Below are 56,157 nucleotides of genomic sequence, written 5' to 3' on the forward strand. Positions count from 1 at the left end.
GCAGGGCTTCATCATGCGCAAGAAGCTGCAGGATAACGCCATCGGCCTGGACCGCAGCCAGGTCAACCCCATGACGGTCGCGTTCAGTGGCGTGCTCGGCCAGGCCGTCGCGTGGATCGGCGCGATCTTTGCCGGAGCCTACGGCGGGATGGTCCTCTTCCTGGTCTTCAACGCCGGACACCTCGTCGTCGCGCAGGAGGACACCCCGGGCGCGATTGTCGGGATGCTCGGCGGGGCGCTGGCCGCGGTGGCGGGCAAATGGCTGGAACAGAACTGCCTCACACCACCGGAAGATGGCGGGGTGCCCGGTGAATAACAGCGTCAACAGGTAAGGTGACCAGCATGAGCAATCGGGAGAACTGGAGCCAGAACGCCGCTGCGGGCGGCGCCGAGCAGACGGACGGGCAGAACAGCGGGCCGCGCGTACTGATGGTGCTGCTCGTGGTGCTGGCGCTGATCGCCAGCATCCTGATGCTGTTCCTGGATTCCGACCTGTGGCTGAAGATCGCGGTCATCGCCGCGCTGTGGGCCGCGTTCCTGGGCATCGTGCTGGTCTCCAAGTACTCCAGCGCGCTGCGCGCCGAGCAGAAGCGCGTGAACACCCTGGAGCGTGCTCACCGTGCGGAGATGGAGCGCGAGGTCGCGGGCCACCAGCAGCGCGAGGCGGCGCTGAAGGAGAACTACACTCGCCAGCTGCGCAACCAGCGCGATGAGCACCTGGAGCAGCTACGTCACGAGCTGATCTCCCTGCGGGCGCAGCTCGCGGAGATGTCCGGCGAGGAGCTGGACGACGAGCAGACCGCCGTGCACGCCCGCGCCGAACGCATCATCGAGCTGAACCGGGGCGGAGCGCAGCCGACCGACCGCCGCTACCAGACCGGCACGTCCGGGCAAGCTGGGCAGAAGCAGCCGCAGGCTGAGCAGGCCAAGAAGAGCGCGGCGCGCAGCAGCCAGCCGGGTGCGTCCGCCCGCGCCGCCTCCTCCGCGGGTTCCCCGACGCTCGGCCACCACAGCGAGCCGAGCTCCGACCGCCGCGCCTCTGCCTTCTCCACCGGCAGCTTCGCCGCCGTGAAGTGGACCGGGGACAACACCGAGGAGACCACGCAGATCCCGATCGTCGTGGACTCCAGCTCCTCCAGCAGCGCGCAGTCCAGCACCCAGTCGGGTGCCTCCGGCGCGCAGGCTGCAGCCAACCGCGGATCCGAGGCCGCAGAGCCGAAGGCAGCGGGCCGTGGCCAGCACGAGCAGCGCGAGGCCGCGCAGGCTCCCCAGCAGGAGCGCGCAGCCCAGCCCGCCCCGCGCACCGAGCCGGCGTTCCGCGCCTACGAGCCGAGCCAGGCCGCTGCCGAGCAGGCCAGCGAATCGGCACAGAAGCAGGCTGCGCCGCAGGCTGAGCAGCAGCGCGAGCAGGCCGCCAAGCCAGCTGCCGATGAGAAGCGTGGCGCCCACGAGTACCGCGCCGGCCGTCGCCGCGCGGATGAGAACTCCGAGGGCCTGACGGTCGCAGAGCTCATGAAGCGCTTCCAGCAGAACGACAAGAAGTAGCTCGAACCGCGACCTAAAGATCTCGCACCGCGACCCAAAGATTCAGCATGATTGATCGCCAACCCCCACGCCTGAGCGTGGGGATTATTTCTGCCGGCGCCGTCGGGCTCGCCCTCGCCGAGGCTTTCACCCGGGCCGGGCACCACGTCCACGGCATCCACGCCCACTCCGAGCGCTCCCGGGCACGGGCAGCCCAGCGCGTCCCGGGCATCCCCATCGTTTCGCTGGCCGAGGCCGCGATGGCCCAGCTGGTGGTGCTCGCCGTTCCAGACCCGGTGTTGCCGGAGGTGGCCGCCGAGGTGGCCCACACCGTCCGCGACGGCCAGATGGTCATGCACACCTCCGGGCGTAACGGCTGCCAGGTGCTCCAGCCCATCACCGACGAGGGCGCGCTCCCGCTGGCCCTGCACCCCGCGATGGGCTTCGTCGGCACCCCGCAGGACACCGACAACCTGCTGGGCTGCGGCTGGGGTGTCACCACCGACTCCGAGGTCGGTCAGGCAGTCGGCGAACTGCTCGTCCAGTCCCTCGGCGGCGTGGCCGTCCACATCGCGGAGGACCGCCGCCCGGCTTATCACGCGGCCATGGCCCACGCCGCGAATCACCTGGTCACCCTCATCTCGGATGCCCACTCCATGCTCAACGCGGTGCTCGATAAGCCGAACGACCCGGCCGCCATCGAGGGGGAGGGGGAGTCGAGCGAGGCCCGGCTGCTGCTCAACTCCATCGTCCGAGCCGGAGCGGATGCCACCCTGCGCGAGCACCTGGGCGCCCTGACTGGCCCTGCCTCCCGCGACGACGCCCCCGCCGTCCTCGCGCACCTCGAGGCACTGCGCCAGCTCTCCGAGGAGTCCGCCGACCCGCACTCCCACAACCTCCACCTGCGCTACTTGCCGATGGCCGAGCGCACCGCCCAGGCAGCAGGCTCCCCGGAAGTCGAGCGGGTGCTCATGGCCTACCGCAGCGAACACGGTCTGCCGGGTGGACTAACCTAAGGCGCATGACCAAGAATCAGCCCAGCCCCCAGGCCGACCCGCAGGCAAGCCCCCAGCCCTTCCGCCGCGGCGAGGCCACTCTGATGACCACCATCGACGAGTTCAGCCAGGTCACCCGCGCCATGCGCAAGGCCGGCAAGCCGGTGTGCCTCGTGCCCACGATGGGCGCGCTCCACGAAGGCCACCTTTCCCTGGTCAAGGCAGCAAAGGCAATGCCGGGCGCCTTCGTCGCGGTCAGCATCTTCGTCAACCCGCTGCAGTTCGCGGAGGGCGAGGACCTGGACGCCTACCCCCGCACTCTCGACTCCGACGTCGAAAAGCTCAAGGCCGCGGGCGTGGACGCCGTCTTCGCACCCTCTGCCCGGGAGATGTACCCCAACGGCCCCCGCACCACGATCCACCCCGGCCCGGCCGGCGCGATCCTGGAGGGCGAGCACCGCCCGACCCACTTCGCGGGCATGCTCACGGTGGTCAACAAGCTCTTCCAGATCTCCCACTGCGACCACGCCTTCTTCGGTGAGAAGGACTACCAGCAGCTCGTCCTGGTCCAGCAGATGGTCAACGACCTCAACATGGAGCTGCGCGTCCACGGCGTTCCGATCGTCCGCGAGGGCGGCGGACTGGCGCTGTCCAGCCGCAACGTCTACCTCTCCGACGAGGAGCGCGAGCTCGCCCTCACCCTCTCCGCGGCACTGACGGCCGGTTCCTTCGTCGCCGAGGACGGCGCGGAAGCGGTGCTGTCCACCGCCCGTGCCATTCTCGACGACGCCGAGGGCGTCGAGGTGGACTATCTTGCTCTTCGTGGCACCGATCTCGGCGAGGCCCCGGAAACCGGGGACGCCCGGCTGCTGGTCGCCGCGCGCGTGGGCAGCACCCGGCTGATCGATAATGTTGGCGTGCCGATTGGTGTAGGGTTCAAGAACTTGGACCCCGAGCAGGGCGCAGGAGGCCCCGACGCTGCCGCCCCTGCCGCTCCCGATGCCGCACCCCAGAGCTAGAAAAGTTAGGTTCATCTCTTGTTCCGCACCATGCTGAAGTCAAAGATCCACCGCGCGACGGTCACCCAGGCCGACCTGCACTACGTGGGTTCCTGCACCATCGACGCAGACCTGATGGACGCCGCCGACATCCTCGAGGGCGAGCAGATCGACATCGTCGATATCGATAATGGCAACCGGCTGACCACGTATGCCATCACCGGCGAGCGGGGCAGCGGGGTCATCGGTATCAACGGCGCGGCCGCCCGCCTGATCAGCCCCGGCGACCTGGTGATCATCATCGGCTACGGCATCTTCGACAATGCCGAGCTGGCGGATTACCACCCGCGGGTGATCTTCGTCGATGAGAGCAATAAGCAGGTTGAGCTGGGAGAGGACCCAGCTCACGCCCCGGCCGGCAGCGGCCTGAAGGACCCGCGCCACCCGGAGGCTTAAGAACCCCGGACGCGCTCTCGGTGGCGTCCGGGCGATGCAGTAGTCTGGTGGGGTGACTACAAAGAATCCATCCACCAGCAATGATGAAATTCCCGAGCAGATGCGCGTGCGCCGCGAGAAGCGCGAGCGCATCCTTGACGAAGGCCGTCAGGCTTATCCAGTAGAAGTTCCCAGGACTCACACGCTGGCGGAGGTTCGTCAGCAGTGGGCGGTCAAGCCCAAGGAGGATGACCCGGAGGCAGCGGAGAAGCTCGCCGCCCTTCCGGAGGGGGCGACCCTCCTGGGCGTCGGTGAGGAAACGGACAGCGTCGTCGGCGTGGCTGGCCGCGTGATGTTCGTCCGCAACACCGGCAAGCTGGCCTTCGCCACCCTGCAGGACGGCGACGGCACCCAGCTACAGGTCATGCTCTCCCAGGCAGAGATCGGCGCGGAGTCGCTGGACCGCTGGAAGGCGGAGGTCGACCTGGGCGATATCGTCTTCGCCAAGGGGCGCGTGATCTCCTCCCGCCGCGGCGAGCTCTCCGTCATGGCCCAGGAGTGGATCATGGCTGCCAAGGCGCTGCGCCCGCTGCCGGTCGCGCACAAGGAGATGAGCGAGGACGCCCGAGTGCGTCACCGCTACACTGACCTGATCATGCGTGAGGAAGCCCGCAAGAACGCCATGACCCGCATCAAGGTGATGCGCGCCCTGCGTCACGCCCTGGAGCGCCGCGGGTTCAACGAGCTCGAGACCCCGATGCTGCAGACCCTGCACGGCGGTGCCGCGGCTCGCCCGTTCGTGACCCACTCGAATGCGCTTGATATCGACCTCTACCTGCGCATCGCGCCGGAGCTGTACCTCAAGCGCGCCGTCGTCGGCGGTCTGGACCGCGTCTTCGAGATCAACCGCAACTTCCGCAACGAGGGCATCGACCGCTCCCACAGCCCGGAGTTCGCGATGCTGGAGACCTACCAGGCATACGGGGACTACAACACCGCGGCGACGATGACCCGCGAGGTCATCCAGGAGGTCGCCGAGGAGGTCTTCGGCACCACCAAGCTGACCATGCACGACGGCACCGAGTACGACCTCGGCGGCGAGTGGCCGGTCATCGAGGTCTACCCGTCCCTGAATAAGGCGCTGGCCGAGAAGTTCCCGGACCAGCCGGAGGTTACCGTCGACTCCACCGTCGAGGAGCTCAAGGCGCTGGCGAAGGTCATCGGCCTCGAGGTCCCCAAGGACGGCGGCTGGGGCCACGGCAAGCTCGTCGAGGAGATCTGGGAGTTCCTGTGCGAGGACCAGCTGTGGGGCCCGGTCTTCGTCTACAACTACCCGGTCGAGACCTCCCCGCTGGTCCGCCAGCACCGCACCGAGCGCGGCGTGACCGAGAAGTGGGACCTCTACCTGCGCGGCTTCGAGCTGGCCACCGGCTACTCCGAGCTCGTTGACCCGGTCATTCAGCGCGAGCGCTTCGAGGACCAGGCTCGCCTAGCCGCAGGCGGTGACGAGGAGGCCATGGTTCTCGATGAGGACTTCCTGCAGGCAATGGAGCAGGGCATGCCGCCAACCGCTGGTACCGGCATGGGTCTGGACCGCCTGCTGATGGCCTTCACGGGCCTCGGCATCCGCGAGACCGTGCTCTTCCCGTTGGTGAAGCCAGAGAAGTAATCTTCCTCTCGGTTGCATAAAGCCACACACCGCCCATGGTGTGTGGCTTTCTTTATGGCATTCCGCGGAAATTGTGATCTGCGCCATGTTGCCAAGTTATGATTAATAAGATCATTATCCGCACATGGTGATGCTCGGCGGATCGCAACGAGCGATGCGTAGGGCACCTCTACTGAAAGGTGGCTACCAGACAATGAGCGACTCCAAGAAGCTCAACGACTCCACCCCGGGGCTGAACAACGTCAAGCGTGACGCCATTGGTGTCGTTATGCGGGCGCTGTCTCGTTTCACTGGTTCCGACTTCGCAGAAAAGTACAACCTCAACAAGGCCGTCGACCGCGCTGCCTACGAGACCGCCAAGGGCGGCATCCGTACCGCCGGCGCGATGAACCGCCAGTTCAAGCGCATCAAGGGCTCCGGCGACCCGGTCCGCCTCCCGAAGCAGAACGAGGGCGACGTCCAGCAGTTCGAGCCGGGCAAGGCGCCGTTCGACCTGAACCCGACCGAGGATCAGCAGATGATCCTCGACGCGGTGCGCGAGTTCGCCATCGAGCGCCTGCGTCCGGCTGCTGCGGAGGCCAACGACGAGTCCAAGCCGACCGAGGGGCTGCTCGACACCGCCGCTGAGCTCGGCATCGCTCTCGTGAACCTCCCGGAGGAGTTTGAGGGCATCGCCAGCGCATCCGGCGCCAGCACCAACGCCCTCATCGCCGAGGCTCTCGGCTTCGGCGACATGGGCCTGGCCGTCTCCATCCTCGCCCCGGCAGGCGTGGCCAACACCATCACCAACTACGGCGACGACGCCCAGCAGAAGACTTACCTGCCGTCCTTCTCCGGCGAGTCCGTCCCACCGGCAGCCGTCGTGGTCTCCGAGGCCCGCCCGATGTTCGACGCCTTCGAGCTGCAGACCACCGCGAAGCTGGAGGGCGACGAGGTCGTCCTCAACGGTGTGAAGACCATGGTCCCGAACGCCGCAGAGTGCGAGCTCTTCGTCATCGCTGTCGAGCTGGACGGTGTGAACACCTTCGTCATCGTCGAGTCCGGCGCCGAGGGCCTCGAGGTCGAGTCCGACCCGTCCATGGGCCTGCGCGCCGCAGCCCTGGGCCGCGTGATCCTCAAGGACGTCCGCGTCCCGGCCGCCAACCTCCTGGGTGGCGCGAACCTCTCCGACACCGACCGCACCGAGCAGTACGCGGAGATTATCCGCCGCTCCCGCCTGGGTTGGGCCGCACTGGCCTCCGGTACCGGCGAGGCCATCCTCGAGTACACCAAGAAGTACGTCAACGAGCGTGAGGCCTTCGGCGAGCCGATCTCCCACCGCCAGGCAGTGGCCTTCATGGTCGCCAACCTCCGCATCGAGCTCGACGGCCTGCGCCTGATCATGCTGCGCGGCGCATCCCGCCTCGACCAGGGCCTGTCCTACCACCGCGAAGCCGGCCTTGCCCGCCGCTACGCCTCCGACAAGGGCATGGTCATGGGCCTGGACGGCGTCCAGCTGCTGGGTGGCCACGGCTACACCAAGGAGCACCCGGTTGAGCGCTGGTACCGCGACATGCGCGCAATCGGCGTTGCCGAGGGCGTCGTCGTCATCTAACCCGCCATAACAACGACATTGGCATCTACGCACAACACAGTCCCGAGAGCAGAGGAAAAAGATCATGCTTAATCTGGAACTTCCCAAGCGTCTGAAGGCGGGCGCCAACCAGGCACACCAGGCGGCCGCACAGATTTTCCGCCCCATCTCCCGCAAGTACGACCTCAAGGAGCACGGGCGCCCGGTCGAGCTCGACACCATGGCAGCCCTCGTCGAGGGCGCCGCTGACGGCGGCGTGGCCATGGCCGGCGCCACCAGCAGCCGCGGCGACAAGAAGCAAGACACCGGCGTGAAGAACGGTGGCAACATGGCCGCCGCCCTGAACGTCATGGAGACCTGCTGGGGCGACGTCGGCCTGACCCTGTCCATCCCGTACCAGGGCCTGGGCAACGCTGCCGTCGCCGCCGTCGCTACCGACGAGCAGCTCGAGCGTTTCGGCAAGATCTGGGCCGCCATGGCCATCACCGAGCCGCAGTTCGGCTCCGACTCCGCGGCCGTCGCCGCGACCGCGAAGCTGGACGGCGACGAGTACGTCCTGAACGGCGAGAAGATCTTCGTCACCGCCGGTGAGCGTTGCACCCACGTGGTCGTCTGGGCCTCCGTGGACAAGTCCGCAGGCCGCGCAGCCATCAAGTCCTTCGTCGTTCCGCGCGACACCCCGGGCTTCGAGCTGGTCCGCCTCGAGCACAAGCTGGGCATCCGCTCCTCCGATACCGCGCACTTCATCCTCGACAACGTGCGCATCCCGAAGGACAACCTCCTTGGCTCCCCCGAGGTGGATACCAAGAAGGGCTTCGGTGGCGTGATGGCCACCTTCGACAACACCCGCCCGCTGGTCGCAGCGATGGCCGTCGGTGTTGCACGCGCCTCCCTGGAGCGCCTGCGCGAGGTCCTCACCGACGCTGGCGTGAAGATCGACTACGACGCACCGGCCTGGAACCAGTCCGCCGCCGCGTCCGAGTACATCCGCCTCGAGTCCGACTGGGAGGCTGCCTACCTGCTGACCATGCGCGCAGCATGGATGGCAGATAACAAGAACCCGAACTCCAAGGAGGCCTCCATCTGTAAGGCGAAGGCCGGCCGCATGGCGACCGACCTGACCCTGCGCGCCGTGGAGCTCGCCGGTGCCTACGGCTACTCCGAGCGCGACCTGCTGGAGAAGTGGTCCCGCGACTCCAAGATCCTCGACATCTTCGAGGGCACCCAGCAGATTCAGCAGCTCATCGTCGCCCGCCGCGAGCTGGGCCTGAGCTCCGCTGAGCTGAAGTAAGCGGAACTTCAGCTTTCCGCGACTCCTGAATAACCCCGTTCCCGGCGAGAATAACCGCTGGTAGCGGGGTTATTTCTGTGCCGGGGCTGGTGCCAACCCCCCGGCGGAAAATATGGGCTTTAGAAAAGTCCCGGAGCAAGGCAAAATGTGTACTGCCTGGGATCTCTCTGACAACGCTGGGAGCCCCCTGATATGTCTCATTCGCAACTGTTTGATTTACGAGTTAGGTCAGCACTGAATGTCTCAACCGGAGACCAAAGCCCCCATTAACGGGAGCGCAGCAGGACAAGAAAACGACTTCTGGTGGCACACCATCTTCGGCGGGTTGCTGCTCCTCGCGGTTCTCGCACTGACCTGGTGGTCCGTGGATCTCATGCCGGAGTCCGCGAACATCGGGATCCTGATCGTCACGATCATCTTCGGCATGTTCATGGCGTTCAACATCGGCGGTAACGACGTCGCGAACTCCTTCGGCACCTCGGTCGGTGCGAAGACACTGACCATCAAGCAGGCGCTGCTCATCGCCGCCATCTTCGAGGTCGGTGGTGCGCTGATCGCCGGCGGTGACGTCACGGATACCGTCCGCTCCGGCATCGTCGACCTGGACGGCGTGAACCTCGACCCGCAGCACTTCGCTTACATCATGATGGCCGCCCTCCTCGGCGCGGCACTATGGCTGCTGATCGCGACCCGCAAGGGCTGGCCGGTCTCCACCACCCACTCGATCATCGGCGGCATCGTCGGCGCCGCGGTGGCCCAGGGCGTTGCCACGGGCACCGGCGGCCTGGAGATGGTCCAGTGGGGCAAGATCGGCGAGATCGCGATGAGCTGGGTGCTTTCCCCAGTGCTGGGTGGCGTGGTCGCCCTTCTCCTGTACTCCTTCATCAAGCGCCACGTGCTGCGCTACAACGATGAGGTCGAGCACAAGATGCGCGAGATGCAGGAGCGCCGCAGTGAGCACAGGAAGCGCCACAAGGACCTCTTCTCCCGCCTCAATGAGGTGCAGCGCGCGGCTTATACCCAGACCATCGCCCGCGACGCCTCCGTCTACATCACCGGGCGCGCCGAGCCGCAGAACCTGGAATCCGACTACTACCGCGAGCTCGTCGTCATCGAGAAGGACGAGCGGGAGATCGAGGCTCACCGCGCCCTGGAGACCTGGGGCCCGTCGCTGGCTGCCCTTGGCGCAATGATCATCACCGGCATGCTCCTGCTGAAGAGCCTGAGCAACATCCTGCCGAACATGACCAGCGCCATGGTCTTCGGGATCGTCGCGATCGTGGGTATCGCGGTGTTCCTCACCCTGCGTTCCTTCACCACCGGGCTGCGCCGCTACACCGTGGACCGTGCAACCTTCGTGATGTTCAGCTGGATGCAGGTCTTCACCGCCTCCGCCTTCGCCTTCTCTCATGGTTCCAATGACATCGCGAATGCGGTGGGTCCCTTTGCTGCGATCTTCGACGTGCTGAAGACCGACTCCATCAACGCGACCGCTCCGGTGCCGATGGCGCTGATGCTTGCCGCCGGTGTGGCTCTGATCTCCGGTCTGTGGTTCATCGGCCGCAAGGTGATCGAGACGGTTGGCACGGGGCTGACCCACATCCACCCCGCCTCCGGTTTTGCTGCTGAGCTCGCCGCCGCGGGTGTGGTGATGGCGGCGTCCATCTCCGGCCTGCCGGTGTCCTCCACGCACATCCTGATCGGTGCGGTGCTGGGCGTGGGCATCGTCAACCGTGCCGCGAACTGGCGTCTGATGAAGCCGATCGCCCTGGCGTGGGTCATCACGATTCCGGCTGCCGCGCTGATCGGTGCGGTGGGCGTCCTGCTGATCGGCTGGATCTTCTAAGAGCCGAGAAGTCTAAGCACACAACAGCGCCCCGGGTGGAGAAACACCCGGGGCGCTGTGCTGTGCTGGTGGCCGAGGTGCGGCCGGGGCGCGCCTGAGAGGCCCTCAGCCCGCCGGCTTAAGCAGCGGCTGCGGACTTTGGCCGTGGCAGCTCGCGGCGCACGACCTTGCCCACCGCGTTGCGGGGCAGGGAGTCCACGTACACGAAGTGGCGCGGCACGGAGAAGCGGGCCAGCTGCTTGGAGACTGTCGCTTTGATCTCCTCCTGCAGCTTCTGCTTATCGGCCGCGCTCAGCTCCTCCTTCGTGACGATCCACGCGCACAGCGCCTGGCCGAACTCGTCGTCCGGAACGCCCTGGACGCAGACCTCGAGGATCTCCGGCAGGGTGCCGATGATGTGCTCGGTATCGGTGGGGTAGACGTTCTCTCCACCGGAGACGACCATGTCATCCGAGCGGCCGGAGACGAACAGCAGGCCGTCCTCCCAGTACCCCAGGTCGCCGGTGGCGATCATTCCCTCGTGGGTCTCCTTGTCCTTGCCCGGGCGGGTGTAGCCCTCGAACATCATGTTGTTGGCGACGAAGATGCGGCCGACCTCGCCGTCCGGGCACTCGCGGAAGTCCTCGTCCAGGACCTTGACCACCGTGGCCATCGGCGGCTTGCCCGCGGTGTTCGGGTGGCGCTGCAGGTCGTCTGGGTTGGCGATCGTGGCCCAGCTGACCTCGGTGGAGCCGTAGAGGTTGTAGAGCGCGGGCCCGAACTTCTTGAAGGTCTTCTCCACGATCTGTGGCGGGATCGGCTCGCCGGAGGCGGCGATGACCTTGGTGCCCGGGTCCATGCCCTCTGGCACGGCCTCCAGCAGGCGACGCAGCATCGTCGGCACGATGGCGATCGCATAGGGGCGGTTGGCCTCGATGAGCTGCACCGCATCCTCCGGGCGGAACTTGCGCTGCATCACCATCGTCGAGCGCAGCGCGAGCGCCAGCTGGATATTCGCAAAACCCCAGGTGTGGAACATCGGGGCTGCCAGGTAGAACGGGCGGCGTGCCTTCAGCGGGATCCGACTCATGATCGAGGACGCCGGCAGGTAGCTTGGCGGCTCTGGGCGGCGGGTGCCGCGCGGGGTGCCGGTGGTTCCGGAGGTCAGGATGATGGTGCGGCCGCGGCGGGGTCGGGACGGGATGGTCTGCTCGGCCGGGGTGGTGCGCAGCACCAGGCTCAGCGACGGCCAGTCCTCGCTGCGGGTCGCGTGGTCCTCCATCTCCAGGGCGTCGCGGATATTCGAGTCCGCGGGCAGTGCCTCCTCAGCCTCGCGGGTGAGCCCGATGGTGTCGCCAAACTCGTGGGCGACGATGACGGGGCAGTCGTCGAAACCCTTCGGCAGCAGCGGGATGAACTCCTCGTCGATGAACAGGACGTCCAGCTTGTTCTCGCGAGCGACCGCGCGGGTCTGTTCGGCCGAAGCCCCGGTGTTGAACAGGACCAGGTCGGTGCCCAGGCGGCCGTGGGCGCACAGCGCCATGATGAAGCCGCGGTGGTTGCGGGTCAGCACGCCGATGCGGTCGCGCTCCCGGATGCCGATGCGGAACAGTGCCTTCGCGAGCTGGTTCACCTGGTTGTGCAGCTCCTGGTAGGTCATGGAGCCGCGGTCGTCGATGATCGCGGTGTGGAACGGGTCGCGGGCGGCGCCAATGGCCAGCAGGGAGGCGGGCTGGAACTCCCACTGGTACATGGAACCCAGAGCCTTCGCGGCGGCGACGGGCGTCATCGAGCCCAGCACGCCGGAACGCATCAGGGGGAGAGTGCCGAGCGCGAGCGTGCCCGCCGAACCGAGTGTGTGGCTGAGCTTTTCCTTGATGCCTGCCGGGCCTGCGGGTGAGAACGTGTCGGTCATTGCGATTACCCCTGTCGAATCGGATGTGTCTGCACGGGCGTTCCCCCGCGCCTGGTTCTGCAGCGATAGGTGGGTAGCTTTGCCAACCTAATAGCTATGTTGGTCACCCTATCTAAGTGATGTGGATCACGTTTAGCTTTGCTGATATCGGCGCCGATGAGGCTTCGCTGAGTGATGGAAGCGGCTAGTTTTGGCGGGTGTTCGCTAGGGGCGTACAGGCTGAAAACTGAGGATTATTGGCGTCGGAAAAGCAGCGTGAACTGGTCTTTTATTGGGCGAGGGGTGCATGTGGCAGCTGGAATAGTCTTCGGGGCTCCCGGTGTTGTGCGAAATGCGATTTAAGGAAGGCGCTTGCCCGGTTATGGTGGGGCATCAAAGCGCACGAGCGAAAAGGGAGATAAATGTTCGAAAGGTTTACCGACCGGGCACGACGCGTTGTCGTCTTGGCACAAGAGGAAGCGCGAGCGCTGAATCACAATTACATCGGTACCGAGCACATCCTCCTGGGGCTGATCCAAGAGGGTGAAGGGGTGGCCGCCAAGGCGCTCGAGTCCATGGGGATTTCCCTCGACGCGGTGCGTACCGAGGTCAAGGAGATCATCGGCTCCGGCGGCAACCCGCCGAGCGGTTATATCCCGTTTACTCCGCGCGCCAAGAAGGTGCTGGAGCTGGCCCTGCGCGAGGCACTGCAGCTCGGCCACAAGTACATCGGCACCGAGCACATTTTGCTCGGCCTCATCCGTGAGGGCGAGGGCGTAGCCGCCCAGGTGCTGGTGAAGCTGGGTGCTGACCTGTCCCGCGTTCGCCAGCAGGTTATCCAGCTGCTCTCCGGCTACGAGGGCGGTGGCGAGCACGAGGAGGCCCCGGACCAGCCGGCTGTCGCCGGTGTCGCCCCGTCCGGCCAGGGCGGAGCCAAGGCGGGCCAGAAGTCCAACTCCCTGGTCCTGGATCAGTTTGGCCGCAACCTCACCCAGGCTGCCAAGGACGGCAAGCTGGACCCCGTCGTCGGCCGCGCCGGCGAGATCGAGCGCATCATGCAGGTGCTCTCCCGCCGCACCAAGAACAACCCGGTGCTCATCGGTGAGCCGGGTGTGGGTAAGACTGCCGTCGTCGAGGGGCTGGCCCTGGACATCGTCAACGGCAAGGTCCCGGAGACCCTGCGCGATAAGCAGGTCTACTCCCTGGACCTGGGCTCTCTGGTCGCGGGCTCCCGCTACCGCGGTGACTTTGAGGAGCGCCTGAAGAAGGTGCTCAAGGAGATCAACCAGCGCGGCGACATCATCCTGTTCATCGACGAGATCCACACCCTCGTCGGTGCCGGTGCCGCAGAGGGCGCGATCGACGCCGCCTCCATCCTGAAGCCGAAGCTGGCCCGCGGCGAGCTGCAGACCATCGGTGCCACCACCCTGGAGGAGTACCGCAAGCACATCGAGAAGGACGCCGCCCTGGAGCGCCGCTTCCAGCCGGTGCAGGTGCCGGAGCCATCCGTCGCGGACACCATCGAGATCCTGAAGGGTCTGCGCGACCGCTACGAAGCCCACCACCGCGTGTCCATCACCGACGGCGCCCTGCGTTCCGCAGCCACCCTGGCCGACCGCTACATCAACGACCGCTTCCTGCCGGATAAGGCTGTTGACCTGCTCGACGAGGCAGGCGCGCGCATGCGCATCAAGCGCCTCACCGCGCCGAAGTCCGTCCAGGAAGTCGACGACAAGATCGCTGAGGTCCGCCGCAAGAAGGAGGCCGCGATCGATGAGCAGGACTTCGAGAAGGCAGCGGCGCTGCGCGACGACGAGCGCACCCTGACCGAGGAGCGCGCCGAGAAGGAAAAGGCCTGGCGCGCCGGCGAGCTCGATGAGGTCGCCGAGGTCGACGAGGAGCAGATCGCAGAGGTGTTGGCCAACTGGACCGGCATCCCGGTGTTCAAGCTGACGGAGGAGGAATCCTCCCGACTGCTGGACATGGAAGGCGAGCTGCACAAGCGCATCATCGGCCAGGACGATGCCGTCAAGGCCGTCTCCCGCGCGATCCGCCGCACCCGTGCCGGCCTGAAGGACCCGAACCGCCCGTCCGGCTCCTTCATCTTCGCCGGTCCGTCCGGTGTGGGTAAGACGGAGCTGTCCAAGGCACTCGCCGAGTTCCTCTTCGGCGACGACGATGCCCTGATTCAGGTGGACATGGGTGAGTTCCACGACAAGTTCACCGCCTCCCGCCTCTTCGGTGCCCCTCCGGGATACGTCGGCTACGACGAGGGCGGCCAGCTGACCGAGAAGGTCCGCCGCAAGCCGTTCTCCGTCGTCCTCTTCGACGAGATCGAGAAGGCCGATAAGGACATCTACAACACGCTGCTCCAGGTGCTGGAGGAAGGTCGCCTGACCGATGGCCAGGGCCGCATCGTGGACTTCAAGAACACGGTGCTGATCTTCACCTCGAACCTGGGTACCAGGGATATCTCCAAGGCCGTGGGCATGGGCTTCTCCAACGCCGGCGAGCAGGACGAGGCCGCGCAGTACGAGCGGATGAAGTCCAAGGTGGATGACGAGCTGAAGAAGCACTTCCGCCCGGAGTTCCTGAACCGTATCGACGACATCGTGGTCTTCCACCAGCTCACCCGCGAGCAGATCGTCCAGATGGTGGACCTGCTCATGGGCCGCGTCCGCCGCGCCCTGGAGGACAAGGACATGGGCATCGAGGTCAGCGAGAAGGCCAAGAACCTCCTCGCCAAGCGTGGCTTCGACCCGGTCCTGGGTGCTCGTCCGCTGCGTCGCACGATCCAGCGCGAGATCGAGGACGAGCTCTCCGAGAAGATCCTCTTCGGCGAGTTCGGTGCAGGCGAGATCGTCACCGTGGACGTGGAGAACTGGGACGGCGAGTCCGCCGGCAAGGACGCGAAGTTCGTCTTCGGCTCCAAGCCGAAGCCGCTGCCGGAGTTCGACGCCGCTGACTTCGAGGTCGACGGTGGCGAGGCGCATCAGAGCCCGGCCGATGAGGCCAAGGCCTCGGTCGCCTCCGCGGCAGCCGGCGACGTGCCCGAGGAGGGCGCTACCGGCGAGGATGCTGGCGAAAGCACCGGCTCCGAGGAACAGTCCGAGGACTAAGCCCCTCCCCGGGACGGCATAGCCGGAAAACCGGCCAAAGTTAACGAGCCGCGGCACACCCAGTAACGGGTGGCCGCGGCTCTTGCTATGCGTGGGGACATACGCCGACGCAGTGCCTGAGCAGCGTAGAGGCAACGCCGATACAGTGCCGGGGCGGGCAGCGGCAGCGTCGAGACAGTCCCGAGGTGGTGCGGGGTCGGGCTGAGCGACCCAGCAGGTTGCTTCTAGCGCGGGATCTGGTCTGCGGTGGACAGCTCATAAGGCTGGCCATTAATGACCTTCTCCAGCCACAGCACCGCGGGGGAGAGGTTCGCCATCATCGGGATCACGTGATCCACCAGCGGCGCCACGCTCGGCACGTCTTGCTCCCGGTAGTACACCTTCGCCCCCTTGCCCAGCCAGCTGCGGGCCAGGTCGCGGGCCTGGGAGGCCGGGATCGTGTCGTCGTTCTTGCCCTGCCCGATGTACACCGGGACGGACGGGGATAGCGTGCCGATCAGCTGCTTCTGCACCGCGCTGGCGATCGGCTCCTCCTGCATCAGCTGCGTCAGGGAGGAACCATCCTTGGTGAGGGTGCGGGTGTCCTTATATGCGTGGCGGAGCAGGGACTCCGGCACACACTCGTCCTTCGTCTGCTCCAGCAGCTTCCGACCCTTGTCGTTGAGCTTCGAGTAGATCGGCTCGCGCAGCTCCGGATCGGAGTACAGCAGGCCGTTGATGGCATAGCCGAGGGCCGCGGCCAGGGCGCCGTTATCGATGGCACCGGCCACCACGCCCAGGTTCGCGGGGATGCCGCCCGCGTAGCCCGCGACGAGGTTCAGCTCCGGGGCGTAGGAATCCGCCAGCTCCAGGGCAGAAGCACTTGCCCCACCGCCCTGGGAGTAGCCCCAGGTTGCCACCGGGGTCTTGTCGCTGACCCCACGGATGCCCATGTTTTTCGCGGCGCGGCCGATATCCAGCGTCGCGTTCCCCTGGGCCACGCGGTTCATGTAGGTGTGCTGCGCGCGGGTCCCCAGGCCCGGCAGGTCGGTCAGCGCGACATCCCAGCCGCGCATCAGTGCCTGCAGGGCGGGCAGCGCCTCGTACTCCAGCCCCCACGGCGCGAGCTTGCCCGGCGCACAGGCGTTGGAGGAGCCCTGGGTGCCGGGGGCGATCAGCATCAGCGGGCGCGGCCCCTTACCCCGCCATGGCTTCGAGGACTCGTAGATGGTGCCGGTGACCGGGATGGTCTTGCCATTCGAGTCGGTGGACACGTAGGCCACCCGGGTGGCCTTGCTGTTCGTCAGGTCTACGAACGGCAGCCCCAGCGCGAGCTTGCTTGGGCCGGTCTTCAGCACCTGGCCGGGCTTGCCCTCCACGTACTCCGGCAGGGAGCTGTAGAAGTTATCCGGATCGTAGTTCGGCATGGAGCTGCCGAGCGCGGCCCCGGAACCCATCTCCGACGAGCCCCGCCACGCGCCCTCGACGGAGCCATAAAGCGGGGACGCCGCCGCGCCGGCCACAGAAAGTGGCAGCGCGACGGCGGTGATGGCAGCGGCGGCGGTGAGGCTCGCCGCGCGGCTGGTGCGTCGGGAGTTGTCCGAGCGAAGGCTGAACATGCGTGCTCCTTGGAAGGATCGTGGCTGGCAGTTAACAGCTAGATCCTATCGGCAGGAACACTATTGCGTCGGGAAAATTACTATTCCGCTTCGGCAACAGCCAGCGCGTCAGCCTCGTGGCCCGAGTCCTTCCGGCTCAGGTCCACCACCAGCGCAATAGCGCCAACGACGATCGTGGGCAGCACCCAGCCCAGGCCCTCCGGGTACAGCGGAATCACACTCAGGGCACCGGTGATGCCGTCCATCGCCTCGCCCAGCAGGTCGCTCAGCAGGTCGATGATGGAGAACACCAGGGCGACTGCCACGGCAGCGCGGTAGGTCAGCGGAATCGGGCGGCCACGCACCGCCAGCTGCGTGAAGGTCACCGCGATCAGCGCGATTGCCGGCGGGTAGATCAGGCCGATGATCGGGCCGGAGAAGCTCAGGATTTTCTCCAGGCCGAGGTTGGCCACCGTGAAGCCAATCAGGGTGAAGACCACGGACCACCAGCGGTAGCTGATCGCGGGAACCAGCTCGTGGAAGAAGGACGCCGACGCCGCGATCAGGCCAACCGCCGTCGTCAAGCAGGCGAGCAGAACCACGCCGGAGAAGACCATGTCACCGGCCGTTCCCAGGGAGAGCTTCGACGCCTGCGACAGCACCGCTGCACCGTCCGAATACTGCCCCTTATCCGGCATCTTCGTGCCCATCACGCCCAGGGCGAGGTACACGATCAGCAGGAAGAAACCAGCCAGCACCGCGGAGATCGAGGAGTACTTGACGACCGTCTTGCGCTCCTTGACGCCGTGGGAGTTGAAGGAGCTCACCACGATGATCGCGAAGGCCATCGCCGCGATGGAGTCCATCGTGAAGTAGCCTTCCAGGATGCCCGCGGTCAGCGGGCTGTTGGCGTACTCGCCGGTCGCGGCGGCCGGTTCGCCGTTGAGCTTCATGAAACCCAGCACCGCGAGGATGGCGATCAGGGCGAGCAGCAGCGGCGTCAGGTATTTGCCCAGGGTGTCGGCGACCTTGCCGGGGAACAGGACGATCGCGAAAGCCACCGCGAAGAAGATCGCGGTGGTCACCAGGCGCCACATTTGGCCGGAGAGACCGAAGGTGGACTCGAGGCCCAGCTCGTAGCCGATCGCGGCGGCGCGCGGCATGGCGTAGAAGGAGCCGATGGACAGGTAGGCGGCGATGGAAAACACCAGGCCGAACACCGCGCCCGCGCGCGACGCCAGCTGGCGCACCCCGGCGCCAGAGATGGCCACCGCGATGATCGTGATGGTCGGCAGCAGCACGCCGGTGAGGATGAAGCCGATGATGGCGGGGGTGAAGTTCTCGCCGGACTCGATCCCCAGCATGGGTGGGAAGATCAGGTTGCCGGCGCCGAAGAACATCGAAAACAGCATCAGCCCGACGGCGAAGATCGAGGCGGCGGGTTTCGCCGTGCCACGGCCAGCCGCGGACTGAGTGGAGGTTCCGGAACTCATGAAATGAGGGCCTTTCTACAACGACGATCCGCGCGGTGGCGGCCTAGGACCAGGTTCAACCACACCCCCCGGGTGGGGTGGCGTGAGCAAGCGCGGCCGGTTGTGGCGGTGGTGCCGCTCGAGACTGAACCAGTGGCGGATCAGAATAAACGTATTTAAGTAGAGGTTAGGGTGCCCCAGTAAGAATCAACTAGTCGGGAAGGGTAATCCCGGCGTGGGTGCGCTCGATCAGCCGGTCAGCCACGAGGGAATCCACCGCTCGCGAAAGCTGAACCCGATCGGGCCACAGTTGATCGATCTCATCGACTGCGACGTGGGTGGTCGCAGATTCTCTCAGGGTTTTGAGGACGAGGCCCCGAACCTGGCGGTCCGTGCCTTCGAACTTCTGGACGCGCCGGGCGGCGGCGGATTTTTCCTCTTCCGACGGCTCGGGCTTGCCTGCCGCCACCCACGCGCAGCGCGCGGCGATGGGGCAGAGCTCGCACTGCGGGGTGCGGGCCTGGCAGATCAGGCTGCCCAGCTCCATCAGGGAGGCGGTCATGAGCAGCGCTGCATCCCGGTGACGCCGGTCGTGCCCCGCGTTGCGGTAGCCGCGCCGGTCCAGGGTGGGGTCGTGGTCCACCCAAGGCATCATGTCGGCGACGTCCGCCAGGTCGCGGCTGCGCGCCGGTCCCTGCAGGAAGTTGCCGTGGGCTGCCCGGTGGCACACGCGGCGGACGTTGGTGTCCACCACGGGAACGGCCTGCTCGAAGGCGTAGGCGGCCACCGCGCGGGCGGTGTAGCTGCCCACGCCGGGCAGGCTCTCCAGTTCTGCGACGCTGCTGGGGAGTTCCCCGCCGAAGCGGTCCACGCAGGCCTGGGCGCATTCCTGCAGCCGCAGGGCGCGGCGCGGATAGCCCAGGTTTCCCCATTCGCGGATGACGTCCGCGGTGGCAGCGGTTGCGAGCGCGGCCGGGGTGGGCCAGCGCTGCAGCCAGGCCTGCCACCGCGGGGCGACGCGGGTGACGGGGGTCTGCTGCGACATCACTTCGCTCACCAGGATGGCCCACGGGCTGGTGCCGATGTGGCGCCAGGGCAGGTCGCGCGCGTTGCGTGCGAACCAGTGGTTCAGTGCGCTGATGAGGGCAAGGTCGAAGGTGGTTTCCTGCTGACCCTCTGCGGTTGGGAGTGTCATGCGGCCACCTCCCCGGGGTGTCGGGGTGAACCTTGCCCTGCGATGTGTCCCGCGGGGTGTGGGCGGGGTGCCTGGTGAAAGCGCATCGGAGAGTGGATTACAGCGGTTGTTCGAAGGCAGTGGGTGGGCCCCACCTGCCGGATTGTCCTACAAAATTGTCCTGGGAAAGCTTTAAGAGCAAGATTGAAGCCATGACTGACTCCCGCAGCCCTGAAAGCCCTTCGAATACTGTACCCGGCCAGCAGGCCAACACAGAGTCGCAGGAGCCCACCGCACAGCAGCAGACCATGACCCCGGCGCAGGCCTGGGCTGCGATGCGCGATGGCAACCGCCGCTTCATGATCGAGGATGTTGCCCACCCGAATCAGGACGTCAACCGCCGCCACGTCCTCACCGCAGGGCAGCGCCCGCATGCGGTGGTCCTGGCCTGCTCTGACTCCCGCGTGCCGGTGGAGATCGTCTTCGACCAGGGCCTGGGGGATGTCTTCGTGATCCGCACCGCCGGGGAGATCACAGACCTCTCGGTGCTGGCTTCCCTGGAGTTCGCCGTGGATGGGCTGGGCGTGCCGCTGGTGCTGGTGCTGGGCCACGAGGCCTGCGGCGCGGTGGCCGCGGCGCAGACCGCGCTGAACACCGGCCAGCTGCCGAACGGCTTCCAGCGCGTGCTGGTGGAGAAGGTCACCCCATCCCTGCTGGCCGCCCGCCGCGAGGGCCGGGAGGGCTCCCAGGACTTCGAGAAGCAGCACGTCGTGGAGATCACTCGCCACATCATGGACCGATCCCCTGAGATTCAGCAGCAGGTGGAGCAGGGCCGCTGCGCGGTTGTGGGTCTGCGCTACCGCCTGGAGGACGGTCTAGCCGAGCCGCTGATCTCCTTCGGCCTGGACGAGGACCAGCTCTAGGCTGCTCGGGGCAGCTCGGAACTGCTGCGCCGCCCGACGCTCCGGCCGGTTCTCGCTGCTGCCACCCCACCCGGCGTGTGGGGTGTGTCTAAGCGCCATTAGTCGAGGTAAGCCAACTAAAATCTGGGGCTGTGAACGCAGGACCAGGGAACACAGGAGACAGCTTCCGGCGCCGCGACCCCGAACGGGGCCAGCGCCCACCTCGTGATGCCCAGCCACCGCTGCCGCCTGAGGTCTACCGTCGCCGACGTATCGCCGCGATCGCTGCGGTTGTCGTAGTGATTCTCCTGCTTTGGTGGCTGCTCAGTTCCCTCGGCGGCTCCCAGGAGGACGCCAGCACGCCCGCGGCGGATACCGCGCAGAGCAGCAGTGCTGCGCCGACGTCCGGAAAAGAAAAGAAGCCGGACGCGAAAGACAAGAAGGCCGAATCCGAAAAGCAGGCCGCGAAGAAGTCCGAGGACAAGAAGAAGGACGCCGAGCCGAAGGACCCGGCCGCGGAGAAGACCAGCTGTGAGCTCGCGGATCTGCGCGTGACCGCGGTGCCGGGTAAGTCCACCTTCGACCCTGGCGAGGAGCCGACCTTCTACGCGAAGATCGCGAACCCAACGAAGGCGGATTGCGTGATCGATGTGGACGAGGCCAAGCTGCTCTTCGAGGTCTTCGCGATGGATGACTACCACCGCGTGTGGGGCGACCTGGACTGCAACGAGCCCTCCATCACCGGGGAAGTGACGATCGAGGCGGGGGAGAGCCAGAACTACAAGATGGGCTCCTGGTCCCGGACCACCTCCGCCCCGAATCAGTGCGATGCCCGCCAGCCGGTGGGCCCGGGCAGCTACCTGCTCTACGCGCACCTGGGGGATAACGTCTCCCAGCCTGCGACGTTCAACATGAGCTAGCGGCTAGCCCCGTGCCTGGGCCACCCGGGGCATTAGCCCCGGCGCCTCACACAACTAGCCCCGCGGCGGGCGCCCCGCAGCTAGCTCTCGCGCAGCCGCCGCACCACACCCAGCGCCTGGCCGATGTTCTTGACCTGGTGCACCTCCAAACCCTTCGGCACGCTCGGGCTGGTGCCCGCCGGGATGATCGCGTGCTTCATCCCCAGCCGCGCAGCCTCGGAGAGCCGCTGGTTGATCTCCGGGATGCGCCGCACCTCGCCGCCCAGGCCCACCTCTCCCATCGCGCACAGGCCGAGGGGGAGTGGCTCGTCCTGGGCCGTGGAGGCCAGCGCCAGACCTAGCGCGAGGTCCGCGGCCGGCTCGCTGATCCGCATCCCACCCACAGTCGCGGCGTAGACCTCCCGGCGCCCCAGCTGCATCCCGCAGCGTTGGGCGAGCACCGCGAGCATCATGGACACCCGGCCCGATTCGATGCCGGTGACGAAGCGCTTCGGATTGCCCTGCTCGGTCTCCACCGCGAGTGTTTGGATCTCCCCGACGAGCGCCCGGCGGCCATCCATCTTCACGGTGACAGCGGTGCCGGTCACGGACTCGGTGCGATGATTCAAGAACAGCCCCGAGGGGTCCGTCACCTCCTTGATTCCTTCCGCTGTCTGCTCGAAGCAGCCGACCTCCTCGGTGGGGCCGAAGCGGTTCTTGATGCCGCGGAGGAAGCGCAGGGAGGAGTGCTGGTCGCCCTCGAAGTGCAGGACGACGTCCACGAGGTGCTCGATGGTGCGCGGCCCTGCGACGTTGCCGTCCTTCGTCACGTGCCCCACCGCCAGCACCGGGGTGCCGGACTGCTTCGCCAGGGTGGTCAGGGTGGACGTCACGGCCCGGGTTTGGGTCACCCCGCCCGGCACGCCCTCCACGCCGCTGGCGTTCATGGTTTGCAGGGAGTCCACGATGATCAGCTCGGGTTTGACCGTATCCACGTGGTGCAGCGCCTGCTCCAGGTCGTGCTCGGCGGCGATGTAGAGCTTCTCGGAGAGCGCGTTGGTGCGCTCCGCGCGGTGGCGTACCTGGCCGACGGACTCCTCGGCGGTGATGATCAGCACCGAGCGGTTGGCCTTGGCCCAGTTCGCGGAGACCTCCAGCAGCAGTGTGGACTTGCCCACGCCCGGTTCGCCCGCGAGCAGCACCGCAGAACCGGGGACGATGCCACCGCCCAACACCCGGTCCAGCTCCGCCGAGCCGGTGGGGATGTGGTTGGCGATCTGCGGGTCGATCTCCGTGACAGGCAGGGCATCGCTGGTGGCCCCGGCGAGGTGCCGGGAGCCGGAGCGGGACCCGGCGGTACTCGCGGCGGCGGGGCGGCGTTCCTCGAGCGTGCCCCACTCGCCACAGCTGGGGCAGCGCCCCATCCACTTGGATAGGACGTAGCCGCACTCGGTGCATTCGTAGCTGGTTTTCGAGCTCCGCTTTGTTGCCATGCCGGTCATTCTAGGCAGCGGTGCAGACACCCTTTCCGCCGAGCGCGCCAATAATCGAACATCCCAGGTCAGCGGCCGCAGAAAACAAAAACCGCCGCCCCCACGAAGGGGAACGGCGGCAGACCTAAAACCGAGTAGCGACTACTTGTCGGTCGGCTGGCCATCCTTGTCGCGGTCGAAGGCGCCAGCCTCCGGGGTGTAAGCGACGACCGGTGCGTTCAGGGAGAACTCGGCATCGTCGAACTTGATCTCCACCGGCTTCTGACCGCCGACGTAGAGGTCCTTCACGCCGGAGACGTCACCAGCGGCGTAGCTGAGGCACTTCTGATCCTTAGCGCCCTTCTCCAGGTCCTTCAGAGCATCCTCGCGGTCCACGACGAGGTTGCAGCCCGGCTTGATGGTCTCGTTCAGGCTCACAGCCTGGCCGTCCACGGAAGCGGAGACCAGCTTGACGTCCTTGCCGTCGTTCTCCGCATTGGAAGCGGTGAACTTCAGGGACGGCTTGCCGTCGGCGCCCAGAACCACGGAGACGTCCGCGACGTCCACGTTGCCCTCCTTGGCGTGCAGGCCGTTCACGGCCGGTGCCTGCTCTGCGGTCTGGGTGATCTGACCAGCGGAGCAAGCGGTCATGCCCAGGGCGGTACCTGCAGCAACGATGGCGAGGGCACCGCGGACAACGGTCGACTTCTGAGACTTCACGTTCTGATCCTCCATTGTGAGGCTAGGCCTAGGCCGGTTAAGGCCCTTCAACAGTTGTGGTCATCGTACCCGGCGCAAATTGGCCGGAAACTAATAGCTGCTTCACAGAATAGCCCCTTGGGTGGCCAGATTCCTAGTTCAGGCCACTGTTTTCCCCTAATCCCACCCCGTTGTTACCCCTATTATTTGGGGACGTCGCCCGCCAGCGTCGGCGCGCGCTGGCCGAAGTATTGCGGCTTTTCGTCGGGACCGGGCCTTTCTGCAGGCAGCGGGCCGATCGGGTATGCTCGAACACGGTTTTTAAAGCGCAACGAGGGCGTAAATAGGAAGGTCACGGATGGATTTCAAGGTCGGCGACACGGTCGTATACCCACACCACGGCGCAGCTCAGATCGAGGGGATCGAGCAGCGCGAGTTCAAGGGTGAGACGGTGGACTACCTGGTGCTGCGCCTCTACCAGGGCGATCTTTCCGTCCGCGTCCCGGCCGCGAACGCTGAGAAGGTGGGCGTGCGCGACGTCGTCGGCGAGGAGGGCCTGCGCAAGGTCTTCTCCGTGCTGCGCGAGACGGACGTCGAGGAGGCGGGCAACTGGTCCCGCCGCTACAAGGCCAACCAGGAGCGCCTGACCTCCGGTGACCAGAACAAGGTCGCCGAGGTGGTTCGTGACCTGTGGCGCCGCGACCAGGACCGGGGCCTGTCCGCTGGTGAGAAGCGCATGCTGGCCAAGGCCCGCCAGATCCTGGTGGGCGAGCTCGCGCTGGCCGAGGGCGTCGACGATAAGAAGGCCGACGCGCTGCTGGCCGAGATGCACGAGACGATCGAACGCCACCGCGAGCAGGCGGCTGCCGCCCGTGCGGCGGATACCGAGGGGGATGCCGCCATCGACCTCGACGACGAGCTCAACAAGTAACAGTCACGGTTGCCAGCCGTCCCTCGAGGGTGGCTCAACGAGTAGAGAGCGCCGGGTGAGACGTGTTTTCCAAGACTGATACTGCAGCGCTGCCCGTGGTGGCCGTCATCGCCGCGGCGGGCAGTGGCACCCGGTTGGGAGCCGATCAGCCCAAGGCCTTCGTGGAGCTGGCGGGGCGCACCCTCGTGGAGCGAGCCCTGGACGGGCTGGCCAGCTCCGGGGTGGTGGGGCGAACCTTCGTGATGATCAGCCCGGATATGCAGGGGCGCATGGCGGAGATCCTCGACGACCCCGCGAACCAGGCCGCGTGGGCGGGGATGCGCGTGAGCGCCGGCACCGGGGGCTCCGAGCGCTCCGATAGTGTCTTCGCCGGCCTGCAGCTCGTGGAGGGCGAGCTCGGCTCGCCCGTGGACTGCGTTGAATGCGCGCAGGTGGACGAGGCGATCGTGCTGGTGCACGACGCCGCCCGCTGCCTCACCCCGCCCGCGATGATCGCCCAGGTCGTCGAGCAGGTCCGCGCCCACGGGGAGGCGGGCACCGCGGCGGGAGTGGTTCCCGCCCTGCCGGTGACGGACACGATCAAGACCATTGCGGACGGGATGGTCACCGGCACCCCGGCCCGCGATGGCCTGGTGGCGGTGCAGACCCCGCAGGGCTTCCTCTTCTCCGCGCTGATGGACGCTAATCGGAAGTACCAGGCAGGCCTGGAGCTCGGCCGAGGGCACGCCCGCCTGGCCACGGACGATGCCTCCATCATGGAGCTCGCCGACTACCCGGTAGCCATCACCACCGGCGACGATCGCGCGATGAAGATCACCACCCCGCGGGATTTCGCCATCGCTGAGATGATGGTCGAGCGATGATGATCGACCGATGATGGTCGAACAAGGAAGGAACGAGCACCCATGACCCAGCCAATTATCCCCCGCGTCGGCATCGCCTCCGACGCCCACCAGGTCGAGCCCGGCAAGCCCTGCTGGATGGCCGGGCTACTCTTCGATGGCGCCGATGGCTGCGAGGGACATTCCGACGGCGACGTGGTCAGCCACGTCATCGTCGACGCACTGCTCAGCGCCTCCGGACTGGGGGACCTGGGCAGCTTCGTCGGTGTGGGACGCAAGGAATACGACGGCGTCTCGGGGGAGCGCCTGATCACGGAGTGCCGGCAGCTGTTGGCCGAGAACGGTTTCACGATCGGCAACGTCGCCGCCCAGATGATCGGCAATAGGCCGAAGATGGGGCCGCGCCGGGAGGAAGCCGAGCGCCGCCTCACCGAGCTCGTCGGGGCGCCGGTGTCCGTTTCCGCGACGACCACCGACAAGATGGGCTTCACCGGCCGCGGGGAAGGCGTGGCCGCTCTCGCTACCGCGGTTGTGTGGAAGGCCGAGGCCTAAGAATTAGCGCACGTCGATGGTGCTGGAAACCCGGCCCAGGCCCTCGATCTCAACCTCGACGGTGTCCCCGTGCCCCAGGTACTGAGGCGGCGTCATCCCGTGGCCCACGCCTGCCGGCGTGCCCAGAGCGATGACGTCGCCGGCCTCCAGCGTGGCGAAGTTCTCCACGTACTCGACCAGCTCCTGCGGCTTGAACACCAGGTCGGCGAGGCTGTGCTCCTGGCGTAGCTCCCCGTTCACCCAGGTCCGCAGCATCGCGCCTTCCGCCACCGGGTCGAAAGGCTGCCCCTTCTCATCCGTGGCCATCGTCAGCCACGGGCCGAGCGCGCTGGACTCGTCCAGATTCTTACCCTGCAGCCACTGCTGAGTGCGGTACTGCCAATCCCGCTGGGAGAAGTCATTCATCACCGCATACCCCGCGATCTGGCCACCGTGCCCCATCACGATCGCTAGCTCGCCCTCATAATCCAGCTTCTGCGCCATCGCACGTGGTACCCGCACATTCCCATAAGGCGTGGTCAGCGCCGTGGCGAACTTCGCGAACAGCGTGGGGTGGTCCGGCACCGGATGCCCCATCTCCACGATGTGCTCCCGGAAATTCAACCCGGTGCACAGCACCTTCCGCGGGTTCGGAATCACCGGAGCCAACTGACGGGCCGAGAACTCAATGCTCTCCCCGGCGCTCGCGGAGGCCGAGAGGGTGACGTCCTGAAGGAAACCCCCGAGATCCCCGTCGGCCAGGACAGTGCCGGTGCCGTGGGTGCCGTCGAAGCTCTCCACACGGATGGTGCGCAGGCGGCCGGCGGTTTCGATGGTTGCTAGACGGTGGGCCATGATCCTCCTCGGGCAGGTCTTTTGTTGACTGCCTACCGAGGATAGCCTTCCGGTCGGCAGCCACCGGCCACCGAAGTACAATTGCGGTGACGAGGGGCGCGGGGCGCATCCGCCCTGGCCCACCAGAGCAAAAACCTGCAAGACCCACGAAGGCGGCCAACCATGGTTGATTCTTTGCCCACCGACGCGTCGGAGCCGATGCCGCTCCAGCTGCGCATCTACGACACCGCGAGCCGCAAGGTCCGCGAGTTCACCCCGCTGCGCGAAGGCAAGGTTTCCATCTACCTGTGTGGCGCCACCGTGCAGTCCATCCCACACATCGGGCACGTCCGTTCCGGTGTGGCCTTCGACGTCCTGCGCCGCTGGCTGCTCGCCCAGGGATACGACGTCGCGTTCGTCCGCAACGTCACCGACATCGACGACAAGATCCTGACCAAGGCCGCGGAGAACAACCGCCCCTGGTGGGAGTGGGCAGCCACCCACGAGCGCGCCTTCACCTGGGCATATGACCAGCTGGGCGTGTTGCCACCGTCCGTGGAGCCGCGGGCAACCGGGCACGTGCCGCAGATGATCGAGTACATGCAGCGCATCATTGATAACGGCCACGGCTACGCCGCCAACGGCAATGTGTATGCCCAGCCTGCCTCGATCGAGAACTACGGCTTCCTCTCTGGTCAGAAGCTCGACGAGCTGGACCAGGGCGAGTCCGCGGGCACGGGTAAGAAGGATTCCCGCGACTTCACGATGTGGAAGGCCGCCAAGCCGGGCGAGCCCGCCTGGGATACGCCGTGGGGCCGGGGGCGCCCGGGCTGGCACATCGAGTGCTCCGCGATGGCCACGAACTACCTGGGAGGGGAGTTCGACATTCACGCCGGCGGGCTGGACCTGCAGTTCCCGCACCACGAGAACGAGGCCGCCCAGGCCACCGCGGCCGGCGATGGTTTCGCCCAGTACTGGATGCACAACGGCTGGGTGACCATGAGCGGGGAGAAGATGTCCAAGTCGCTCGGCAACGTGCTGAGCGTGCCGAACATCCTGGAGAAGGTCCGCCCGGTGGAGCTGCGCTACTACCTGGGCAGCGGCCACTACCGCTCCATGCTGGAGTACTCCGAGTCCGCGCTGGCCGAGGCTGCCGCCGGTTACCGCAGGATTGAGAAGTTCCTGCTGCGTGCGGCCGCCTACCTCGCCGCCATTGAGGACGACGCCGCCACCGCCTCTGCCGAGGGGCAGGCTGCCCGCGGCCCGGAGCAGCTGGTGGCCGTGGGGCAGTGGCCGGAGGCCTTCGCCGAGAAGATGAACGACGACCTCGCGGTGCCGCAGGCCCTGGCCGTCATCCACGACACCGTCCGCGAGGGTAATAAGGCCCTCGAGGCCAAGGACACCGAGACGGTGATGCGGGTCGCGGGCCAGGTTCGTGCGATGATGGGCGTCCTGGGTGTGGACCCGTTCGGTGAGCACTGGCTCGAGCAGACTATGGCAGGGCAGGGTTCCTCGGCGGCGATGACCGCCCTGGATTCCCTGGTGCAGGACGATCTGCAGCGCCGGGCGGAGGCTCGCGCGGAGAAGAACTGGGCGGTGGCGGACGAGGTCCGCGACCGGCTCACGGCAGCCGGTATCGAGGTCACCGATACCGCCGATGGGGCTCAGTGGAGCCTGAAGGAGTAGCGCCTCTCCGTTGAGGCACGACCGTGGCGCCGACCTCCGGCTGGGGTGCCGGTTTAACGGACGTGCTGTTCGGCCAGGGCCTGGAACACCGCCTGGTTCATAGCGAAGGCCGTGCTGGCACAGTCGATGATCTTTTCCTTGTCCTCGGCGCCGAGCTCGAGCTGGTTGAGCGTGATGCGGTAGCGGTCACGGTAAGGCTTGATCCGGCCGATGGCATCGAAATCATAGAAGGAAGTGCTGCGCTCATCCAGGCCGTAGTACTTCTCAAACATGCGGGCGATGACCTGACCACCCGACATATCACCCAGGTAGCGGACGTAGTGGTGGGCCAGCGCTGCCGCGCCGTCCTGCTCCGCGCCGATCTGGCGCAGAGCCTCGACGTAGTTCTGGGTCGCCGGCAGCGGCGCAATGTGCTCGCGCCACTGCCCGCCGTAGAGCTGCTCCAGATCGGACTCTAGCGCAGAGAGTCGCTCCAGGCGCGGATCGTAGATCGGGGCCAGTTCCGCTGTGTCCTGGTTCGCCCGTACCGCGGATTCGAGGGCCTCGTAGACGAAGTAGAGCTGGCCAGTCAGGGCAGCCACCGCGTTGATATCCAGCTTCCCGTCGAGCAGCTGGGTCATGAACACTGAGTTTTCAGCGTCGTGGTGCGCCTGGGCGGTCTCGCTCTTGAGCAGGGCGGAGAGCTGGCCCTCGGCGTAGAAGGTGTTCTGGGTGGCGGTAGTCATGGTTTTCCTTCCGTAAGGGTTAAAGATTCTTGAGTGAACTGGGGTTTGTTCTGCGCCGGGGGAGCGCGACCGGGTTGCCCGCCGAGTCCTGGAGTATCTCCACATCGGCGTTGTAAATGGCGCTGATGAGTCCCGAGCTGAGGACCTCCGTGGGGGCGCCTTGTGCGAACACACAGCCACTGCTGAGGACCACGATGTGGTCGGCGTAGGCCGCCGCGGCGGCGAGGTCATGGAGAACCACCACGACCGTCTTTCCCTCGTCGGCGAGGCTGCGCATCGCTTTGAGGACGTCCTCGGCATGCGCCAGGTCCAAAGCCGCGGTGGGTTCATCCAGCAGGACCACGGGGGTGTCCTGGTAGAACACCCGGGCGCAGTGCACGCGGGCGCGCTCGCCGCCGGAGAGAGTGGGGAGAACCCGGGGGAGGAGGTGCTCGATCTCGCAGGTGGCGATCACCTCCTGGCGAAGCTGTGGGTCCGGCGTGGACCACGGGTGCCGGCCGAAGTCGAGAACCTCCTCCGCCGTGAAGGGCACACCGATTGGGTGGTGCTGGGTGAGTACCGCCCGCCGTCGCGCGAGCTGCTTGCTGTTCAGCTGGCTGACGTCCTCGCCCGCGAGGAGGATCTGCCCGGAGTCGATGTCGAGGTCGCCAGCGATCGCGGCGAGCAAGGTCGACTTTCCGGCACCGTTCGGCCCCACCAGCGCGGTGACCTGGCCTGCGGCAGCGGTGAAGCTGACGTCGTCCAGTAATTCGTGATCGTCCACGCTGAAATGCAGGTTTTCTACTGTGATGCTCATTAGTGCTTCACCGACCTATCGGAACGAATCAGCAGCCAGAAGAAGATCGGGCCGCCCACGATGGAAGTCAGCATTCCCAGCGGCAGATCGGTGCCGGTGATCAGCGCCCGGGCGGCGAGGTCTGCCAATGTGGCGGCGAGCGCACCACCGAGGAAACACGCGGGAACGAGTGCGCGGTGGCCGGGGCCGATGAGCAGCCGCAGGGCATGCGGAACCACGAGCCCGATGAACACGATGATCCCGGAGAACGCCACACCTGCAGCCACCACAAGCGCTGCGATAGCGATGACCACGCGGCGTAGCGCGACCACGTTGATTCCGAGGTGCTGGGCCTGGGATTCCCCCAAACTCAGGATGTCGAGCTTGGGAGCCAGCACCCAGAGCAGGCCGGCAGCCGGAGTGGTGAGCGCAAGGATGATCCCCACCTGGGACCAATCGGCGCTCGCGAAGCTGCCCATCTGCCAGAAGACGATGCGATCCCGCGCCGTGGTGCTGGCGATGTAGGTCAGGAAAGAGACGATCCCACCACACACGGCGTTGACGGCCACGCCGACGAGGATGATGCGCGCAATATCGCGACTCCCGCGTGCGCTGGCTGCGACGATGGCGGTCGCTGCGATTCCGCCGACGAAGGCCGCCACGGCGATGGTCCAGTTCGAGGTCAGGATCGCTGCCAGCCCCGCGCTGCTCAACCCGAGGGCGCCGGCAGCACTCGCGGTGTTGAGCACGGTGGCCAGCGATGCGCCGACCGCGGCACCAGAGGAAACACCGATCAATCCGGGTTCGGCCAGCGGGTTGGCGAACACCGCTTGCAGCGCCAAGCCGGAGACCGCCAGCCCCGCGCCGACGATGGCGGCTAGGGATACCCGGGGTAGGCGGACCTCCCACAGCACAACATCAAGGGATGTTGATTGCCCAAGGCCGGTGACGATGTGCGCCAGGGAGCGGAGGGACTGCCCAGCGCTGGCCCCGAATTGTCCGACCACGACGGACCACAGGATGGCCGCGACCAGACCAACCGCGAGAGTGGTAATCACCGCTGGGGTTTTGGCGGCACGCAGGCGGTTCCACCGCCTCCGGATGGCCCGCCGCGGGTCGCGTTGGAAGACGAGCCCGGTGGCTTGGCCGCCTTTGGCTGCAGTCGAACGAGGCGCCGTGGATTGCTTTTTGAGCTGGCTAGTCGCCATAGAGCGCCTCCGCCATCGCATCGATGACACCTGGGGTATTTGGCCCGAAGGAGAGCAGTTCGGAATCCGGAACGTCGAGCACGGAGCGGTTCTTCCCCGCTGGGGTCTGTGATACGCCCGGAACCTCCAGCAGGCCATTGACCCCGCCGACGGATTCCAGGCCACTACTCATGACGATGAGCGTGTCTGGGGCAGCCTCGATGAGCGCCTCGGGGGTCAGTGGGGTGAAGCTGCCATTGATGCCCAGCTTCTCGCCGGCGTCAGTACCGCCGAGCCTTTCGATGAGGCTTCGGCCACCGGATTCCGGCCCGGCGATCATCGCCACACCGGTTCCTCGCACGTAGAGGATCATCATTTTGCGGCCATCTGCGCGGGACTGCGCGGATGCGGTGGCCCGGTTGAGCTTTTCGTTGATCTGGTCTGTGACCTGGTCCGCGGCTTGCTCTAGTCCGATCCCGGCGGCGACCTCTTCGACGAGGGTGCCGATGGTTTCCGGGGTGCGTTCTGCCGTGATATCGATGACCTTCACCCCAGTTGCCCGCAGCTTCTTCATGACCCGGCTCGGACCGATCGAACCATCGGTGAGGACGATATCGGGGCGCAGGCCCAGCACCGTTTCGGCGTTGATCGAGTGGCCGCCGGGGGTGACCAGGGGGAGGTCTTTGACTCCCGGGAAATCGGAGGCGGTGTCTCGCCCGATGAGGTTTTCCCCCATGCCCAGCGCCCATACCGCACGGGATAGCGCACCTGCGCGATCTAGCGTGAGGATGCGGGCGTCGCGCGCCGGAGATTGCTCCACCGTTTGCTTGTCGACGAGGACCTCGGGGTCGCGGCTGGGGAGGTGTGCAGAGACGTGGCCAGCGGGGGAGGAGGCGGGTGAACTCTCGCCGTGGCGCGCAGTTGCTGCCTTTTCTGCCGAGGCGGCCTGTGACTGCTCGGCCGTGGGGGTAGGGCCCGAAGTCGGCGCCCCGCAGCTGCTCAGGGCAAGCACCGCCACGAGGGAAAGCGGCAGAAGTGCGCGCTGTGGGGGTGTCCGCATGGTGGGCGTCCTTAGGAATTCTTGACTGCAACAACATAGGCTAGGTTAACCTCGGTGAGGCTAGCATAACCTAGCTTTATCTTAGGAAGGGGTTCCAGAATGAAGACAATCCGCACCGCACGCCCACGCGCAGTAACCGCTATCGCCGCACTCATGGCATTGAGCCTGCCCCTGCTGGCAGCATGCTCAGACGATGGATCGGAAGAGCAGGCGTCGGCCACCGCCACCACCGAAGCGCCAGCCAGCGAGGCATCGAGCGAGGCTCCGAGCACGTCCGCTGCCGCCGCGTCCAGCGAAAGCGCCGAGGCTGCAGAAGGCGGCGAGGTGAAGATCACCGCAGACCCAGCTGAAAACCTCGCAGATGGGCAGAAGATCTCCGTCAAGGTCACCGGCCTGGACCCGGAGGCGGGCTACTACGGCGCCATCTGTGCTGCGGAAGGCGTCCCGGGTAAGCCGATGCCAGACTGCACCGGCGAGCGGGGGCAGGCGGGAACCCAGCAGTGGATCACGCAGAAGGACGGCGGCACCGCCAGCCTCTCCCCGGCAGGCGAGACCGAGTTCGAGCTGACCGCAAAGCAGAAGGGCCAGGCCGTCGACTGCGCCACGCAGGAATGCGTTCTGAAGATTTTCGGTGACCACACCGAGGGCTTCGAGGACGTCGCAGACATCCCGGTTACCTTCGCCAGCTAGCCACAGCAGCAAAGCAGTGGCCGGGCAATAGTGTGAATGGGCGCTGGGGCGATAGACTTGGTGCTCGATAATTCACGCACAACTAGGGAGCACGATGGCTGGCAACTCGCGACGGCACGGCGGCGTACGCAAGAACAAGAAGGGCCCGTCGAAGGGCTCGGCCGGGGAGAAGCGCCGCGGCCTCCGTGGTAAGGGGCCGACCCCGAAGGCGGAGGACCGCGTCTACCACCAGGCGCACAAGCGCAAGAAGGCCGCGCAGCGCCGGGCATCCGGGGCGCACGACCGCCGCGATGCCTTCGGTGGCAACGAGCTGGTCGTCGGCCGCAACCCCGTGGTCGAGTGCCTGCACGCCAACGTCCCGGCGTCCGCCCTGTACGTCGCGGAGGGCACCGGCAACGACGACCGCCTCTCCGAGGCCGTCCACATCTGCTCCAGCCGCGGTATCTCGGTCCTGGAGGTCAGCCGCCAGGAGCTGGACCGCATGACCGGCAACGGGCTGCACCAGGGCATTGGCCTGCAGATCCCGCCGTATAAGTACGCGGATGTCCACGACCTCATCGAGCGCGCCGCGGATTCCGCCACGCCCGGCCTGGTCGTGGCGCTGGATAACATCACCGACCCGCGCAACCTGGGTGCCGTGATCCGCTCCGTGGCGGCCTTCGGTGGTCACGGCGTGGTGATCCCGGAGCGTCGCAGCGCGTCAGTCACCGCCGTGACCTGGCGGACCTCCGCGGGTACGGCGGCGCGCCTGCCGGTCGCGAAGGCGACGAACATGGTGCGCGCGCTGAAGCAGTTCCAGCAGAACGGCTACCAGGTCGTCGGTCTGGACGCCGGCGGGGACCACACGCTGGACACCTACGACGGCACGACGCCGACGGTGGTCGTCGTCGGCAGTGAGGGCAAGGGTCTATCCCGCCTGGTAGGGGAGACGGCGGATACGATCCTCTCGATCCCGATGGCCGACAAGGTTGAGTCCCTCAACGCCTCCGTGGCTGCGGGCGTGGTGCTGAGTGAGTTCGCCCGCCAGCGCCGCGTGGCGAAGAAGTAGGGCCAGATATTCAAGCGAACGGCCGCGCTAGCGAGTGCTAGCGCGGCCGTTTCTATGAGGTGAACGGGGGATGAGCCCGTTTCCGAGGCTCTCAGCGCTGGTGGTTCTCCGGGTTGGCGCAGGAGTCCGCCTCGCACAGCGGCACGGAACTATCGGTGCCCGGCTGAGAGCTCAGGCCCGCCGCGCCCGACTGGTCGGCCCGGCCGGCGACCCCACTTAAGCCTTGGCCTGCGGCATAGGAGGCGGCGCGCACCTCGTCGGCGTCCATCCGGCGACCCCGCAGCCACTCGATGAACCAGCAGACCAGGTAGATCAGGAAGCTCAGCGTCGTCACGAAGACGGAGACCGGCAGACCGGGCGCCAGCGAGAGCACTAGGCCACCCACCGCAGCCGTCACCGAGAACACCGCGGAAAGAACCACGGCGACCAAGGGGTTGGCGGTGACCTTCACCGCCGCCGCCCCCGGGGTGATCAGCAGGGCGATCAGCAGCAGGGCTCCCACGATCTGCACGCCCTGGCTGGCCACCGCGCCCAGCAGGGCGGCGAAGAGGACGGAAAGCAACCGCACCTTCACCCCGCTGGCAGCGGCCATCGTCGGATCGACGGTGGCGAAAAGCAGCGGCCGCCACAGCAGCGCGATGACCGCGACCACGATCACCGTCATCACCGCCAGCATCTTCATATTCGACGAGCTCACGCCCACGATCTGGCCGGTGAGCAGGCTAAAGGCGGTGGAGGAGCGCCCCGGGTAGAGGTAGATAAACAACACGGAAAGACCCATGCCGAAGCTCAACACCACGGCGACGATGGAATCCTGCTCCCGGGCGCCCACCACCCCGAGGATCACCGCCGCGCAGACCGCGCCGAGCAGCGCGCCCCAGGAGACGCTGAACCCGAAGAGCAGGGCGGCCGCCGCGCCCATCAGCGCGAGCTCGCCGGTGCTGTGTGCCGCGAAGCTCATATTGCGCATCACGATGATCGGCGCGATCGCCCCGGAGAGCACCCCCAGCAACAGCGCTGCGAGGATCGACTGCTGCACGAAATCCACGTTCAGCAGGGCGAGGGTGTCCGCCCACCACTGGCCGGTATGAAACTCGCTCATAGAACGATCACCTTCCCATCGACCTCGATGACCTTCACCTCGGTCTGGTACAGCTCCGAGAGGGTTTCGGTGTTCATGACTTCCTTGACCGTGCCCTGCCGGTGCCCGTGCGGGGTGATGTAGAGAACCCGGTCGGTGACCTCGAGGATCGGGTTGATGTTGTGCGTGATGAACAGCACCGCGGCGTTGCGTTCCCGCCGCTGGCGCTCCAGCAGCTCAACGGTGGCGCGCTGGGCGCGCAGGTCCATGGAGAGCAGCGGCTCGTCGCACAGCAGGATCTCCGGGTCGCCTGCGAGCGCCTGGGCCTGGCGGATCAGCTGCTGCTGGCCACCGGACATCTCCCCGACGCGGCGGTCTGCGAGCCCGGCGGCGCCCACCTCGGCGAGCGCGGCGTCGACCTGCTTCCGGCGGGGGCGGCGGTTGCGGAACACGCCGTGGGCGGTGGAAAGGCCCACGAGGTCGCGTGCGCGAATCGGCAGGTTCGCGGGGAACATCCGCTGCTGCGGGATGTAGCCGATTTTTCCTTCCACTTCGACGGTGCCGCGGGTCAGCGCGCGCTGCCCCAGCACCGTCTGGAAGAGGGTGGACTTGCCCACGCCGTTTGAGCCCAAAATAGCGAGAAATTCCCCCGGGGCGACCTCGAGATTGAGGTCGCGCCACAGGGGTTCAATCGCGGCGTTGTGAAACGCTAATCTCATGCGTCCTCTAGCTGCTTGAGGATGTCATCCACATAGTCGAAGTACGTGGTGCCCCGGTCCGGGGTTTCGTTCACGTTTACAGTAGCAACGTCCTTTTCCTTCGCGGCCTTCGTCAGCTCCTCGGCGGCCGGGGTCTGGGCCTGCTCGTTGGTGATCAGGACGTCCAGCTTGCCGTCCGTGATCAGCTTCTTCGCGGCGGCGAGGTCTGCTGCGGAGGGCTCGGCTTCGCGGGCCACGGCCTTGGCGAAGGACTCTGGGGTGATGTCCTCGAGGCTGGAATCCTCGACGATGGCTTCGGCGACGGACTCGGTCAGCATGACCTTCTTGGCGGGCAGCTTCTTCATGCGCTCGGCGTAGGACGCGGTCTTCTCCTTGATCTCGGCGTCCTCGTCCAGCTCGGCAGGGAAGTCCTCGTCGAGCTCGTGGAGCTGGGCTGCGAGGTTATCGGCGAAGGCGTTGACGATGTCCATGTCCAGCCAGGCGTGCGGGTTCTGGCCGCTGCCGTGATCATGCCCGTGGTCGTGGCCGTGATCATGCCCATGGTCGTGATTGTGACCCTCATGGTCATGGTCATGCTCGTGGGCGTGCTCGTCGTCGCCGTGGTCGTGACCCTCGTGGCCGTGGTCGTGGTCGTGGCCCTCATGGTCATGCCCGTGGTCGTGATCGCCGTGGTCGTGCGTGTGAGCCGCAGCCAGCGGGAGAGCGGTGACGACCGGGGCGTCGTCCGCATTATCGGTGAGCCAGTTGTCGTAGCCCGCGCCGTTGGCAGCGATGAGGTCCGCGCTCTTCGCCTTGGCGATGTCGGCCGCGGTGGCCTCGTAGCCGTGCGGATCGTCGTCCTTGTTCTCCATGATGGTCTCGACGGAGAAGGTCTTCTCCGCGCCGTCGACGCTCTCGATGACCGCCTTGGCGATGTCTCCCCAGACCGGGGTCGAGGCGACGATCTTGAATTCCGTGTTCTCGGCCGGGTTGTCCTGCGAGCCGCCCTCGGAGCAGGCGGCGAGGCCTGCGGTGAGGGTGAGGGTGCCGAAGATGGCGGCGCCACGCTTGCGGGTTGTTGCACTAAAGCTCATAAAAACTTCTCACGGTTGTTGGTAATGGGAACTGGTTGCAATAAGCAATGTAGTGCAGCACCCCTCCGCCCAGCAATTTTTTGGCCAACCGCCTACGGTAAGAGGCATGAATCAACCCGCCCGCCGAGGCACCCTCGCCTCCATCGCCGCCGAGTTGGGCGTATCCCGAACCACCGTCTCCAATGCCTATAACCGGCCCGGCCAACTCTCCGAGGAGCTGCGCACCAAGATCCTGCAGACCGCGGAGAAGATGGGCTACCCGGGGCCCGACCCCATCGCGCGCTCCCTGCGCATCCAGCGGGCGGGGGCCGTCGGCGTTCTCCTGACCGAGGAGCTGACCTACGCCTTCGATGACCAGGCCTCTGTTGAATTCATGTCTGGCGTCTCGCAGGCCTGCGGCGAGATGGGTGTGTCCATGCTGCTCATCCCCGCTGGGGTGCAGTCTGATGGGAAGGACGCCACCGCCCTGGTCAACCAGGCCGCTGTCGACGGTTTCATCGTCTACTCCGTCGCCGACGAAGACCCCTACCTGGAGGCCGCCATCAGCCGGGGACGTCCCGTCGTCATCTGTGACCAGCCCGCCGGCCGGGAGGGGGTCCGCTTCGTCGGTATCGACGACCGCGAGGCCATCAAACCGGTCGTCCGTCGTCTCGTCGACGCAGGTCACCGCAAGATCGGCATCCTGTGCATCCGGCTGGATCGGGAACCCAACAACGGGCCCGTCAGCCAGGAGCGGCTTGCCGGGGCGCGCATGAATGTGCAGCGGGATCGTGTGACCGGCGCGCTGGAGATCCTCGCTGAGGCGGGCATCGATACCGCCAGCGTGCCCCTCGTGGAGCGCCACATTAACGACGCTGGAACTACCGAGGACGCGGCCCGCGAGCTGTTGGAGAATAACCCGGATCTCACCGCCGTGGTGTGTACGACCGACTCGATGGCGCTCGGTCTGCTGCGCTACGCCGAATCGGCGGGCATCGACGTGCCCGGCGATCTCTCGGTGACTGGTTTCGACGGCATCCCGCAGGCCGAGGCCGCAGGTCTGGTCACGGTGCGCCAGCCCTCCCGCACCAAGGGGCGGCTGAGTGGTGAGCAGCTCGCGGAGGAGATCAGCGAGCGCCGGAAGGCGGCGAAGAACCGGAAGTCCGCGCCTTCGCGGGCGCAGTCGGAGAACCCGCCGGCGGTCTACCTGGAGACCACGGTGCTGGACGGAACTTCTATCGCCGCCCCGCGGGCTTAGGGAAAGCGGGCACTAACCACCCAGCTCCGCGGGCCACTGCGCCGCGGGCACTAACCACGCAGCTCCGCGGGCAACTGCGCCGCGGGCACTAATGACGCAGCTCCGCGAGCTGCTGGAGTGCGTCTCGAACGGCGAAGGGGCTGCCCAGGCTACGGGCTGCCGCGGTGGTGTCTGAGAGCCGGCCGCCCACGTGGACGCCGACGTCTGGGCGTGGCTGGGTCAGGGTGGCAAGGACGGTTTCGTCCGTGACGTCGTCGCCCAGGAAGAAGACCACGTGCTCCGGCAGCTGGGTGCGCAGGCCCGCCACGTAGCTGCCCTTTGTTGCGGTGGCCACGCTGAGTTCCAGGATGTCGCGCCCCCAGGTGACCTGCACCGGAACCGCCGGGGTGCTGCAGGTGGCCGCGAACTCCGCCAAGCGGTGATTCGCCTGCTCCGCGGCCTCAGGGCTGGCGGCCTGCCGGGTGTGCAGGCCCACCGAGTACGGCTTGTACTCCACCCACATGCCGGGGTTGGCTGCCGCGATCTGTTCGGCGTGGCTGCCCAGCTTCTTCAACACCTGCGCCTGAGCCGAGGAAGTGGAGTTCGCGGTAGCGTCCGTGGTGCTGCCGACGGCGTCCTCGCTCGAGGTGTCGGTGCCACCCGAGAGTGAGTCCTCCGCGCCGTGGGAGCCGACCAGGCGGATATCGTCCGGGCCCGGGCTTTCGAGTACCGGTAGGCCGGTGACCGCGGAGAGTTCGCGCAGCTGGCGGCCGGAGATGATGAGCACCGTTACGCCTGGGAGCCCGGCGAGCTCGTGCAGTGCCTCCAGCGCGCCGGGGACCGCGCGCACGTCGGTGGGGGAGTCCGAGAACTCCGCCAGCGTGCCGTCGAAGTCGACCGCGAGTAGGAGCCTCTCCGCCGCCGCGAGGTAGGAGAGATCCTCCGCGCCCAGAGTGTCGGGGCCCAGCTTGTTGGGATCCTGTTCCTTGGGACGCGGTGAGTTGGGGTCCTGCGGGTTCGGGGGCAGGCTAGCGGGCATTGGCGAGCTCCTTTAAGTGTTCTCTTCGCGGGGCCCGTGGCAGCCCCTGGGGGACGGGTACTGCCTAAGCGCGGGAGACCATGCTCAGCGACTTCGGGGTCTCCCACTCCGGGGCGTCCGGGTGGAATTGCTGCAGCCGCAGCGAGCGTCCACCGTCGCGGGTATAGGTCAGCGTCTGGTTCTCCATGACGTCACGAAGGCGCTCAGCGTTGCGCTCATCGCTCGGTGCGCACTGGGATTCGCCGCCGATTTCTTCGACGCTCAGCTGACCGACCTCCAGCTGGGATTCCTTCTCCCGCCATTGCACGTCGGCCTTGAGATTCAGGCAGCCGCTGGCCCCGGTCAGGGAGTCCTCACCAATGACCAGGAAGAGGCGGCCCTCCTGGGTCTCGGGCAGATCCGCCGGTGTCTCCGAGTCCTGGTAGATGCGTGTGACCTGCCATTGGGTCCAGCCCACCGGGGATTCGGACTCGCCGCAGGCGCTGAGCCCCAGTAGTCCGGCGGCAGCGAGGATGGCGGCACCCGCTCGGGCCGTCGTTCGGCCCCGGTGCGCTCCGCGGAAGTTTCCGAGTTCCATCACTGTTCCTCCCCACCCGGGGACGTCGCGTCTGTGCGCAGTTCGGCCAGGAAGCTGTCCGCCCAGCGGTCGACGTCGAACTCGCGGACGTTCTCCCACATCTTCCGCATCCGCGCCCGGCGATCCGAAGGCTTGGAGGTCGCCGCCGCGAGGATGGTCTGCGAAAGTTGGGTTTTATCGTAAGGGTTGCACATGAACGCGCTGGTCAGCTGCGTGGCCGCACCCGTGAACTCCGAGAGCACCAGGGCACCCGTGCCATCCGAGTGGCAGGCTACGTACTCCTTGGCCACCAGGTTCATCCCGTCCTTCAGCGCGGTGACCAGCATGATATCCGCCGCCAGGTACAGCGCCACCAGCTTCTTGAAGGACTGGTTATTGTGCACATAGCTGACCACCGGCCGGCCCATCGAGCCGTGCTTGCCGTTGATTCGGGAGACGATGCGCTCCACGTCCTTGCGGGTGGCCTGGTAGTCCTCCAGTCGCTCCCGCGAGGGGGTGGCCACCTGCACCATCGAGATGTCCTTGGCCTTGAGCCCGTGCTTCTTCAGCTCACCGGAGTCCAGCAGCTCCTCAAGAGCCAGCAGGCGCTGCACGATGCCCTTCGTATAATCCAGCCGGTCCACCCCGGCCATCAACACCTTCGGTGAGCCCAACTGCTGGCTCAAGTGCTGCGCTTTGGCCAGCGTCTCTGGCTGCTGGGCCTGTAGTTCGACGGCGGCGGAGTCCAAGGAAATCGGAAACACCCCGATGCGGGCTACATGCTCCTGAGCCTTGCCATCGACCTCGGCCGGAGCTTCGGCTGCGGCAGTACCGGTCGTCGAGGGATTCATGGTGCACCAGCCGATGACGAAGTTCTCCTCCGGGAGGCGGGCACCATTGACGAACTCGGCGTCGGTGGGGTCGTCGTAATGAACGTCGAAATCCAACGCGCGGAGCGTATGCAGGAAGTTCCGGGCGCTGTCCTGGGTCTGGAAACCGATGAGATCCGCGCCGAGCGTGCCAGCCAGCACCTCGCGGCGCCACGGAAGCTGGCGGAACAGCTCCGGGGCGGGGAAGGGGATGTGGAGGAAGAAACCAATCTTCAGATCCGGGCGCGCCTCGCGGATCATGCCGGGAACCAGGTGCAGCTGATAATCCTGCACCCACACCGTCGCACCGGGCGCGGCCTCCTTGATCGCCTTATCGGCAAAACGGCGGTTGACAGCGTGATAGCTGGCCCACCAGGAGCGCTTATAGCGCGGATGCACAATCAGGTCGTGGTACAGCGGCCACAGCCCCGCATTGGAGAAGCCCTCGTAGAACTCCTCGTAATCCGTCTCGGAGAGATTCACCGGGATCAGGTCGATGCCGGTCTTCTTGCGCGGAGGCATCTCCTTGGACTTGACCTTCTTGGTCGTCCCCGGCCAGCCGATCCACGCGCCGTTATTGTGCTGCAGCACCGGCTTGAGCGCCGTGACGAGCCCGCCCGGGGAGGCGACCCACTTATCGTCGATCCGGTCGACGGGCAGACGGTTGGCGATAACAAGAAAATCCGAACCACCGTCGGTGGCCATCGTGCCTCCTGAAGCGCTTCCTAGGTGCCGATTATGGCACCAAGTGTACGCGGACTACTGGGCCTTCTTCGTGGCCTTTTTCGTCGCCTTCTTAGCGGCCTTCTTGGTGCTCTTCTTCGCAGCCTTCTTCGTAGCCTTCTTGGTCGCCTTTTTCGCAGCCTTCTTGGTGCTCTTCTTGGCGGCCTTCTTTGCAGCCTTCTTCGTGGTCTTCCGGCTAGCCTTCTTCGTGGCGGCCTCGTTGGCCTCCAGCTCTTCGACGACCTTGCGGTGGATCAGGCCATCCGGCTCGACACCCAGCATGCTCATCAGGGTCACGCCGTCCAGGAAGTCCTCGGCATAGGTGGCAACGATCCGCTGGGCGGCGAGAGCGGTTTCCACCGGTACGGCGTGCAGAGACTCGGCGCTAGCTGGACGATTGTCTGTGACCTTTGGGGGCACTGGCATCCTCTTTCACGAAAACTCTTGAACTGGCGGTGGGCTTTGACGGTGAATCAAAAACTCGTTGCCTGGTAACGGGCCTATTCTACGCTAATCAGTCCCGGCCGTGTTCGGAGCCCGCAGCTGAGCCACCGTCGCCGGCCAGCCCCTGCTGGGCCGAGGAATCGACCTGCTCTTGCGGTTGCTGTTGTGCCTGCTTCTCGCTCTCCCGGATCTTCGCGAGCTTGCGGCGTTGCCTCGTCCGCAGCAGGGAGTCGATGCTCCACAGGGATCGGGTGCCCTCCCGCTTGCGGCTCATCCGCGGCACCGAGCGGTCCATAGGGTGCTGGTCCAGGGGGTGTGCCGCATGGTTGCCGTGCCGGCGCCGCGGTCGGCGTTCGCGCACCGCAATGCGGGGGCGGCGCAGGCCGTACTCCCGATGCAGGATGCGGGGGCGGCGCAGGCGGCGGGCCACCCACTCGCCGAAAACCACGCCGGCGGCCAGCGTCGTCGCCGTCGCCGCAGCCAACGCCAGGTTCGACATACCGATGACCAGCTTGTCCTGCAGGATCGAGGACATCCCCCGGTACAGCGCCAGGCCGGGCAGGAAGGGGGTGATGCCCGCCGCCGCGGTGATCTGCGGCGGCACCATGTACCGGCGGGAGAGCAGACCACCGGTCATGCCCACCAGAATCGCAGCGGCCGCAGCTGGCATCATCGTGGAGCTCTCTGCCAGCGCCTGGACGATATTGTGCGCGATGGAGGCCACCAGTGCCGTGGCGGCGGCGACCACCGTCGCGCGCCGCTCCGTAAAGCAGGCGAGGCAGAAGAAGACCGTCGCCGCCGCGCCCGAGAGCACACGCACCGTCGTCCCACCGAGTACGCCTGAGGTGGTGGACACGTCCAGGGGTGTCATGTCGATGCCGACCATGTGGACGAACTGCAGGGCCGCGCCGATGCCGGCGATGATCGCGCCCGTGTTCAGCACGGTCTCGAAGAAGCGGGCAGAGGCAGTGACCGGCGCCCCCGTCACCGCGTCCTGGAGCGCCTGGACCAGCGTCAATCCCGCCAGCTGCGCGACGATACAGGACGCCACCACCAGTGAGGGAGGGAAGTACCAGCCACGCTCCGTCGCGAATTGCGTGACCACCGCGGCGGGCAAAACCGCGATGAAGCCGCCTAGGAAGTTCTGGTAGAACTCCGGCAGCGACTTCGACGCCAACCACGCGGTTGAGAACATGATGAACAGGGTCGTGATCGTCGCGACGAAAGCGACGGCGTAGCCACCGCCCAGCAACAGGGCGATGGAGAAGGCGAAACCACCCCAGGAGAGCAAAGCCCAACGGGTGCGGAACGGCAGCGGGCTGCGCTCGATCTCGGCGAGAATCTGCTCCGCGGTATCCAGCGGGGTGGCGCCCGCGATGATGGAACGCACCAGCCGGTCGATCTCCGTGAGGCGGGAAAAGTTCGTGCTCAGGGTCTTCACGACCCGGAAGGCAGACACGGGGCTGCGGGACTCGTCGTTGTGGGCGTACACGGTGATGGTGTTCAGCGTGATGTCCACGTGCGTGTAGTGCAGGCCATACGCGGCGGCGATCGCCTTGATCTCCGCCTTCGCGTCCGAGTTGCCGGTGCCGGCGGCCAGCAGTTGGTCCCCGATGCGTGCGGCAAGGTTCAGTACGCGGTGGATTTCCTCCGGGTCCGTGAGGTTCACCGGGGCCAGCGGCGTCGGCGGCGGCGCTAACCGAATCCCGTCGATGGTCGCGCGATTGCCGGTAAAGAGCATGTCGCTGGCGCGTCGGGCGAACCGTGCTAGATAATTTGCCACAACCACACCGTACACAAGACCCTCTCCCGCACTTGAGGTGATGGTGGGTCTAAAAATTCGTGGGCTCTCGTGGTGGGCTGCTACTCTTTAAGCGCTCATGCCTCGTACGGGGTGTTGGGTGTGCCGAAGTGGCGCAATTGGCAGCGCAACGCACTTGTAATGCGTAGGTTGCGAGTTCGAGTCTCGTCTTCGGCTCAGTGAAAGGCTCCGGGAAACCGGGGCCTTTTTCTTTATGCCTTGGCTCTTGCTCCGGGGTGCGCCCGGGAGGCCGTGCGGGTGGCGGGGATAAGTCGTTGGTGGTTTGGGGAATTCAATAAAAGGGGAGGAAGGGAGAGTGTCGGAATGGTGACTTTTCAAACAAAATAAAAATTAACTCCAGTTTTGCCCCCTATTAACCCGAAATATAACTGCGGTTGGATAAGGGTTTCTCTAATTAGACCCAAATGGGGGATATTTATATCCCCGCTGGCACGAGACTGTTTTGGCGCTATTCTTCTGCTGTGTGTTCGCGTCGTGAAATGGCGTTAGATATTTTTCCGGCGCGGCCTTCTTTTCAGAAGTAATAATTCACCCCACGCGTAATGTGAAAGCCTTTTCATGCCTCAATTGACCGCAATTCGCCCGTCGCGCTCGAATAAGATCGCCGCCCGCGCGGCTGCAGCAGCCCTCGCCGCCACCCTCGCCGGCGGCATCGCCGCGAGCCCGGCAGCCACCACCGCGGCGCTCGCCGCTCCGGCCGCCTCCTCCCAGGCCGGTACCGCACCTCGAGGCAACCTGCTGCCGGAAAGCTCCGCCACCGGATCCGTCCAGCTCCCCGGCTCCTACGACCCCGCCCCCCACAACGGCGCCCCGCAGCCGCAGGCCTTCCCGGCCTCCGAGTATGGCTGGTACCTGTCGGACCTCAGCTCCCACCCTTATGGCAACTACGTCACCCTCATCGACGGCTTCAATGACCTGCGGGCCAAGCACCCGGACGTCATGAAGTCCAACCTTGACCAGGTCGCCGAGATCAACAACAACGCCCCCGCCGCCCGGATCGCCCAGGCCCAAGAGGATGCCGCGACCTCCAAGGAAGGTGTGCTCCGCATCTTCGCCGACGCCTTCGGTGAGGAGCTCGGCGAGCACTTCCGCCAGGCGCTGAAGGAGCACCGTCTTCCCAAGACCCAGATGCTTTTCGGCGGTGCCACCGCACGCGCCGGGGGAGTGGCTTCCTCCACCTTCATTGAGAAGACCTACTACAACAACGACCGCCCGTTCGTTGCCGCCCCGGAGAGGATCACCAAGCACAACCTGCCGGGCAAGGACTTCTACAGCACCTCGAAGTCCTTCCCCTCCGGGCACACGAACCAATCCACCTGGACTACCACGCTGCTGTCCTACATGCTCCCCGAGTTCGCTCCACAGCTGCTCGCCCGCGGCGCCGAGGGTGGCTACTCCCGCGTGGTCTTGGGCGTGCACTACCCGCTGGATGTCATTGGTGGCCGCATGGTCGGCACCGCTGCTGCCGCGGACCGAATGAACGACCCCCGCATGCGCGCCAACCTGGATGCTGCCGCCCAGGAGATCCGTGCTGAGCTCGAGTGGCGCTGCGGCGACACCCTCGCCAACTGCGCACAGAAGCAGGCCGAGGCCGGTAAGGGTTACAACCCAGAATCCGTGGATCGCTACACCGAGTTGATGAATTACGGCTTCACCCCGGTCTACTCCGAGTCCGCCCCGATGGTGGTCCCGCAGGCCGCGCCCGCCCTGCTGCTGGGTAAGTACCCGAACCTCTCCCACGCCCAGCGCGCCGAGATCCTCCGCCAGACTGCCGGTCCGGCCGGCTACCCGCTGGATAAGCAGGGCCCGGAGGGTTCCTGGCAGCGACTCAACCTGGCCAAGGCTCTCAGCGCCACGGTCACCATCTCCGACGACGGCTCCGTGGAGGTGGCTGGCTAATGGCAACGCTTACTCGCCGCCGCGTCCTGCAGGGCATGGCCGCCACCGGTGGGGTGGCCGCCGCGGGGAGCCTGCTGCCCGCCGCCCAGGCAGCCCCCGCCCGCACCGTGTTGGGTGCGGAGAACTGGGACCCCGAGGTCTTCGCCCACTCCGTCGCCTCCGGGGATCCGACCGCCAGCGCCGTCATCATCTGGACCCGCGTGACCCCAACGAAGGACGCACAGCCCGGCTCGGGGAAGGGGCCGGACGTCCCCGTGACGTGGGAGGTCGCCACCGACCCCGAATTTCAGGACGTCGCCGCGTCCGGGAAGGTCACCGCCAGCGCCGAGTTCGACCACACCGTCAAGGTCGACGCCACCGGCCTAGGATCCGCCACCACGTATTTTTATCGCTTCACGGCCGACCTGGGGCAGCGCAAGGCGACCTCCCGGGTGGGGCGTACCCGCACCGCCCCGGGCTCCGGCGACGATGTCAGCGCGATCCGCTTCGGCGTGTGCAGCTGCTCGAACTACGAGGCCGGCTTCTTCCGCAGCTACCGGGACATGGCCGAGCGCGATGACCTGGAATTCGTCCTGCACCTGGGTGACTACACCTATGAATACGAGACCGGAGGCTACACCGGGGTTTACGGCCAGCAGCCCCGCACCGTGGAGCCCGCGCACGTCACTCAGACACTCGCGGACTTCCGCATCCGCCAGGGCTGCTACCGCAAGGACGCCGATCTCGCCGACCTGCACGCAGCCAAGCCAATGGTCTGCGTGTGGGACGATCACGAGTTCGCGGACAATAACTGGCGCGAGGGTGCGACCGGGGAGAGCTTCAAGAAGGGAGACGACTACCCGGCGCTAAAGGCAGCCGCCTCCCGGGCATACTTCGAGTGGATGCCCGTGCGGGTGCGCCCCGAGGCGCGCGCCCAGCACCTCTACCGCACCTTGCAGTACGGCCCATTGATGGAGATCATCATCCCGGACCTGCGCTCCTACCGCGATGCGCAGCTGATCCAGTCCGGCGACCACCTGCTGGACTCCGACCCGGACTTCATTCGCGCCGCCGGTCGGGAGGGCCGCACCATGATGGGGCGCAGCCAGTTCGAGTGGTTCAGCAACGCCATCAAATCCTCCACCGCGAAGTGGCAGGGCATCGCCAATGAGGTGATGTTTGCGCCGATGACCCTGCCAGCGACCCTGGATCCGAAGCTGCACACCTGGCTGGTGGAGAAGATCGGTCTGCCGGAGCAGGGCATCCCGCTGAACCCCGACCAGTGGGATGGCTACATGGTGGAGCGGCAGAAGATCATCGACATGATCGCCGGGCTGCCGGATAAGAACGTGGTCTTCCTGACCGGGGATATCCACAGCTCCTGGGCGAACGATATTCCGCGGGATATTTTCGGCTACCGCACCGGGCAGAACACGAAGGCGGTGGCCACCGAGTTCGTGACCCCGTCGGTGACCGCGAAGAGCGCCTTCGATTCTTTGGCGGTCAGCCGCGCCTTCGACGCCGCCACTCGGCAGCTGCTGTACACCGGCGAGAACCTGCTCTCCGGGGTGAACCGTTGGTTCAAGTGGATCAACTTCACCGATCACGGCTACATGGCCGTGGAGGTGGGGCAGAAGGCCACGCAGTGCGACTGGCACTACGTGGACCACGTGCTGGCCAAGGACACCCCGTTCCGCCTGGGCAATAGCTTCCGGGCCGAGGTGGGCTCCCCTGGTGCCCGTAGCGTTGGCGCGGGCCTCAATCGCGCCCAGCGGGTTTATTAGTCCGACCGGGAGCGGGGAAGGGGCGCTTGCTAGAAGCGGTAGACCATGACGTAGCACTCCTCGTGGGGTGCCACGCCGTGGTCGACGAAGCCGAACTTGGAGTACATGCGGCGGGCGCGGTCATTGCCGAAGTCCACCGCCAGGCTGACGGAGTGGTAGCCCTTCGCGCGGGCGTGGTCCAGGGTCGCGCCCAGGAGCCTGCGGCCCAGCCCAAGGCCGGTCATCGTCGGGCGGAGCGCGATGGCCAGCTCCGGGATGTCATCGGAGATGTAGCCCGCGCCGGGCTCGGATTCGGTGAAGTTACGCAGCCACGCAGCGCCCGCGGGTGCGCCCTCGTACTCGGCGATGATTCCGCCCTGCTCCGCGGTCCACATGTCCACGTAACGGACCAGATCGTCCTGGAAGTGCTCGGAGACGTCCTTTCCAGGATCACCCCAGGTATCAGTTTCGCGGAACATTTCCGTGATGAAACCGCGGTCGCCCTCGCTCGCGACGCGAAAAGTGAGCGCGTCGGTGGACGGGCGCTCGGCTGCTGACTCTGCCTGAATATCCTCACTCATGCCACAAATATAGAACACCGGCGCCGAACCGCGGGATCGGGGATCCGCGCTCAGCGCCGGTGCGCTCAGATATCTAAGGAGCTCTCAGCAGCTCGGGGATTAGTAGATGTAGACCTTGTCGCCCGGCTGCAGGTAGTTGAAGAAAGTCCGGGCAGCCTCGCCGTTCATGCGAACGCAGCCAGCGGACTGCACATTGGTCGTGCCCTGGTGGAAGGCGTGACCGTTGTTCGTGAAGTACACGGCGTACGGCATCGGCGCGTTACCGAACTCATAGCTGATCTCGTCCTTGATCTTGCGGGTCACGGTGAACATGCCGCGCGGGGTCTCCTGGCCTGGGCGGCCAGTGGAGACGATGACCGGGCCGTAGGAGCGCTTGCCGCCCTTCTGCAGCCAGGCGCGCTGGGCCTTGATGTCCACGCACGCGTGCGCGGAGGCCGGGCACGGGTTGGACGCCGGGCGGGCCTGCTTCTTCGGGGCCTGCTTCTTTGGCGCTGGCTTTGGGGCCGGTTTCGGCGCACGGGCTGCCTCGCGCTGGTGCAGGGCGCCCGGTGCGACGGCGTTGACGAAGTTATCGATGCCCTGGATCACCGGGGTGCGGAACTGCGGCGGCAGGTTCTTGGCCTGGGCAACCAGCGCGTCGCGGGCGTTCAGCAGGGCAGCCACGCCGTTGGCCTGAGCCTGGCGCAGCTGGGCGTCGAAGTCAGCCTGCAGCTGGGCGATCTGCGGCGGCAGGGAGGGGGCCGCCAGGGAGGAGCCGAGCTGCGGGGCAGCGCTGGCCTCAGAGGCAGTGGCGACGGATGCCCCAACGCCGAGGGTGGATGCGCCGAGTGCGAGGGCAGCAGCGCCCGCGAACTGCTTCTTGGAGGTGTTGGACACCTTGCGGTGCTTGCCGATGTAACGAGTCATGCGCTTCAGAATAAACCCATTTGTACGTGAGAGAAAGCTGAACGCGCCGGTTGAGCCTCCTGTTAATGCTGCGTTTAGCTGGCTGCGTTCAACTGGCAACGCTGCCCGTGGGGTGGCGGTGGGCGAGCCAGGCCCCCGGATCCGCCGCGACCGCGTCTCAATGTTGCCGGGCCCCACATCGCCCGCGCCGGGAATAATCTCCAGCGGTCAAGCGCTAGAATATGTACAGCAAGCATTCAGCAAGCTCCCAGTCTCGGTGGAAGCAGATCGGTGAAAATAGAGCCATGACTACCCCAAACACGCAGCCCGTTAAGGTTCTCGTCGTCGACGATGAGGACAACATCTCCGACCTGATCAAGGTCAGCCTGAAGTTCCAGGGCTTCGACGTGGAGACTGCTGACAACGGGCAGACCGCGCTGGAGATCGCGGACACCTACCGCCCCGACGCCTTCATCCTGGACGTCATGATGCCCGGCATGGACGGCTTCACCCTGCTCAACAAGCTCCGCGAGGCCGGCCACGACGCCCCGGCCCTCTTCCTCACCGCCAAGGACGGCGTGGAGGACCGCATCCACGGGCTGACCATCGGTGCGGATGACTACGTCACCAAGCCCTTCTCTCTGGAGGAGGTCATCACCCGACTGCGTGTGATCCTGCGCCGCGTGGCCAAGGACGACTCCGAGGAATCCAGCCTCATCACCTACGAGGACATCACCCTGGACGACGACATGCACGAGGTCACCAAGGCCGGGGAGGTCGTGGACCTGTCCCCGACGGAATTCCAGCTGCTGCGCTACCTGATGGTCAACGCAGAGGTCGTCCTCTCCAAGTCCAAGATCCTGGACCACGTGTGGAACTACGACTTCGGCGGGGACGGCAACGTCGTCGAGTCCTACGTCTCCTACCTGCGCCGGAAGATCGACACGAAGGAGCCCCGCCTGATCCACACCGTCCGTGGCGTGGGTTACGTGCTGCGTAAGCCGCGCTCCTAGGTTTTGCCTGGTCGATGGCTTCCCTCCCTGAGAATTCGGACGTCCCCGCCACCGGGACAGCGAACCCCGCTGGTTCCCCTGGCGCGGACGATGCCGGCACCGCTGACTGGCCGGTGGATGACGAGCACGGTGAGTTCCAGCGCCCCGGGCGCTTCCTGTCGAACTTCCCGCTGCGTGTCAGCCTTGTCGTCGTCATGACGTTCCTCGCCGCACTCGGCCTATCCTTTTCCGGCGCGGTGACGACCTCGACGCTGCAGCACTTCATGGTCTCGCGCGTGGATGACCAGCTCAACAGCGCGATCAACGGTTGGGCCTACCGGACCACCGACGACGAACGCTCCTATCAGGACAGGCCCGGTAGCAGCACCCCGCAGCCCAACCGGCCGCCCACGGATTTTTTCGTCCGCGTGGTGGACGGGGAGATCTCCATCGAACCGCTGAACTCGGTCTTCGATTCCGCCCCGGAGCTGCGGGGATTGGAACAGCCGAGGGAGCCCGTGACGGTCCCCGCCCGCGCGGGTAGCGCGTCCCACGCCCCGTGGCGGGCGGCCTCCGTCGAGAACCAGGACGGCACCGTCACCATCGTCGCCCTGCCCCTGGAGGGCGAGGAACACACCATCCGCAGGCTGGTGTACCTGCAAATCATCATCGGTTTCCTGGTGGTGGCGTCCATCATGATCGTCTCCCAGTACCTGGTGCGCCGCGCCCTGCGCCCGCTGAACCAGGTGGAGGAGACCGCCTCCCTGATTTCCCAGGGGCACCTGGACCAGCGCGTCCCGAACTGGGAGCCGGACACCGAGGTCGGTCGACTGGCACAGGCCTTCAACCGGATGCTCGCGCAGATCCAGGGTGCGTTCCTCGCGGTGGGTGCCTCCGAGCGCCAGGCCCGCAAGTCCGAGGCCACGATGCGCCGCTTCATCGGGGATGCCTCCCATGAGCTACGCACCCCGCTGACCTCCGTGCGTGGTTACGCGGAGCTCTACCGCTCCGGGGCCACGGACGATGCGGACATGGTTATCGGCCGCATCTCCGACGAGGCCGAGCGGATGGGGCTGCTGGTGGAAGACCTGCTGGCCCTGGTCCGCATGGACGAGGGGCGCCCGCTGCAGAATCAGCGGGTGGACGTGCTGGAGCTGGCGCTGCGCGCCGCGGACGGGGCTCGGGCGGGGTTCCCGGGGCGCAACATCGGCGTCGAGAATCACTACGGCTCCATCCCGGTCGTGATGGGCGACGCCAACCGCCTGCACCAGGTGATCAGCAACCTGCTCACGAACGCGCTGAAGCACGCCGGTGAGGACGCCAGCGTGAAAATCAGCCTGCTCAAGACAAGCCCGGAGCTGGTCACCATCGAGGTCCAGGACGACGGCGAGGGCATTCCTGCCGACGCCCTGCCGCACCTCTTCGAGCGTTTCTACCGGCCGGACGTCTCCCGCTCCCGCGCCTCGGGCGGCTCCGGGCTGGGCCTGTCCATCGTGCAGTCCCTGGTCAAGGCGCACGGCGGGGCGATCACCGTGGACTCCACGGTGGGGGAGGGCACCACGTTCAGGGTGCAGCTGCCCGTGGCGCCGGAGGATTCTCAAGCGCAAACTTCACCAGAAGACTGACCTTTTGGTTGCGGGGCAGCATATTGTGCGCCACCTGCAGCTGCGGGTAGAAGTCCTGCACTCGCACCAACCGCAGCGGGCCCGGATGCTGCGGGATACCACCGGTGGGTTCGGCATCGCCCAGGGCGAAGGCCGCGTTGAGGGGGACCAGGCGGTCGTAATCGGAGGCGATCTGTGTGATCGGCACGGTGCACTCCCCGGCGGGCGCCAGTGCATCGGCCAGCGCGGGGGAGCCCACAACCTGCTCCGCGAAGGCAGGAGCCATGACGGTGCTGATCACCCGGTTGACCAGGGTCTCCCGCGCGGTCCCGGACCAGGGCATGTGCACGCCCCGGAAGTCCGCGCCCAGGCCCACGATGTGGTTGACTGCCTCCCCGCCGGGGCGGCTCGCCACGGCCAAGGAGATCAACCCGCCCTGGGAGTGGGCAACCAGGTCGAAGGACTCCGCTCCGGTGGCTTCCTGGAGCGCGGCGATCTGCGCTCGGGCTTGGGCGATGGATTGCGCCAACGGCGTGGTTCCGTTGTCCCCATAGCTGACGGAGAACACTCGCCGGTCCCGCCCGTCGAAGGTGCTGCGCAGGTAGGGCACCATGCGCGCGAAGTTCCCGCGACCACCCACGGTGCCGTGCACCACCACGATGGGGCGCGGCTCGGAGGGCAGCACCCGGTGGGTGGGGGATTCATTCCATTCGCCCAGATCCGGGATGTGAGCCAGCAGCGAGCGCCGCGGGGTAGCCTCCTGGCCCAGACCGGAGTGCAGGATGGGGCTGCGGCCTGGGTTCCGGGGCGTAGATGGGGACATATCGTTCTAGAGCGCTGGTGTTAGGCCTCGTCCTCCGGCACGCCAGCAACCCCCTGGCTGCGCAGCTCCGCGCGGATCTTCGCCGCCGCATCGTCCATCTTTTCCGGGTCCGTCTGATCCATCGGGATGATGTTCTGCAGGCTATAGCCGGACATGTCGGAGGCCGGGAACAGGTGGATGTGGGTGTGCGGCACCTCGAAACCAGCGATCATGTAGCCGCACCGCGGGGCGTCGAAGACCTCGCAGATGGCCTTGCCGATCACCTGGGCGACCTCGTTGAGCTTGCCCCACAGCTCGGCCGGGACGTCGGTCCAGCGGTCGATCTCCTGGGTCGGGACAACCAACACGTGGCCGTAAGCAACCGGCTCGATGGTGAGGAATGCGGCGACCTCGGCGTCGCGGTAGACGAAGCGACCCGGAAGTTCGCCGTTGATGATTTTCGTGAAAACGGTAGCCATACCACGCGATGTTACCCGCGAAACCATCGGCGAACACCGGCTTTGGGGCAGCGTCGCGTCGCGCTGTCTGGCTGGCTCGCTAGACTGGGACACTATGCGCATTCTTGTACTTGGCAGCGGTGCCCGCGAGCACGCATTGGCTTATTCCCTGTCCCGCGATGAGTCCGTCTCTGAGGTCCACGTCAGCCCCGGCAACCCGGGCATGAAGGCCATCGCCACGCTCCACCCGGATGACTCGAATCCGGTGGGCTTGGCCCAGGAACTCGGGGTGGATCTGGTCGTGATCGGCCCGGAGATCCCGCTGGTCGCGGGCGTGGGAGACGATCTGCGTGAGGCGGGCTTCGCGGTCTTCGGCCCGTCCAAGGCTGCGGCCCAGATCGAGGGGTCCAAGGCTTTCGCGAAGGACGTCATGGCGCGCGCCGGGGTCCGCACCGCTTCGGCGGAGTCCCTGCAGCCGGGCACGTCGGATGCTGAGATCGAGGCCACCCTGGACCGTTTCGGTCCTCGCTTCGTCGTGAAGGACGACGGCCTGGCCGCCGGTAAGGGAGTCGTCGTCACCGACGACCGTGCTGCCGCGCGCGCCCACATCGACGACGTCCACGCCGCTGGCAACCCGGTGCTGCTGGAAAGCTTCCTCGATGGCCCGGAGGTCTCCCTGTTCTGCCTGGTGGACGGCGAGACGGTCGTCCCGTTGATCCCGGCGCAGGACTTCAAGCGCGTCGGTGAGGGCGATACCGGCCCGAACACCGGCGGCATGGGTGCCTACACGCCGCTGCCGTGGCTGCCGGAAGACGGCGTGCAGCGCATCGTCGACGAGGTCTGCATCCCCGTCGCCAAGCAGATGGCCGAGGATGGGGTGCCGTACTCCGGCCTGCTCTACGCGGGTCTGGCCTGGACCTCCAATGGCCCGGAGGTTATCGAATTCAACTGCCGTTTCGGTGATCCGGAGACCCAGCCGGTGCTGCAGCTGCTCGAAACCCCGCTGGCGGGTGTGCTGAACGCTGTCGCCACGGGCTCGCTCGCGGAGCTGCCACCGCTGCAGTGGAAGGACGGTTACGCGCTGACCGTCGTGCTCGCTGCAGAGGGCTACCCGGAGTCCGCGAAGAAGGGCGGGGTCATCACGGGTGCTGAGGCGGGCAGCGAGGTCCGTGGTGTCCGCGCTGCTGGCGTGGCAGAGAAGGACGGCGAGCTCGTCGCTTCTGGCGGCCGTGTGCTCAACGTGGTCGGCGAGGGTACGACCCTCGAGGAGGCCCGCGAGAAGGCCTACGCCACCCTTGCCACCATCGACCTGCCGGGCGGGCACTTCCGCAAGGACATCGCCCTGGCTGCCGTCGAGGGCAAGATCACCGTCCCGGGCGAGGGGCAGGCCTAAGCCAGAAGGCTAGAAACCGATGCCCGAAGGACACGTGATTCACCGGCTGGCGGCTCAGCTCAATCAGCTGTTCGCCGGCCACGCCCTGCGCGTAACCAGCCCGCAGGGCCGCTTCGCCGAGGAGGCCGGCGCCCTGACCGGCGACATGCTGGACCGGGCGGAGGCCTGGGGCAAGCACCTGTTTTTAAGCTTCGGCAACCCCCGTAACCCGCACCGGCGGGCAGATCACATCATCCATATCCACCTGGGCCTGATCGGCACCATGGCCGTCGAGCCCTTCACCGGTGGCCAACCCCGCGGCCAGGTGCGCCTCCACCTACACCGCATCGACGCCGAGGGTGGAGAGGACATGTGTACCTGGGGCAATGCGATGGAGGCGAATCTGCGCGGCCCCCAGTGGTGCCGACTCATCACCGACGAGGAGATGGATGCCGCGGTCGCCAAGCTCGGCGCCGACCCGCTGCGCTCCACCGACCCGGAGGTAGATCCGGAGAACGCCGCGAAGCTGGCGGAGCTCGATGACTTCCTTTCCCGTTCTCGCCGCACGATCGGATCGGTCCTCATGGACCAGGCCCGCTATGCCGGGGTGGGCAACATCTACCGCGCCGAAACCCTCTTCCGCCTGGGCATTCACCCGGACGTCCGGGCCTGCGACCTGGCGGCGGAGGAGCGCGAGAGTATTTGGCAGGACCTCGTGGAGCTCATGGCCGAGGGGGAGGCCAGCGGGCGGATCGACACCGTGCGCCCGGAACACACCCCGGAGGCGATGGAGCGGGCTCCGCGCAAGGACGACCACGGTGGCGAGGTCTACGTGTATCGGCGTGCCGGTCAGCCCTGCTACGTCTGTGGCGAGGAGATCAGCCACCGCGTGGTTCAGGGGCGCAACCTGTTCTGGTGCCCTGGCTGCCAACCCTTGGCATAGCCCTTAAACCACTGGTCGCCAGCCCCGCGGCACAGCCCTGTGCCGCTGTGGGATAATGAGGGGCGTGACTGCTGCAAAGAAGAATATTTCCAACGTCCTCGCCACCCGCTACGCCTCCCCGGAGATGACCAACCTGTGGTCCCCGGAGGAGAAGATCAAGATGGAGCGCCAGCTCTGGCTCTCCGTGATGAAGGCCCAGAAGGAACTCGGCATCGAGATCCCGGCTGAGGCCCCGGCCGCCTATGAGAAGGTCCTCGACCAGGTGGACCTGGGCTCCATCGCTGAGCGGGAGAAGGTCACCCGCCACGACGTGAAGGCCCGCATCGAGGAGTTCAACGACCTCGCCGGCTTCGAGGAGATCCACAAGGGCATGACCTCCCGCGATCTCACGGAGAACGTGGAACAGCTGCAGATCTACCGCTCCCTCGTGCTGGCCCGCGATAAGGCTATCGCCGTCCTGAATCGGATCGGTCGCCTGGCCGGCGAGTACCAGGGGCTCGTGATGGCGGGTCGTTCCCACAACGTCGCCGCGCAGGCCACCACCCTGGGCAAGCGCTTCGCTTCCGCGGCCGATGAGCTGCTGCTGGGCCTGGCGCGCGCCGACGAGCTGTTGTCCCGCTACCCGCTGCGCGGAATCAAGGGCCCGATGGGTACCGCGCAGGACATGCTGGACCTGCTGGGCGGTGACGAGGCGAAACTCGCGCACCTGGAGACGCAGATCGCCGACGGTCTGGGCTTTGGTCAGGTATTCAACTCTGTCGGCCAGGTCTACCCGCGCTCCCTCGACTTCGACGCCCTGTCCGTCCTCGTGGAGCTGGGCGCGGCGATGAGCTCGCTGTCCATGACGATCCGCCTCATGGCGGGCAACGAGACCGTCACCGAGGGCTTCAAGGAGGGCCAGGTCGGCTCGTCCGCGATGCCGCACAAAATGAACGCCCGCTCCTGCGAGCGCGTCGGCGGCATGCAGGTCCTGCTGCGCGGTTACCTGACGATGGCGGCTGACCTCTCGGGTGCCCAGTGGAACGAGGGCGACGTCTTCTGCTCCGTCGTCCGCCGCGTCGCCCTGCCGGATGCCTTCTTCACCTTCGACGGCATGTGCGAGACCTTCCTCACCGTGCTCGACGAGTTTGGGGCCTTCCCGGCGATGATCGAGCGCGAGCTGGAGCGCTACCTGCCGTTCCTGGCTACCACCCGCATCCTCATGGCTGCTGTGCGCGCGGGAGTGGGCCGCGAGACCGCCCACGAAGTCATCAAGGAAAACGCCGTGGGCATGGCGCTGGACATGCGCGAGCGTGGCGCGGAGCAGAACCTCATCGAGCGCCTGGCCAACGATGAGCGCCTGCCGATGAATGAGCAGGATCTCCACGGCGCCCTGGCTGACCGCAAGGCCTTCATTGGTGCGGCCGAGTCCCAGGTCGCCCGCGTGCTTGACCGCGTGGCATCCATCGTCGAGGCCCACCCAGACGCAGCGGCCTACACCCCTGGCGAGATTCTTTAAACCGGCACCGCC

General features: G+C 66.5%; 49 protein-coding genes and 1 tRNA gene. 27 read left to right on the plus strand and 23 right to left on the minus strand.

The genetic code is table 11. From position 1 onward, the window contains the following. The 9 genes from HMPREF3097_RS09820 to HMPREF3097_RS00405 all read left to right on the plus strand — a co-directional run. Positions 1–316, plus strand: a 316-nt coding sequence (locus HMPREF3097_RS09820; RefSeq protein WP_246821137.1) for a DUF3180 domain-containing protein, incomplete at its 5' end; no start/stop codon positions are given. Positions 317–342: 26 nt separating this feature from the next. Further along, entirely contained in the window at positions 343–1,545 is a 1,203-nt protein-coding gene (locus tag HMPREF3097_RS00370) for a DUF6779 domain-containing protein (protein WP_070760025.1), read from the plus strand. Positions 1,546–1,592: 47 nt separating this feature from the next. Further along, positions 1,593–2,540: a DUF2520 domain-containing protein gene (locus HMPREF3097_RS00375; RefSeq protein WP_070760028.1), complete on the plus strand. Its 948-nt coding sequence runs from the start codon at positions 1,593–1,595 to the stop codon at positions 2,538–2,540. 5 nt (positions 2,541–2,545) lie between these two features. Beyond that, positions 2,546–3,538, plus strand: a complete 993-nt coding sequence (gene panC, locus HMPREF3097_RS00380; RefSeq protein ID WP_070760029.1) for a pantoate--beta-alanine ligase — start codon at positions 2,546–2,548, stop codon at positions 3,536–3,538. A gap of 18 nt (positions 3,539–3,556) precedes the next feature. Continuing rightward, positions 3,557–3,973: an aspartate 1-decarboxylase gene (panD, locus tag HMPREF3097_RS00385; RefSeq protein ID WP_070760030.1), complete on the plus strand. Its 417-nt coding sequence runs from the start codon at positions 3,557–3,559 to the stop codon at positions 3,971–3,973. A gap of 100 nt (positions 3,974–4,073) precedes the next feature. Next, entirely contained in the window at positions 4,074–5,621 is a 1,548-nt protein-coding gene (gene lysS, locus HMPREF3097_RS00390) for a lysine--tRNA ligase (RefSeq protein WP_070760032.1), read from the plus strand. A 193-nt stretch (positions 5,622–5,814) separates the two neighbouring features. Beyond that, the gene (locus HMPREF3097_RS00395; protein ID WP_070760034.1) at positions 5,815–7,215 is read left to right on the plus strand and encodes an acyl-CoA dehydrogenase family protein; all 1,401 of its coding nucleotides are present in this window, start codon (positions 5,815–5,817) and stop codon (positions 7,213–7,215) included. A gap of 64 nt (positions 7,216–7,279) precedes the next feature. After that, positions 7,280–8,485: an acyl-CoA dehydrogenase family protein gene (locus HMPREF3097_RS00400; RefSeq protein ID WP_070760036.1), complete on the plus strand. Its 1,206-nt coding sequence runs from the start codon at positions 7,280–7,282 to the stop codon at positions 8,483–8,485. Between the two features lie 238 nt (positions 8,486–8,723). Next, on the plus strand, positions 8,724–10,331 hold the full coding sequence (locus tag HMPREF3097_RS00405) for an inorganic phosphate transporter (protein WP_070760037.1): 1,608 nt from the start codon (positions 8,724–8,726) through the stop codon (positions 10,329–10,331). Positions 10,332–10,449: 118 nt separating this feature from the next. Here the strand turns inward: HMPREF3097_RS00405 and HMPREF3097_RS00410 are convergent, their stop codons facing one another. Continuing rightward, on the minus strand, positions 10,450–12,225 hold the full coding sequence (locus HMPREF3097_RS00410) for an AMP-binding protein (protein ID WP_070760040.1): 1,776 nt from the start codon (positions 12,223–12,225) through the stop codon (positions 10,450–10,452). Positions 12,226–12,626: 401 nt separating this feature from the next. On the opposite strand from HMPREF3097_RS00410, the gene HMPREF3097_RS00415 reads away from it, so the two are divergent. Then, positions 12,627–15,323, plus strand: a complete 2,697-nt coding sequence (locus HMPREF3097_RS00415; RefSeq protein ID WP_070760041.1) for an ATP-dependent Clp protease ATP-binding subunit — start codon at positions 12,627–12,629, stop codon at positions 15,321–15,323. A gap of 224 nt (positions 15,324–15,547) precedes the next feature. On the opposite strand, the gene HMPREF3097_RS00420 is transcribed toward HMPREF3097_RS00415, so the two are convergent. The 3 genes from HMPREF3097_RS00420 to HMPREF3097_RS00430 form a co-directional block, all read right to left on the minus strand. Beyond that, on the minus strand, positions 15,548–16,921 hold the full coding sequence (locus HMPREF3097_RS00420) for a lipase family protein (protein ID WP_070760043.1): 1,374 nt from the start codon (positions 16,919–16,921) through the stop codon (positions 15,548–15,550). A gap of 80 nt (positions 16,922–17,001) precedes the next feature. Next, positions 17,002–18,393, minus strand: a complete 1,392-nt coding sequence (gene brnQ, locus HMPREF3097_RS00425; protein WP_070760045.1) for a branched-chain amino acid transport system II carrier protein — start codon at positions 18,391–18,393, stop codon at positions 17,002–17,004. 190 nt (positions 18,394–18,583) lie between these two features. Then, positions 18,584–19,567 (minus strand): HhH-GPD family protein, encoded by a 984-nt coding sequence (locus tag HMPREF3097_RS00430; protein WP_070760047.1) that lies wholly within the window; start codon positions 19,565–19,567, stop codon positions 18,584–18,586. A gap of 287 nt (positions 19,568–19,854) precedes the next feature. Between HMPREF3097_RS00430 and HMPREF3097_RS00435 the strand changes: the two genes are divergently transcribed. Beyond that, a complete protein-coding gene (locus HMPREF3097_RS00435; protein ID WP_173362366.1) occupies positions 19,855–20,469 on the plus strand; it encodes a carbonic anhydrase in 615 nt (204 codons plus the stop codon). 131 nt (positions 20,470–20,600) lie between these two features. After that, positions 20,601–21,368 carry a hypothetical protein gene (locus HMPREF3097_RS00440; RefSeq protein WP_070760049.1) on the plus strand — a complete coding sequence of 256 codons (768 nt, stop codon included), beginning with the start codon at positions 20,601–20,603 and terminating at the stop codon, positions 21,366–21,368. 80 nt (positions 21,369–21,448) lie between these two features. On the opposite strand, the gene radA is transcribed toward HMPREF3097_RS00440, so the two are convergent. Then, positions 21,449–22,849 (minus strand): DNA repair protein RadA, encoded by a 1,401-nt coding sequence (gene radA, locus HMPREF3097_RS00445; protein ID WP_070760051.1) that lies wholly within the window; start codon positions 22,847–22,849, stop codon positions 21,449–21,451. 132 nt (positions 22,850–22,981) lie between these two features. Further along, positions 22,982–23,554, minus strand: coding sequence for a hypothetical protein (locus tag HMPREF3097_RS00450; RefSeq protein WP_070760053.1), 573 nt, complete (start codon positions 23,552–23,554; stop codon positions 22,982–22,984). 322 nt (positions 23,555–23,876) lie between these two features. Between HMPREF3097_RS00450 and HMPREF3097_RS00455 the strand changes: the two genes are divergently transcribed. The 3 genes from HMPREF3097_RS00455 (at position 23,877) to ispF (ending at position 25,843) form a co-directional block, all read left to right on the plus strand. Further along, complete coding sequence (locus tag HMPREF3097_RS00455; RefSeq protein WP_070760055.1) at positions 23,877–24,449, plus strand: CarD family transcriptional regulator; 573 nt, start codon at positions 23,877–23,879, stop codon at positions 24,447–24,449. A gap of 62 nt (positions 24,450–24,511) precedes the next feature. Continuing rightward, the gene (locus HMPREF3097_RS00460) at positions 24,512–25,312 is read left to right on the plus strand and encodes an IspD/TarI family cytidylyltransferase (protein ID WP_070759675.1); all 801 of its coding nucleotides are present in this window, start codon (positions 24,512–24,514) and stop codon (positions 25,310–25,312) included. A 42-nt stretch (positions 25,313–25,354) separates the two neighbouring features. Continuing rightward, positions 25,355–25,843, plus strand: coding sequence for a 2-C-methyl-D-erythritol 2,4-cyclodiphosphate synthase (ispF, locus tag HMPREF3097_RS00465; RefSeq protein WP_070760057.1), 489 nt, complete (start codon positions 25,355–25,357; stop codon positions 25,841–25,843). A gap of 3 nt (positions 25,844–25,846) precedes the next feature. Here the strand turns inward: ispF and HMPREF3097_RS00470 are convergent, their stop codons facing one another. Next, positions 25,847–26,677 carry a fumarylacetoacetate hydrolase family protein gene (locus HMPREF3097_RS00470; protein WP_070760059.1) on the minus strand — a complete coding sequence of 277 codons (831 nt, stop codon included), beginning with the start codon at positions 26,675–26,677 and terminating at the stop codon, positions 25,847–25,849. 198 nt (positions 26,678–26,875) lie between these two features. Between HMPREF3097_RS00470 and cysS the strand changes: the two genes are divergently transcribed. Continuing rightward, positions 26,876–28,342, plus strand: coding sequence for a cysteine--tRNA ligase (gene cysS / locus HMPREF3097_RS00475; protein ID WP_070760152.1), 1,467 nt, complete (start codon positions 26,876–26,878; stop codon positions 28,340–28,342). Between the two features lie 53 nt (positions 28,343–28,395). On the opposite strand, the gene HMPREF3097_RS00480 is transcribed toward cysS, so the two are convergent. Genes HMPREF3097_RS00480 through HMPREF3097_RS00495 form a run of 4 tightly spaced genes read right to left on the minus strand, consistent with a single transcriptional unit; the run spans position 28,396 to position 32,089 of the window. After that, positions 28,396–29,067, minus strand: coding sequence for a biliverdin-producing heme oxygenase (locus tag HMPREF3097_RS00480; protein ID WP_070760061.1), 672 nt, complete (start codon positions 29,065–29,067; stop codon positions 28,396–28,398). A gap of 19 nt (positions 29,068–29,086) precedes the next feature. Next, a complete protein-coding gene (locus HMPREF3097_RS00485) occupies positions 29,087–29,863 on the minus strand; it encodes a heme ABC transporter ATP-binding protein (RefSeq protein WP_070760063.1) in 777 nt (258 codons plus the stop codon). Continuing rightward, on the minus strand, positions 29,863–31,050 hold the full coding sequence (locus HMPREF3097_RS00490) for a FecCD family ABC transporter permease (RefSeq protein ID WP_070760065.1): 1,188 nt from the start codon (positions 31,048–31,050) through the stop codon (positions 29,863–29,865). The genes HMPREF3097_RS00485 and HMPREF3097_RS00490 overlap by 1 nt, the downstream gene beginning before the upstream one ends. Continuing rightward, entirely contained in the window at positions 31,040–32,089 is a 1,050-nt protein-coding gene (locus HMPREF3097_RS00495) for a heme/hemin ABC transporter substrate-binding protein (RefSeq protein ID WP_070760067.1), read from the minus strand. The genes HMPREF3097_RS00490 and HMPREF3097_RS00495 overlap by 11 nt, the downstream gene beginning before the upstream one ends. A 99-nt stretch (positions 32,090–32,188) precedes the next feature. On the opposite strand from HMPREF3097_RS00495, the gene HMPREF3097_RS00500 reads away from it, so the two are divergent. Further along, a complete protein-coding gene (locus HMPREF3097_RS00500; protein ID WP_070760069.1) occupies positions 32,189–32,779 on the plus strand; it encodes a neocarzinostatin apoprotein domain-containing protein in 591 nt (196 codons plus the stop codon). Positions 32,780–32,873: 94 nt separating this feature from the next. Continuing rightward, positions 32,874–33,827 (plus strand): 23S rRNA (guanosine(2251)-2'-O)-methyltransferase RlmB, encoded by a 954-nt coding sequence (gene rlmB / locus HMPREF3097_RS00505; protein WP_070759695.1) that lies wholly within the window; start codon positions 32,874–32,876, stop codon positions 33,825–33,827. 91 nt (positions 33,828–33,918) lie between these two features. Here the strand turns inward: rlmB and HMPREF3097_RS00510 are convergent, their stop codons facing one another. Genes HMPREF3097_RS00510 through HMPREF3097_RS00520 form a run of 3 tightly spaced genes read right to left on the minus strand, consistent with a single transcriptional unit; the run spans position 33,919 to position 36,700 of the window. After that, positions 33,919–34,929 carry a metal ABC transporter permease gene (locus tag HMPREF3097_RS00510; RefSeq protein ID WP_070760070.1) on the minus strand — a complete coding sequence of 337 codons (1,011 nt, stop codon included), beginning with the start codon at positions 34,927–34,929 and terminating at the stop codon, positions 33,919–33,921. Continuing rightward, the gene (locus tag HMPREF3097_RS00515) at positions 34,926–35,627 is read right to left on the minus strand and encodes a metal ABC transporter ATP-binding protein (protein ID WP_070760072.1); all 702 of its coding nucleotides are present in this window, start codon (positions 35,625–35,627) and stop codon (positions 34,926–34,928) included. Before HMPREF3097_RS00515 ends, HMPREF3097_RS00510 begins: the two co-directional genes overlap by 4 nt. Then, the gene (locus tag HMPREF3097_RS00520) at positions 35,624–36,700 is read right to left on the minus strand and encodes a metal ABC transporter solute-binding protein, Zn/Mn family (protein ID WP_070760074.1); all 1,077 of its coding nucleotides are present in this window, start codon (positions 36,698–36,700) and stop codon (positions 35,624–35,626) included. The genes HMPREF3097_RS00515 and HMPREF3097_RS00520 overlap by 4 nt, the downstream gene beginning before the upstream one ends. 106 nt (positions 36,701–36,806) lie before the next feature. On the opposite strand from HMPREF3097_RS00520, the gene HMPREF3097_RS00525 reads away from it, so the two are divergent. Then, positions 36,807–37,937, plus strand: coding sequence for a LacI family DNA-binding transcriptional regulator (locus HMPREF3097_RS00525; RefSeq protein ID WP_070759702.1), 1,131 nt, complete (start codon positions 36,807–36,809; stop codon positions 37,935–37,937). Between the two features lie 88 nt (positions 37,938–38,025). Here the strand turns inward: HMPREF3097_RS00525 and otsB are convergent, their stop codons facing one another. From otsB to HMPREF3097_RS00550, 5 genes are all read right to left on the minus strand, one after another. Next, entirely contained in the window at positions 38,026–38,955 is a 930-nt protein-coding gene (gene otsB, locus HMPREF3097_RS00530) for a trehalose-phosphatase (RefSeq protein WP_070760076.1), read from the minus strand. Positions 38,956–39,019: 64 nt separating this feature from the next. Continuing rightward, positions 39,020–39,532 carry a hypothetical protein gene (locus tag HMPREF3097_RS00535; RefSeq protein ID WP_070760078.1) on the minus strand — a complete coding sequence of 171 codons (513 nt, stop codon included), beginning with the start codon at positions 39,530–39,532 and terminating at the stop codon, positions 39,020–39,022. After that, positions 39,532–41,085, minus strand: coding sequence for an alpha,alpha-trehalose-phosphate synthase (UDP-forming) (locus HMPREF3097_RS00540; protein WP_070760080.1), 1,554 nt, complete (start codon positions 41,083–41,085; stop codon positions 39,532–39,534). The genes HMPREF3097_RS00535 and HMPREF3097_RS00540 overlap by 1 nt, the downstream gene beginning before the upstream one ends. Before the next feature lie 54 nt (positions 41,086–41,139). Next, positions 41,140–41,523 (minus strand): hypothetical protein, encoded by a 384-nt coding sequence (locus HMPREF3097_RS00545; protein WP_210398498.1) that lies wholly within the window; start codon positions 41,521–41,523, stop codon positions 41,140–41,142. Between the two features lie 94 nt (positions 41,524–41,617). Further along, complete coding sequence (locus HMPREF3097_RS00550; RefSeq protein WP_070760084.1) at positions 41,618–43,345, minus strand: threonine/serine exporter ThrE; 1,728 nt, start codon at positions 43,343–43,345, stop codon at positions 41,618–41,620. 107 nt (positions 43,346–43,452) lie between these two features. On the opposite strand from HMPREF3097_RS00550, the gene HMPREF3097_RS00555 reads away from it, so the two are divergent. The 3 genes from HMPREF3097_RS00555 (at position 43,453) to HMPREF3097_RS00565 (ending at position 47,031) form a co-directional block, all read left to right on the plus strand. Then, positions 43,453–43,525: transfer RNA gene (locus HMPREF3097_RS00555), tRNA-Thr, on the plus strand. A gap of 495 nt (positions 43,526–44,020) precedes the next feature. Beyond that, positions 44,021–45,268: an acid phosphatase gene (locus HMPREF3097_RS00560; RefSeq protein ID WP_371260053.1), complete on the plus strand. Its 1,248-nt coding sequence runs from the start codon at positions 44,021–44,023 to the stop codon at positions 45,266–45,268. Next, complete coding sequence (locus tag HMPREF3097_RS00565) at positions 45,268–47,031, plus strand: alkaline phosphatase D family protein (protein WP_070760086.1); 1,764 nt, start codon at positions 45,268–45,270, stop codon at positions 47,029–47,031. Before HMPREF3097_RS00560 ends, HMPREF3097_RS00565 begins: the two co-directional genes overlap by 1 nt. A gap of 29 nt (positions 47,032–47,060) precedes the next feature. On the opposite strand, the gene HMPREF3097_RS00570 is transcribed toward HMPREF3097_RS00565, so the two are convergent. Both HMPREF3097_RS00570 and HMPREF3097_RS00575 read right to left on the minus strand, forming a co-directional pair. After that, a complete protein-coding gene (locus HMPREF3097_RS00570; protein WP_070760088.1) occupies positions 47,061–47,591 on the minus strand; it encodes a GNAT family N-acetyltransferase in 531 nt (176 codons plus the stop codon). 99 nt (positions 47,592–47,690) lie between these two features. Further along, complete coding sequence (locus HMPREF3097_RS00575) at positions 47,691–48,497, minus strand: L,D-transpeptidase (RefSeq protein ID WP_070760090.1); 807 nt, start codon at positions 48,495–48,497, stop codon at positions 47,691–47,693. A 284-nt stretch (positions 48,498–48,781) separates the two neighbouring features. Between HMPREF3097_RS00575 and HMPREF3097_RS00580 the strand changes: the two genes are divergently transcribed. Beyond that, positions 48,782–49,489, plus strand: a complete 708-nt coding sequence (locus tag HMPREF3097_RS00580; protein ID WP_070760092.1) for a response regulator transcription factor — start codon at positions 48,782–48,784, stop codon at positions 49,487–49,489. Between the two features lie 14 nt (positions 49,490–49,503). After that, positions 49,504–51,093, plus strand: coding sequence for a sensor histidine kinase (locus HMPREF3097_RS00585; protein ID WP_070760094.1), 1,590 nt, complete (start codon positions 49,504–49,506; stop codon positions 51,091–51,093). Here the strand turns inward: HMPREF3097_RS00585 and HMPREF3097_RS00590 are convergent. Both HMPREF3097_RS00590 and HMPREF3097_RS00595 read right to left on the minus strand, forming a co-directional pair. After that, complete coding sequence (locus tag HMPREF3097_RS00590) at positions 51,032–51,895, minus strand: esterase/lipase family protein (protein ID WP_070760097.1); 864 nt, start codon at positions 51,893–51,895, stop codon at positions 51,032–51,034. The genes HMPREF3097_RS00585 and HMPREF3097_RS00590 overlap by 62 nt on opposite strands. 20 nt (positions 51,896–51,915) lie before the next feature. Further along, entirely contained in the window at positions 51,916–52,353 is a 438-nt protein-coding gene (locus HMPREF3097_RS00595) for an HIT family protein (protein WP_210398493.1), read from the minus strand. Between the two features lie 94 nt (positions 52,354–52,447). On the opposite strand from HMPREF3097_RS00595, the gene purD reads away from it, so the two are divergent. From purD to purB, 3 genes are read left to right on the plus strand one after another with little or no spacing between them, the layout of a single operon-like run. Beyond that, positions 52,448–53,725 (plus strand): phosphoribosylamine--glycine ligase, encoded by a 1,278-nt coding sequence (gene purD, locus HMPREF3097_RS00600; protein WP_070760101.1) that lies wholly within the window; start codon positions 52,448–52,450, stop codon positions 53,723–53,725. Positions 53,726–53,744: 19 nt separating this feature from the next. Further along, entirely contained in the window at positions 53,745–54,647 is a 903-nt protein-coding gene (locus tag HMPREF3097_RS00605; protein WP_070760104.1) for an Fpg/Nei family DNA glycosylase, read from the plus strand. Between the two features lie 55 nt (positions 54,648–54,702). Then, complete coding sequence (gene purB / locus HMPREF3097_RS00610; protein WP_070760106.1) at positions 54,703–56,145, plus strand: adenylosuccinate lyase; 1,443 nt, start codon at positions 54,703–54,705, stop codon at positions 56,143–56,145. The last annotated feature ends 12 nt before the right edge of the window (positions 56,146–56,157 follow it).

The sequence above is a fragment of the Corynebacterium sp. HMSC27B11 genome (assembly GCF_001815985.1).
Lineage (GTDB): Bacteria > Actinomycetota > Actinomycetes > Mycobacteriales > Mycobacteriaceae > Corynebacterium.

Excerpts from the sequence above, each read along its gene's own strand:
- HMPREF3097_RS00370 (WP_070760025.1), top strand. The coding sequence starts at position 343 with ATGAGCAATCGGGAGAACTGGAGCCAGAACGCCGCTGCGGGCGGCGCC.
- HMPREF3097_RS00375 (WP_070760028.1), top strand. The coding sequence starts at position 1,593 with ATGATTGATCGCCAACCCCCACGCCTGAGCGTGGGGATTATTTCTGCC.
- panC (WP_070760029.1), top strand. The coding sequence starts at position 2,546 with ATGACCAAGAATCAGCCCAGCCCCCAGGCCGACCCGCAGGCAAGCCCC.
- lysS (WP_070760032.1), top strand. The coding sequence starts at position 4,074 with ATGCGCGTGCGCCGCGAGAAGCGCGAGCGCATCCTTGACGAAGGCCGT.
- HMPREF3097_RS00395 (WP_070760034.1), top strand. The coding sequence starts at position 5,815 with ATGAGCGACTCCAAGAAGCTCAACGACTCCACCCCGGGGCTGAACAAC.
- HMPREF3097_RS00400 (WP_070760036.1), top strand. The coding sequence starts at position 7,280 with ATGCTTAATCTGGAACTTCCCAAGCGTCTGAAGGCGGGCGCCAACCAG.
- HMPREF3097_RS00405 (WP_070760037.1), top strand. The coding sequence starts at position 8,724 with ATGTCTCAACCGGAGACCAAAGCCCCCATTAACGGGAGCGCAGCAGGA.
- HMPREF3097_RS00410 (WP_070760040.1), bottom strand. The coding sequence starts at position 12,225 with ATGACCGACACGTTCTCACCCGCAGGCCCGGCAGGCATCAAGGAAAAG.
- HMPREF3097_RS00415 (WP_070760041.1), top strand. The coding sequence starts at position 12,627 with ATGTTCGAAAGGTTTACCGACCGGGCACGACGCGTTGTCGTCTTGGCA.
- HMPREF3097_RS00420 (WP_070760043.1), bottom strand. The coding sequence starts at position 16,921 with ATGTTCAGCCTTCGCTCGGACAACTCCCGACGCACCAGCCGCGCGGCG.
- brnQ (WP_070760045.1), bottom strand. The coding sequence starts at position 18,393 with ATGAGTTCCGGAACCTCCACTCAGTCCGCGGCTGGCCGTGGCACGGCG.
- HMPREF3097_RS00430 (WP_070760047.1), bottom strand. The coding sequence starts at position 19,567 with ATGACACTCCCAACCGCAGAGGGTCAGCAGGAAACCACCTTCGACCTT.
- HMPREF3097_RS00435 (WP_173362366.1), top strand. The coding sequence starts at position 19,855 with ATGACCCCGGCGCAGGCCTGGGCTGCGATGCGCGATGGCAACCGCCGC.
- radA (WP_070760051.1), bottom strand. The coding sequence starts at position 22,849 with ATGACCGGCATGGCAACAAAGCGGAGCTCGAAAACCAGCTACGAATGC.
- HMPREF3097_RS00450 (WP_070760053.1), bottom strand. The coding sequence starts at position 23,554 with ATGGAGGATCAGAACGTGAAGTCTCAGAAGTCGACCGTTGTCCGCGGT.
- HMPREF3097_RS00455 (WP_070760055.1), top strand. The coding sequence starts at position 23,877 with ATGGATTTCAAGGTCGGCGACACGGTCGTATACCCACACCACGGCGCA.
- ispF (WP_070760057.1), top strand. The coding sequence starts at position 25,355 with ATGACCCAGCCAATTATCCCCCGCGTCGGCATCGCCTCCGACGCCCAC.
- HMPREF3097_RS00470 (WP_070760059.1), bottom strand. The coding sequence starts at position 26,677 with ATGGCCCACCGTCTAGCAACCATCGAAACCGCCGGCCGCCTGCGCACC.
- cysS (WP_070760152.1), top strand. The coding sequence starts at position 26,876 with ATGCCGCTCCAGCTGCGCATCTACGACACCGCGAGCCGCAAGGTCCGC.
- HMPREF3097_RS00480 (WP_070760061.1), bottom strand. The coding sequence starts at position 29,067 with ATGACTACCGCCACCCAGAACACCTTCTACGCCGAGGGCCAGCTCTCC.
- HMPREF3097_RS00485 (WP_070760063.1), bottom strand. The coding sequence starts at position 29,863 with ATGAGCATCACAGTAGAAAACCTGCATTTCAGCGTGGACGATCACGAA.
- HMPREF3097_RS00490 (WP_070760065.1), bottom strand. The coding sequence starts at position 31,050 with ATGGCGACTAGCCAGCTCAAAAAGCAATCCACGGCGCCTCGTTCGACT.
- HMPREF3097_RS00495 (WP_070760067.1), bottom strand. The coding sequence starts at position 32,089 with ATGCGGACACCCCCACAGCGCGCACTTCTGCCGCTTTCCCTCGTGGCG.
- HMPREF3097_RS00500 (WP_070760069.1), top strand. The coding sequence starts at position 32,189 with ATGAAGACAATCCGCACCGCACGCCCACGCGCAGTAACCGCTATCGCC.
- rlmB (WP_070759695.1), top strand. The coding sequence starts at position 32,874 with ATGGCTGGCAACTCGCGACGGCACGGCGGCGTACGCAAGAACAAGAAG.
- HMPREF3097_RS00510 (WP_070760070.1), bottom strand. The coding sequence starts at position 34,929 with ATGAGCGAGTTTCATACCGGCCAGTGGTGGGCGGACACCCTCGCCCTG.
- HMPREF3097_RS00515 (WP_070760072.1), bottom strand. The coding sequence starts at position 35,627 with ATGAGATTAGCGTTTCACAACGCCGCGATTGAACCCCTGTGGCGCGAC.
- HMPREF3097_RS00520 (WP_070760074.1), bottom strand. The coding sequence starts at position 36,700 with ATGAGCTTTAGTGCAACAACCCGCAAGCGTGGCGCCGCCATCTTCGGC.
- HMPREF3097_RS00525 (WP_070759702.1), top strand. The coding sequence starts at position 36,807 with ATGAATCAACCCGCCCGCCGAGGCACCCTCGCCTCCATCGCCGCCGAG.
- otsB (WP_070760076.1), bottom strand. The coding sequence starts at position 38,955 with ATGCCCGCTAGCCTGCCCCCGAACCCGCAGGACCCCAACTCACCGCGT.
- HMPREF3097_RS00535 (WP_070760078.1), bottom strand. The coding sequence starts at position 39,532 with ATGGAACTCGGAAACTTCCGCGGAGCGCACCGGGGCCGAACGACGGCC.
- HMPREF3097_RS00540 (WP_070760080.1), bottom strand. The coding sequence starts at position 41,085 with ATGGCCACCGACGGTGGTTCGGATTTTCTTGTTATCGCCAACCGTCTG.
- HMPREF3097_RS00565 (WP_070760086.1), top strand. The coding sequence starts at position 45,268 with ATGGCAACGCTTACTCGCCGCCGCGTCCTGCAGGGCATGGCCGCCACC.
- HMPREF3097_RS00570 (WP_070760088.1), bottom strand. The coding sequence starts at position 47,591 with ATGAGTGAGGATATTCAGGCAGAGTCAGCAGCCGAGCGCCCGTCCACC.
- HMPREF3097_RS00575 (WP_070760090.1), bottom strand. The coding sequence starts at position 48,497 with ATGACTCGTTACATCGGCAAGCACCGCAAGGTGTCCAACACCTCCAAG.
- HMPREF3097_RS00580 (WP_070760092.1), top strand. The coding sequence starts at position 48,782 with ATGACTACCCCAAACACGCAGCCCGTTAAGGTTCTCGTCGTCGACGAT.
- HMPREF3097_RS00585 (WP_070760094.1), top strand. The coding sequence starts at position 49,504 with ATGGCTTCCCTCCCTGAGAATTCGGACGTCCCCGCCACCGGGACAGCG.
- HMPREF3097_RS00590 (WP_070760097.1), bottom strand. The coding sequence starts at position 51,895 with ATGTCCCCATCTACGCCCCGGAACCCAGGCCGCAGCCCCATCCTGCAC.
- HMPREF3097_RS00595 (WP_210398493.1), bottom strand. The coding sequence starts at position 52,353 with ATGGCTACCGTTTTCACGAAAATCATCAACGGCGAACTTCCGGGTCGC.
- purD (WP_070760101.1), top strand. The coding sequence starts at position 52,448 with ATGCGCATTCTTGTACTTGGCAGCGGTGCCCGCGAGCACGCATTGGCT.
- HMPREF3097_RS00605 (WP_070760104.1), top strand. The coding sequence starts at position 53,745 with ATGCCCGAAGGACACGTGATTCACCGGCTGGCGGCTCAGCTCAATCAG.
- purB (WP_070760106.1), top strand. The coding sequence starts at position 54,703 with ATGAGGGGCGTGACTGCTGCAAAGAAGAATATTTCCAACGTCCTCGCC.